This window comes from Marinobacter sp. AL4B (assembly GCF_019916045.1).
Taxonomy (GTDB): Bacteria; Pseudomonadota; Gammaproteobacteria; order Pseudomonadales; family Oleiphilaceae; genus Marinobacter.
In genome coordinates, this window is the sequence record NZ_JAILWZ010000013.1 from 1,264,271 (window position 1) to 1,321,941 (window position 57,671).

Consider the following 57,671-nt stretch of genomic DNA (forward strand, 5'->3'; position numbering starts at 1 on the left):
AGTTTTCACGTTGTACCCTTGGCTGACCAAACTGGCGAGCTTGGCGTAGCTCACCCCGTCAAAAATCCCTCTGGTTCGTTGCACCTTACCGGCCGTTTGAAGCCGGGCTTTCTGGTCCTGATCGCCCTCGGTTAAACCAAACACCGAGGTGTCGCCAAACCAATCTATGAAGTGGTACGTGGCCAGGCTGTTCATTTGCTTGTACGGCGAAAGAATCAGCAGATTACCGATGCCCGTCAGGTCCATATGGGTTGCGGCGTGCTCGGAAGCCGGGTTGCCAAAATAAACCGGTAAGTTTTCCATTCTGGATTGGCGCACGTTCTCCCAGTTGGTGTCCGACAGCATCACCGGAATCTCGTGTTTCCTCAGTGACTGTGCAATCAATCGGGCAATGGGGTTCGCGCCCAGAATCAGGAAACCGTGTGCCGGCGGTTCTTTTACGCCCAGAAGCTTGGCAATCGGACGGGCTGTCAGACTTTGCAGGGTGACGGTGGTGATGATTAACATGAACACCAGTGGCACCAGAGTTTCCGCACCGTCATAACCGAGTCGTTCAAGCTGAAAAGCGAACAGGGCAGAAACTGCAGCGGCCACAATGCCCCGCGGCGCAATCCAGCTTAGGTAGAGCTTTTCACGAAAGTTCAGCGACGTGCCGATGGAGGAAAGGAAAATACTGATCGGGCGAGCGATGAACATCAAGCAGGCGAGAACCGCCACCAGCCCCCAGCCCAGATCGAGAATGGCTGAAAACTCCACGCGAGCCGCCAGAATGATGAACAGCGCCGAGATCAGCAGCACGCTCAGAGACTCTTTGAATTCCAGAATGCTGTCGATGGGAACCCGCTTCATGTTCGCCATCCAGATGCCCATCACGGTCACCGTCAGCAGGCCGGATTCGTGAGCTAGTTCATTGGAAATGGCGTAAACACCCAGCATGAAGGTGAGTGTGCCAGCATTGTGCAGGTACTGTGGCAGCCAGTGCTTTCGCAAGGCCTGACCGTTCAGATAGCCGGCAACGGCACCAATGATGAAACCGACAACCAGCGTTTTGCCGAAGATATAAAGGGAGTGGCCGAACACATTGCCCTGGCCCCAGGACACAATGCCCTCGAATACCAGAACCGCCAGCAGCGCGCCCACCGGGTCAATAATAATGCCTTCCCATCGCAGGATATTGGAGAGCTTGGCCGTGGGACGAACGGCGCGAAGTAACGGTGCAATCACAGTGGGACCCGTGACCACCGAAATGGCGCCGAATAAAAGCGCAACTTCCCACGACACCTCCAGAATCCAGCGGGCGGCGAGTGTGCCGATTGCGCAGGTGACAATCGAGCCCACGGGCACCAGATTGCGCACCATTTTGCCGTGACCTTTAATCTCGTCGTAGCGAAGCGTCAGGCTGCCTTCAAACAGAATGATGGCAACCGCAAGAGAGATCACAGGGAACAGAAGATCGCCAAAGACTGCCTCGGGCTGAAGAAATCCCAATACGGGTCCGGCAATAATGCCGCCTGCGAGGAGAAAGAGAATGGCGGGCATGCGCACGCGCCACGCGAACCATTGGCAGAGCAGAGAGCTGATACCGATACCGGCAAGAATTAGAGCAGTACTAGCGGCCATAAGGGCTTCCGGTTGAAAAGTTTATAGGTTGGCTCGGCGAGCGATTCGGTTCAAAAGTCTGGAGGCTGCAAAAAAACCGAAGCTTGCGGTGACCGGACTAGCAGCGCCAAAACCCGTGGCACAATCGAGCCGGACCGGGCCTTCCGTTGCAGGCTTCTGGTGACAGACTTCGCCATCCGCAGCCGGATACGTCAGCTGCTCTAACGAGTATACGGCCTCAACGCCAAATCGGCGCTTAGGATTGCGAGAAAAATTATATTCGCGGCGCAGTAAATTGCGCACTTTCGCCAGTAAAGGGTCCTGGGTGGTTTTACTGAGGTCGGCTACTTGAATCTGTGTGGGGTCCATTTGCCCTCCGGCTCCACCGGCAACGACCACGGGTATCTTCCGGCGATGGCAGTGAGCAATCAGGCTAGCCTTGGGTTTTACGCTGTCGATAGCATCTACCACGCCGGTGATGTCGTCGGTAATCAGCTCTTGCACGTTTTTTGCGGTTAGAAATCCGAAATGCACCCGAATATCCGCCATAGGGTTAATCGCCCGCAGGCGTTCTGCCATGGCCTCGGTTTTGGTCTGGCCGTACTGACCTTGCAGGGCATGTAACTGGCGATTGGTGTTGGACACGCAAATGTCGTCCATATCAATCAGCGTAAGCGTGCCAATCCCGCTTCTAGCCAACGACTCGGCGGCCCAGGAGCCCACACCACCTAAACCCACCACAACAATGTGTGCGTGCCTGAATGCGGTCAGCGCTTTGCGGCCGTAGAGCCTTTCGATGCCGCCAAAGCGAAAGTTGTAATCGTCGGGCTGCGGAGAGTCAGAATTCATTCAGGGCTCGTGGTGTCTGGTTGAACTTAGGGTGTGTTTAAAAGAGGGGCAGATTGTAACGCAGGGGCTGCGGTAGGGGCTATTCGTGATGAGAATCGAAACGGCGAAACCTGAAAAGGGTCGCCGTTTCGATTAGTGGTGAGTGTGGTGTTTAATTTGGAGTTACGTCGACTAACACTGCCAAGCCGAGCTCATCGTAGTCTACGGAATTGGTTTCCAGGTAGCCTGTTGTGAAAATGCCCAAACTGGCGTCAGCATTGAAGAAACCTTCGAGTATTGTTTCCCCGCCAGAGTCGGGAATGGTTATGGTTGTGCCTCCATTGCTACCAACTTGGATGTTGAATGCTAGGTCGGATTCTTGGTGAACCTCGGCCTGAATGTTATCACCAAGACCTTGCGCTTTGCTGATCTCGGAGAAGTTACCGTTAATTTTACCGGCGCTACCGCTTTCCATTGTTAGGAAGGTGTTGAACTGGCTGGCGAACATGGCAATGGATGAAGATGCGCCGCCCTCAAGATGTGAACTGACCATCATGAGCCGGTATTTCTTTCCACTGACACTTGGAGCCGAGTCGCCGAGCTTTACGAGCATGGTTTTATCAAAGTCTGCGAAGCCGTCCATGTTGCTGCCGGCGTTTTCGGAGAAATCGACATACCACGCGTCTTCGCTGACAAACCCTATCGCGCCTCCATCAGGTCCATCAGTGATCGTACCGTCAGAGCTCACCGTTAATGTGAACGTTTCTGAGGTCGTAGGCTGGTCGCCATAGGAGGCGGCGCCACTGCTGTTGACGATGATTTCACGCTCTATGCCTGCGCTAAGGGTGCCGCTGAAGCCAGATTCAAAGGTTACCGTATTGTTCGCGCTGAGTAGCTCGATACGCCCGGAACTGAGGCTAGAACCAAAATACACCCGCCCATAGTCGCCTACCATCGCCGTATCCGCTAAGTTGGCGGGCTTTCGTGCGAAGACTTCAAGTGTACGAAATACCTCATCGCCTTGCTTGTCATCAGGGTCGATGGCGTCGTAAGTACCATCGTTGTCGGAATCGATGGTGCCATAGCGAACGCCAGCTTCGTGGTTGAGGCCGAAGAACAGGCCGGTATCGGCAACCTGTTGGAAAACGTAGGTCATGGCAGGAAAACGCCAGCCGTATGGCTCATCTCCGTCGATTTCTTCTTCAAATTCACTCTGTACGGCTAGAATCCCCCGAGTATTGAGTGATCCGTCAAAAGTTTCTTGGTTGTCGCCGTCGTCTAGCTCGACGTTATAGTTAACCGAGCTGTTTTCTATAGCGGTTCCCGAAAGGTTAGCCCAGGCACTGTCCTCAGATAAATAGGTGATATTAATCGTACCTGTGCCTCCATTAGCGAACGTAAAATCACTTAGCCACATCTCATGGGCAAACGTGCCGTTGCTCCCATCGTCGTTGTCGTGCAGCTGGAAACCGAACGCTGCGTTGTTATAGTCACCGGCTATGCTGCTGACATCGGCACCGTTCGCGGAAACCGAGGCCACTTCCGTCTCAACGAACGCACCAACTTCCTGTTCAAGCACATCAAACATTTGTTCCAGATTTGCGCCAGCCGTGAGGTCGAAAGCCTCCACTTTACCGTTCAGCTTGACTACGTCAGTCACAACGAGCTGATCTAAATCTGCCCCGGACTCGATGAATTTACGCAGAACGAATTCGGAAACCGGCGATATATCGACATTTTTCTCAACAACCTGGGCCCTAAGTTGATGATTCGCGCCGGTTATGCGGACAATCAGGTTGCCAGCCAAACTGACACCGGTAGGCAGCGTCAGCGTGTAGTCACCGCTTATAGATGTGCTGGTTTTGGCCAGCACATCGCCTACTTGGTTGCCGTCATCATCAACCCGAATGAGCTCTACGTCAGCGCCCTTGATGGGTTCAAGCCCGGTAATCGCTGCCGCCAGTTCCGGGACAACAAAAGAAAAGGCGATCTCCAGTGCGCTGGGTTGGTTAAGCTTTGCTACGGTCCCGCTAGGTGCAGATGCTTTGCCTGATACAGTTTCTCCATTAGCGTCGCCGCCACCAGAGCTACCGCTATTACTGCAGCCAGTGACCGCGATCACGCTGGCGATAGCTGAGGCGAGTGCCACTCTTTTAACGTTGTGCATAAAGATCTCTCCAAGAAATAGGCGTCCGTACGAGTGAAATAGGCCGGAGCGGCATCAACATCCGGCCTATAATTTATAGGCAACGCTCTTGGTGTCGACGCACCCCATATGGGTAGGAAAATGCGACAAATTGTATGCCAAGTGTAATGATGGGGTTTTTGTATATGTGCCCGGCGTGGACTAACTTATGTCGCAAGGGGTGACGTAAGTTGAGGGCTGGATGGGCAGGGAACAGCGCGATAACGATGTAGATTTAGTCAAACTGATCGGTCTGATTTACGACGCCATTTCAAACGATGTTGGTTTTTACCCGTTTCTGGCGGAATTGGGTCAGTCTATGGGGCTCGGTGGTGGTTTTATTGTGTTAAAAAGTCGAGTGCACACGATGCCAACACGGTCTTGGGTTTTCAATCTTTCGGCATCAGTCCCAGATTATTACAGCGATGAACTGACTCCAGATAACAGCGGGAGCATAAGCTGGCAAACCCGTCCGGGGATAAGTGAAATCGTTGTCGCGGTTTCAGCGGTAGAGCTTGATACGGTCTGTTTGTTCGGTGTGCAGTGTCAGAAAGGACAGGAGCATTTGTTTGAGCATGAACTTCGTATGCTGGAAACCATGCTCCCCCATATTGAACGTGCAATCGCGATATATTGTAGATTGATCGGATACCGCGCACCGGCTGAGCTCAGCACGGATCGACTCATAGAAACGTTCGGGCTTACGCGTTGCGAATCACAGATTGCCGCACAGCTTGTAGCGGGGAAATGTCTTACGGAAATTGCGCAAAGCTCCGGTCGATCGCGTGAGACAGTGAAATATCATCTTCGTAACCTGTTCCGAAAAACCAATACCAAGCGGCAGTTAGAGCTAGTGTCTTTGCTCATTCGTTATGGTTCGATCAGGTCGCCCGACCACGAATAACAGGCCAAAAAAACCACGCAAAAGCGTGGTTAAACGAAGATGCCCAACGATCGGTTATCTGTCGTTTTATCCCATCCAGTGTTCGTCCTCGAGAGCCATTAGGCTGTCTTTACCTGACACGATATCCGCTAGAAGCCAGTCGATCTCAGGCATCAGTTTTTCGAAGTAGTAGCGGGCCGAGATTTGTTTGCTTTCCAGTAACGACCGCTTGCCTTCACCGGCTTCGAGTTGACGATTCGCGACGCCCGCCATGCGTGACCAAAGATAGCCAATCACGGTCAGCGCCATTACCCGCAGATACGGTGCTGCCGCGGCACCCGCCTGCTCCGGATCTTTCGGCGCGTTTTGGGCCAGCCACAGGGTAGCTTCTTCCAGCTTCTTGACTCCGTGTGTGAGTTCGTTTCGGTAGGGCGCGTCCGGGTTGTCTTTCAGGTAGCCCGAGAGCTCCGAGAATAAGGTGCGAACCAGTTGGCCCCCCTTAAGTGACAATTTCCGCCCCACCAGGTCCATTGCCTGAATGCCGTTGGTGCCTTCGTAAATTCGGGCGATACGGCCATCACGCACCAGTTGCTCGAGTGGCCAGTCTTGGGTGAATCCGGAACCGCCCAATACTTGTTGGCCCCAGTTGGCGTTGTTGTAGCCTTCATCGGTCAGGAAGGCTTTCACCACAGGCGTCAGCAGCTGTACGAGATCATCGGCATTTTCTCGAGTTTGGGCATCGCCGTGGGCAACCGATAAGTCCAGTTGAAGGCCGGTATACAAGGCCAAAGCGCGCATTCCCTCATTCAAGACTTTTTGGCGCATCAGCATGCGGCGCACATCTGGGTGCACGATAATCGGGTCTGCAGCGCCTGCGGGATTCTTTGCGCCGCTCAGAGACCGGCTTTGCAGACGTTCTTTTGCGAAGGCGAGGCTTTCCTGATACGCCATTTCAGCCAGACCTAACCCTTGCATACCAACCATCAGGCGCGCCTCGTTCATCATCGTGAACATGGCGCTCATACCTTTGTTCGGCTCGCCCACCAACCAGCCTTTCGCACCCTCAAAATTCATTACGCAGGTGGCAGAACCCTTGATGCCCATTTTGTGTTCCAGACCGCCGCAGAAGGCCGGGTTGCGCTCGCCAGATTCCGGCAGCATTTTCGGTACCACGAACAAAGAAATGCCTTTGGTACTGTCAGGCGCACCGGGGAGTTTCGCCAACACCAAGTGCACAATGTTATCGACCAGATCGTGCTCACCGCCGGTGATCCAGATTTTCGTGCCGTCTATGGCGTAGCTTCCGTCTTCGTTAGGAGTAGCTTTTGTGCGAATCAAGCCCAAGTCGGTGCCGCACTGGGGCTCGGTCAGGCACATGGTGCCGGTCCATTCGCCGGAGATCAGCTTTTCCAGATAGGACTGTTTCAACGCCTCGGAACCGTGGGCGTAGAGTGCGCTGATTGCGCCATGAGTGAGTCCGGGATACATCCCGAGTGATAAATTTGTGGAACACACCATTTCATCTACAACGAATTTCAAGGTGTGCGGCAACCCCTGACCGCCATATTCGATGGGTGCATCAAGCGCTGTCCAGCCACCTTGCACGAACGCCGTGTAGGCTTGCTGGAAACCATCCGGTGTTTTGACGGTTTTTGTGTTCGGGTCGTAGGTGCAGCCTTGCCGGTCGCCTGTCTGATTGGTGGGCTGGATGACTTCACTCGCCAGCTTGCCCGCCTCTTCGATCACCGCTGAGATCAGGTCGGGGGTAGCATCCGCGTACTTGTCGAGTTCGTGCAGTTTGTCTGCTCCCAAAACATCAAACAGTAAAAAGCGAAGATCATTCGCAGGCGCCTGATATTGCATGGACATTCTCCTGTCGTTACGAAATCGGCACAGTTTGCCGTGGGTACTGCGCTTTTAATGACTGCAAGCGCGAATAAGCTGTCTGTGGGTTCATACGTGCGTTTGAATAAACTGGCTCACCGAGAATCAACCTAATGAGAGCCCGAGTGCGTATTACCTTTAGATACGACCACAATTTATTCGGGAGACAGAACGATGACCGTCGTTATTGCCGGAGTTTCGGGTGCCATTGGCAGCGCGCTTGCAGAACGGTTTCTTGCCGAGCAGCCAAGCGAGCCGCTCATTGGACTGGCCAGAAAGATTGATGCCGTGGATGCTCGTCTTAGGGAGCATCCGGGCGTGCACTTGATTGAATGGCAGGCAGAGCTCCCTCTGGACATGGTTCGATACCCCGACGCCCTAAAACTACTGGAATCTGCCAACGGCGGAATATCGGTGATCTACGCCGCTGGGCTTCTGCACGATGACGCTGTTGCTCCTGAAAAGCGCGTAGAGGATATGAGCCAGGCCAGCATGATTCAGGCGTTTCAGGTGAATTGCCTTGGCTTTGGCTCGTTGGTCCAGGCCCTTGCACCATGGTTGCGGGGGAAAAGGTTAGCCCGTGTTGCAGCCATTTCGGCGAAGGTGGGCTCGATCGAGGATAACCGGCTCGGCGGGTGGTATGCCTACCGATGTTCGAAGGCTGCTTTAAATATGATGGTAAAGAATCTATCCGTGGAGTTGCCCCGGAGGTATTCGCCGATTACCTGTGTGGCCTTGCACCCCGGCACCACTCGTTCCAATCTGAGCGCTCCGTTTAGCCAATCGCTGGCAAAGTTGACGGTTCATGAGCCTGATGCGACGGCAACGAATTTGTATAGGGTTTTAGCGAGATTGTCGGAGGAAGATAACGGTCGCTTTATTAGCTGGAACGGGCAGGATTTGCCATGGTGAAAGCCCGGCAGGTGTCGCCGCCTGCCGGGCCGTCGTATCAGCCAATAAATGGGTTTAGAAGTCGGCCAAAAGGACCGGTCAGTTTCAAGGGTGCGCTCAGGATCGAAAGTGTTATGCAGTCTTCGTGACCGATGGCGACCGGTTTGTGAACATCTTTATCGGTCAGTACAACAAAGTCCCATTGATTAAACACACCTTTCGCGTCGGAAAACGCACCTTGAAGCACAAGGGTTGTTTCCATGCCCCGATGGGTGTGTGCCGGGGCTTTACCGCCGGCTACCAGCTTCTGGAGAATGACCCGTTCTGATTGACCGGGAAATTTGTCGGTGATATCAACCACACTGACATCCCGCAACTGCCGTTTCCAGGGCAAGTTGCTTATGTCATCACCGAGCAACTTTTGAAGCGGACTTCGCTGAGGTTGAGCCTGTGCCGGTCGCGCATTTGGTACCTCTTCTATGCGTGCCAATAACTGCTCGAAACTGGTATCTGATACAGAAACATCCGGTTGCTGTTCCATCATGACAGCCCCGAGGCTATTCAAGGTATCAACCCGACTACGGCAATGACCGCACTGATCCAGATGCAAACGGATGCAAAGCGCATGAGGTTCGCTCAGGTTGCCGGCGCTGTATTCCATCAGGCTTAGACTGTCTGGATGATGTCGAGTCATACGTGCTGGTCCTGCAAAATCACTTTCAATTTGTTCAATGCCAAGCGAACCCGGCTTTTAACGGTGCCCAGGGGCAAGTTCAGTTCATCAGCTACCGTCTGATGTGATTTATGCTCCATATAAACTTTAGCAATGACCGTCACTTGTTCTATCGGCAGCTGGCTCAGTGATTCGCGAATCCGGCGTTCTGAGGTCAGTCTGTGCAACGATGTAACCGGGTCATCGTCGTTTTCTCCCGGAATCTGCCAGAGATCTTCCGTTTCTATCGTCATCTCTGCACTTCGGCGCTGCATCTTGCGCAGCATGTCGATGCGCTGGTTACGGGCAATGGTGAAAATCCAGGTGGACGCAGCGGCCTTGCGCCAATCGTATAGGCTGGAGCGTCTCCAGATCGCAACGAAAACCTCTTGAACGAGCTCTTCGGCATGACTCGCGATGCCATTCGAGATGGCGTAATACTTAATTTGTGGTGCAAAGTGTTCGAACAGCGCGTGATAGGCGGCTTTGTCCTGATGCCGCCCCACTTTCTCCAATAAAGCGCCCCAAGGGTCTTTTCGGCCCTCGCCTTTTGCTGGTTGCTGCCCCAGTGTCGTCACTGGACGCTCCTTGACTGTCGCTTGATTTAATTTTGCTACGGTCATGATTCTATGCACTCACCACGTTTTTGTCAGTGATTGATTTACGCTTAAAGTGGTGAACTGGATCGTTGGGTTCGCAAAGATTTTCAGGATTGGCGGGCCGAAGAGAAAGTAAACCAGCTGCGATTTTACAAAAATTGTCTGGATTCACCCATTTTGCTGGCGAATCCGGTTGCCTGAGGCGCGAATGCGAGGAACAATTGCGAAACCTGCATGCAGCTCTTTCCGTATAAGCCTACTCCTCCAGATAGGTGTAGCCGTCGAGCCCGGCCTCCAACTCTGCCAACAGTGTTTTCTGCAGTTCCGGCTCGAGGTTGCTTTCCTCGAATTTGCGTCGGTACGTGTTCAGTATGCTGACCGGCTCGAAATTAACGTACCTCAAAACCGTAGCCACGCTGTCGCCAGTAATAGGCTCGTTGATAACGTAGTTGCCGTGTTCATCCAGCCGCACATCTACCGAATGTGTGTCGCCGAACAGGTTGTGCATGTCCCCGAGAATTTCCTGATAGGCACCGGTCATGAAAAAGCCGATAAGCAAAGGCTCGTCAGGGTTGTGCTCGGGCAAAGGCAGAGTGGTTTCTATGCCTTGGCCGTCTACGTATTGATCGATACGTCCGTCTGAATCACAGGTAATATCCTGTACTACGGCACGGCGGTTTAACGGCCGATTTAATCCGTTGATCGGCATGACCGGAAAGATTTGATCAATACCCCAAACATCCGGCAGTGATTGGAACAACGAGAAGTTCACAAACAGCTTTTCAGCCAGTTTTTCGTTCAATTCGTCGATGATTTCACGGTGCGCCCGGTTGGCGCTGTCTAGCTGCGCTCTTATCAATCGGCAGCAGCGGGTGTACAAGGTTTCTGCCTGAGCGCGCTCGGTTAAAGACAGCAGTCCGTGAGCGAATTGAGCGTGCGCGTCGGCCATGGCGTACAGCACGTCGTGGTAGATTTCTGCTAGCGAGCGTGGGCAGTGATCGTCCTGAAGGCTGTGAAGGTCCCGCCACAAATCCTGCAGTGGTGAGGGTGCGGTGATGGCTGGCTCAGAGACACCGTGCTGAACGGGGATTTCCCGGTCAATCACGTTGGTGATCAGCACCGAATGATGAGCGGTCAAAGCCCGACCGGATTCGCTGATCAGATCCGGGTGCGGTAAGCCCAAACGATCACATTCGGCCTGCAGTACGTGCACCACGTTGTAAGCGTATTCGAAGACCGTGTAATTCATGGAGCAGCTGCTGCGCGAACGCGTGCCTTCGTAGTCCACACCCAGGCCGCCACCAATATCAACCGTTCCGATGGGCGCACCAAGGTGGCGCAGCTCACTGTAAAATCGGGCGCACTCTTTCAAGCCCGTTTGAATGTCCCGAATATTGGCAATTTGTGAGCCCAAATGGAAATGCAGAAGCTGCAAGGTGTCCAGCGCGCCGGCTTTCTTTAAGGTCTTGATGACTTCCAGTATCTGGCTGGCGGATAACCCGAATTTTGATTTTTCACCGCCGGTATTTTGCCAGTTGCCTTTGCCAATGGTGGCTAAACGAGCACGTACACCAATCAGCGGCGAGACGCCGAGATTTTTTGCTTCGTCCAGAATCAGCGGTAGCTCAGACTGTTTCTCAACAACGATAAAGACCTGATGGCCTAATTTCTGGCCGATCAGCGCCAGCCGTATGTACTCGCGGTCTTTGTAGCCGTTGCACACGATCACCGAGCCACTTTTACGAGCGAGAGACAATACCGCCAGCAGCTCTGGTTTGCTGCCAGCTTCCAAGCCAATTTGGTTGTTTGTTGCTGCAGGTTCGGCGGCCACCAGTTCTTCGACGACCCGTCGCTGCTGGTTCACCTTGATCGGATACACCGCCGTGTATCGGCCTTGGTAGCCTTGCTCGCCGGTCACTTTATTGAACGCACCGCAGAGTTTGTTCACCCGGTCGTGAAGAATGTCGGTGAATCGGACCAGCACTGGCAGAGCCAAGCCGGCTTCGGTCAGGGACCGCGCTAACTTGGGCAAGTTGATGTGCGCCGCGCTCCGGCCCCGGTCTGGGCAGATCTCTACTTCACCTTCCGTATTGACGGATATATAGCCGTCACTCCAATGGGCGATGTTGTAAACCTTGTGTGCCGGTGATGCGGTAGAATCTGCCATTGTTGCTATCCTGTCAGGAAACCCGGGTCGGCGGGAAAACCGTTGAAGGCTGCATTGTAGGAGCTGACTGCTGCGCCTACAATACGCCTCTTTCGAGATGCCTGGGCGCGGTGCAGCGGCATACAGTTGGAGAGTGATATGACAGCATTGAATGAAGGCTGGTTTACCGAGATATTTCAGGATCAGGGCACGGCCTTTTCCTTGCAGGTAAAGAGCAAACTGCATGAAGAGCAGACACCGTTCCAAAAGCTGGAGATCTACGAAACCGCGACCTTCGGCAATCTGATGGTGCTGGATGGCTGTGTCATGCTGACCACGCGAGATAATTTTCTGTACCACGAGATGATGACGCACCCGGCGCTGTTCACCCATAAAGACCCGAAGAAGGTGGTGATTGTCGGGGGGGGTGACTGTGGCACTCTGAAAGAAGTTTTAAAGCACCCGGGCGTAAAAGAAGCCTGGCAGGTCGAAATCGACGAGCGGGTAACCCGCATGTCTGAAAAATATTTCCCAGAATTATGCGAAGCCAACGGCGACCCACGGGCGAATTTCTTCTTTGGCGACGGCGTAAAGTGGATGCGGGAAGTTGAGCCAAACAGCATCGACCTGCTGATTATCGATAGCACCGACCCGGTCGGCCCGGCAGAGGGCTTGTTTGCACTGGACTTCTATCGCGACGCGATGGTGGCGCTGAAGGATGGTGGTATTGTGGTTCAGCAAAGCGAGTCACCGCTGCTGCACACCGAATCGATCATCAAGGATATCCATACCGACATGCGCAAAGCTGGCTTTAGCCATGTGCAAACACTGCCATTCCCTCAGCCGGTATACCCCACAGGCTGGTGGAGCTGCACCATGGGCAGTAAGGACAACCCTTTGAAATATTTTCGTGAAGAAGACGTGAACGATCGCCCGTTCGTCACCCGTTATTACAACTCAGGTATTCACCACGGTGCGCTGGCCATGCCGCAATTCATGATTGATGCGCTGGAAGATCAGGTGCGACCGGAAGAAGGTTAACTGGGGTAGGGTTGTGGTTTAGATAACTTAAAAAGGGCGCCCGAGGGCGCCCTTTTTTGGTCTAGCAGGCAGGATTACTGCTTGTTGCTGCCAAACTCGGGGTAGGCTTCGAGGCCGCACTCGGCAATATCGACACCTTCGTACTCTTCTTCAGCGCTGACTCGAATACCCATTACGGCTTTCAGTGTGCCCCAGACAATCAGGCTGGCGATGAACACCCACACGAATATGGTCAGGGCGCCAATCAGCTGTCCGCTGAAGCTCGAGTCACCATTGGTAACTGGTACCAGCATCAGGCCGAGGAAACCACACACGCCGTGAGCAGAGATGGCACCAACGGGATCATCAATGCGCAGCTTATCGAGCGCGACAATGCTCAGCACTACCAGGCCACCGCCCAGAGCTCCCCAGAGGGTAGCGGTCAATGCACTTGGTGTTGACGGTTCTGCGGTGATGACTACCAGACCGGCGATGGCACCGTTCAACAGCATAGTTAGATCGGCCTTACCGAACATCAAGCGGGCAACCGCCAAAGCTGTGATGGCGCCACCGGCTGCCGCAGCGTTGGTGTTCAGAAACACCATGGCGACCGAGTTGGCACTGGCAATGTCGCCAAGCTTCAGTACAGAGCCACCGTTAAAGCCGAACCAGCCCATCCACAGAATCAAGGTTCCCAGCGCCGCTAGCGGCATGTTGGCACCTGGAATCGCGCGGATCTCGCCGTTGGGGCCATATTTGCCTTTACGAGCGCCCAGCAACAACACGCCAGCCAGAGCAGCGGCAGCGCCGGCCATGTGTACGATGCCTGAGCCGGCAAAGTCACTGAAACCAAGGTCGCCCAAGTTATACAGTCCAAATACGTCTTTGCCACCCCATGTCCACGCACCTTCCATTGGGTAGATGACGCCGGTCATGACTACTGCAAAGGCCAGGAAGGCCCAAAGCTTCATGCGCTCAGCAACGGCGCCGGAGACGATCGACATCGCAGTGGCAACAAAGACCACCTGGAAGAAAAAGTCGGAGGCGCCAGAGTAGATCGAGCCGCCTTCAAAGCCGTCTTCACGGCTGGCGAAATCACCCAGCACGGCATCGACATCGACATCGCCAATACCAGCAAGGAACAGGTTTCCGCCATACATGATGGCGTAGCCGCAGACCATGTACATGGTGCTGGCAATCGCAAACAAGGCAACGTTTTTGGTAAGAATTTCAGTGGTGTTTTTAGAGCGCACCAAACCGGCTTCGAGCATGGCGAAACCGGCGGCCATCCACATGACTAATGCGCCGCATATAACAAAATAAAAAGTATCTATAGCATACTGCAGGTGAAAGACATTGCTTTCCATAGGAAGCCCTCCGCACAAGGCCTGTCAGATATTTAGTTTTTTTGCGTTGGCTGGATCCGGGGATCAGGCCGGTATCAAACCGCCTCTTCGCCCGTTTCGCCGGTTCGGATTCGGATCGCTTGCTGCAATTCGGTCACGAAAATCTTGCCGTCGCCGATTTTGCCGGTATTGGCTGCCTTGGTGATGGACTCGATCACCTGATCCAGCAGGTTATCCCCAATGGCGATTTCAACTTTTACTTTTGGCAGGAAATCCACCACGTATTCGGCGCCGCGGTAGAGCTCGGTGTGGCCCTTCTGGCGACCGAAACCTTTCACTTCCGTTACGGTTACACCTTGCACGCCTATTTCGGATAGTGCCTCTCGGACATCATCCAGTTTGAAAGGCTTAATGATCGCTGTCACAAGTTTCATTGCTTTCTCCTTGGTAAAGCCATCTCAACTGTCTTTGTGGTTGAGTTCGGGATGCTGCCACCTCGCACATCAATTGTGCGGATCGTGTACAAGGTTTAGCATTAGGTATGCCAACGCAAAAAATAATAATAAAAACAACATATTGCTTGTTTTGTGTTCCGAGGTGATGCAGATGCTTGCACCAAAACGGGGCGCCGCGCCCCACTCTGATTCAGGGTTGAACCACCAGTGGGCAAGGCTTAACTCCATTATACTGCCCAGCGGGTACAGTATGGCAGGGGCAACGGTGTGATACACTCCCAACTACATTAGTATTCGATGGGTTATTGGCCTGATCGAGCACAAAGATTGAATTCACGAGGTATCACATGAAAGGCCCCCAAGACTTCTTTGCCCAGCTTCAAGGTCAGTTTGGCCAGTTTGTTCCGGATATGGCGCGGGCCGCCCGGGAAGATTTTGAAACCCAAGCCAGAGCAACGGTGATGTCTGTTCTGTCCAAGCTGGAACTGGTTACTCGCGAAGAATTTGAAGGCCAGCAAGCCGTTTTGATGAAAACCCGCGAGAAAGTCGAGGCTTTGGAAAAGCGAGTTGCCGAACTGGAGCAAAAAGCTCAGTCGTGATTTTCTGTTGATGCCGGCGCAGGACGCGCCTGGTAAATACCAGCCCACCATGGAAGGTGACCATGTTAGCCATTGTCCATTCACGCGCCAGTATTGGCGTGTCTGCCCCTGAAGTAACGGTCGAAGTACACCTGTCTGGCGGTTTGCCGGCGCTCTCGATTGTCGGTTTGCCTGAAACCGGTGTACGCGAAAGCAAGGACCGTGTGCGTAGCGCTTTGCTTAATGCCGGTTTTGAATTCCCCGCTCGTCGAATAACGATCAATCTTGCGCCTGCGGATTTGCCGAAAGAAGGTGGCCGATTCGACCTGCCCATTGCGCTTGGAATTTTGGCGGCGTCGGGGCAGATTCCGCCCGAAAGCCTCAAAGCCTTAGAGTTCATGGGCGAACTATCGCTCGATGGTGCTTTGCGGCCACTAAAAGGCGTGTTGCCCGCGGTGCTGGCTGCCCGAGAAGCCGGGCGATCACTTCTGATTCCACAAGCCAATGCAGACGAAGCCGCACTCGCAAGCCAGGGCGATGTATTGGCGGCAAGCCATATGCTGACTGTGTGTGAGCACCTGACCGGTCATGCGAAATTGGTGCCCGTGCCAAAGCCTGAAGTAGATGCTATCCATGCGGCGGAAGCTGAAAATGCGGCCGATCTAGCCGACGTTCGGGGTCAACAGGTACCTCGCCGGGCTTTGGAAGTGGCCGCAGCGGGTGGCCATAATTTATTGTTTTTTGGTCCTCCGGGGACCGGCAAAAGCATGCTGGCCAGCCGGCTTCCGGGTATCCTGCCAGCGTTAGACGATGCTTCGGCAATGGAGGTGGCCAGTGTCCACTCCGTGGCGGGCCGACCACTTCAACCGGGTGGGTGGCGCCAGCCACCCTTTCGATCGCCTCATCACACGGCTTCCGCAGTGGCCTTGGTTGGTGGTGGTAGTAGACCTAGGCCGGGTGAAATCTCTTTGGCGCACCGCGGTGTGTTGTTCCTGGATGAGTTGCCCGAATTTGAACGGCGTGTGTTGGAAGTTCTACGTGAGCCTATGGAAACGGGGGAGATTTCGATCAGCCGCGCGGCTCGGCAAGTCATTTTTCCCGCGAAATTCCAGGTGGTCGCAGCAATGAATCCATGCCCATGCGGTTACAGCGGTCATCCGAGTATTGAATGCCAGTGTACGCCCAGTCAGGTCATGCGCTATCGCTCCAAGATATCCGGGCCCTTATTGGACCGGTTCGATCTACACGTTGAAGTGCCGGTTCAGGCAGGGGACGTGTTGCTGCGTCAGGGCGAAGCCGGCGAGAGCAGTGCCAGTGTAAAGCAACGGGTGTTGCAAGCCAGAAATCGCCAATGCGGCCGTGGCAGCTTGAACGCTTCACTTGCGGGCAGGGCTTTGGATCGGGCGTGCCGGATAGAGGCCAGCAGCGAACAATTATTGGCTCAGGCTATGGAGCGGTTGGGGTTATCCGCTCGAGCTCTACATCGAATTCTGCGAGTGGCGCGCACCTTGGCAGATCTGGATGGACAGGAAAACCTGTCGAAGCAGCACCTGATAGAAGCGCTGGGGTACCGGCAATTAGACCGTCAACAAGGGCAAAGTGCTTTGATTTCCGCTTGAAGCCTCGGACTCTGTTAAACTGTTCGGTAAATTTCAGCAATCAGATCCGCAGTGGCGGTTGAGGACAGCAAATGGCCGACCAGAACGACTCGCAAGACTCCAAAGGTGAAAATCCGATTACCACTCGCCGTGGTGTTCGCAGCTTTGTACTACGCCAAGGTCGGATGACCGAAGGTCAGAAGAAAGCCTTCGAGCGGAATTGGCCGAAGTACGGGCTGACGCGGGAAGATGGCGTGATTGATCCCCGAGAAGTGTTTGGCCGCGACAGCATGCTGAATCTGGAAATCGGTTTCGGTATGGGCCGGTCACTGGCTGATATGGCAGAAGCGGCGCCAGAGCAGGATTTTATCGGTGTGGAAGTGCATCTGCCCGGTGTGGGCGCGTTGCTCAAAGAAGTGGATGACCGCGGTCTGGAAAACTTGCGGGTGTATAACATTGACGCCAATGACGTGATCGACTTGTGCCTACCGGAGGCCTCTTTGGACCGTGTAATGGTGTTCTTCCCTGATCCTTGGCACAAAAAGAAGCACCACAAGCGCCGGTTGGTCCAGCAGGAGTTCGTGCAGCGAATTCGCCATAAATTGCGTGTGGGTGGTGTTTTGCATCTGGCCACGGACTGGGAGAACTACGCCGAGCACATGCTGGAAGTCATGGACGCTTCGCAAGGGTTTGCCAACGCGCAGGAGCAAGGCGGTTTTTCACCGCGCCCGGACGACCGTCCGATTACCAAGTTCGAGCAACGTGGCGAGAAACTAGGGCACGGGGTTTGGGACCTGCTATACCACCGCACCAACTGAACCCCTGAATGAACCCCGGCGTTACGAGGCCGGGGTTAACGGTTGCCGGCGGGCTGCACGAATAATAATAAGCCCGGCCAAGCCGAGTAATAACCCCGTAAATTTAAGCAACGAGAAGATGCTGGCAACCATGCTCAGGCTGTTATCGGGAGGATTGAAGTTATTAAGCAGGGCAATATTCTCGATAACATCACTGGTGCCGGCCACGATAAACAGCATGCGTACCCATTTGGCGATGATTCGTTCCCGTACGCCGGGGCGGTCCAGTGAGAACCTGCGGGTCAGCTGCAGCAGCATGGCCAAATACGCTGCGATGAAGGCAAAATCTACCCACAGTGACGCTCGGGCCACCGACACGCTATCTGGCCGCCAGCTGGCTAAAATTGCCTGAGCCTGTTGTGCCGTGCCTGCCAGCTGAAAACTAATCATCCCTTGCGGTGCGATGGCGGTTTTAAGCGGCTGGTTCATTACCAGAAGCGCTATAAATAACGCTGCACTGATGACCAGTGAAGCCACCATGGCTAATCCAAGGGGGCGCTTGGGAGTGTGCCGGGCGTGGTCCATCAGAGAAACGTCTCCAACAAGCTGTTGAGATACCGCTGGCCCTGTTCGGTCGTTTGGATTCGGTGACTGACCAGCAGATTTTGCTTCCGCAACTGCTCAAGTTGTACCTCAACCGGGCTCAAGGGTAAACCTGTACGTTTCGTGAACAGTTTCTCTTCTACTCCGTGTTTAAGCCGCAACACGTTCATCATGAACTCCAGCGGTCGCTCCTTGGGTTCAATCTCTTCGCTGCCTGCCGTGCGAGAACCAATGCGGTTCAAATAAGCCTCCGGTTGGCGGGTTTTCCAGTATCGGAGGATCCGGCCATCGGCCAGGCTGACCTTGCCATGCCCGCCGGCTCCGATAGTCAGATAATCTCCAAACTCCCAATAGTTCAGGTTATGGCGGCTTTCGCGATGGGGCAGGCTCCAGGCTGATACCTCATAATCATCGAAGTTATGAGCGCGGAGATACTCGGCGCCTTGCCGATAAATCTCCCAAAGGCGGTCGTCGTCTGGCAAATCCGGTGGACGGGAGAAAAACTCGGTATTGGGCTCGATGGTCAGTTGATACCAGGAGAGGTGCGACGGCCGGTGGTCCAGTGCTTGCTTTAGATCCTCCAAGGCTTGTTCCGGTGTTTGCTCTGGTAAGCCGTGCATCAAATCAACGTTGAAGTTGCTAAACCCGGCCGCTTTGGCTGTCTCTATGGCCCGGTGGGCTGCGTCGGCATTGTGGATGCGGCCAAGCGTTTTGAGATGTTCTTGATGAAAGCTCTGAACGCCGATGGAAAGGCGATTAATGCCCGCTTGACGGAAGCCTTGATAACGGCCTTCTTCCAAGGTGCCGGGGTTGGCTTCTAGCGTGACTTCAGCTCCGGGCGCAAAACTCAGACGTTGACGAAGACCCTCGAACAAACGCTGATAGAAATCGCTGGTCATGAGCGACGGTGTTCCGCCGCCGATGAACACGCTTTCAATCGGGCGATCGCGCACGAAACTTAAGTCGTGCTCAAGATCTTCCAGCAATGCGGCGAGGTAGGCTGCTTCAGGAATGTCTCCGCGGACAGCGTGAGAGTTGAAGTCGCAGTATGGGCATTTCCGAACACACCATGGTACATGGATGTACAGCGACAGCGGCGGGCAGACGGCTCCAAGCGGTGAAGAGGGCACGTTTAGTCGGTACCCTTGAGTTGGCCCGGCAAGTTGGCTAAAGCGCGCCCGCGATGGCTAATGCGGCCTTTTTGCTCGCGGGTGAGTTCGGCGGCGCTGCAGTGGTGTTCTGGTGCGTAGAACACCGGATCGTAGCCAAAGCCACCGTCGCCCTGGGTCTCAAAAAGAATTCGGCCCGGCCAGCAGCCGTGACAAATAATCGGTGTTGGATCATCCGCATGGCGCAGATAAACCAGAACGCAGTGAAACTGAGCGCTGCGCTCCTGTTCGGGTACATCTTTCAGTGCTTCTAACAGCGCTTCAACATTGTCTGCGTCTGTTGCTGACGTGCCAGCATAGCGGGCGGAGTGTACGCCAGGCTGGCCGCCGAGCGCATCGACTGCCAGCCCACTGTCGTCGGCCAGAGCGGGTAGGCCGGTTTCACGGGCAGCGTGGCGGGCTTTCAAAATGGCGTTTTCAACAAAGGTAACGGCCGGCTCTTCGGCTTCGCCAACACCGAGCTCGCCCTGAGCGACGGGGCTGAACCCCAGCGGGCTGAGTAGGTCCGTCAGTTCGGCAATTTTGCCTTTGTTGTTGCTGGCAATAACGAGTTTCTGAGGCATGGTCTAGTCGTTAAACAAGGAGTGGGCGAAGCGCACTTTCAGGCCTTGGGGATAGCCCGTGGGTCGTGCCGTAATGTTGAAGGTCATCAATTCCGCCGGGCGATATTGATATTGGGCGATGAAGTAAACCGCATCGCCCTCCTGAATTCGGCGGAAGGCCAAAAACTTAACCTGTTGGATGTCGTTAGCTACTTGCCCTTCTACCTGCCCACCTAGCGGTTGTGGTTGACCGTGTTCGTTGTCGGTCATGATGGAAATATTCACCACGCCGATGCTTTTACTGCGTTGCAGGTTGTTGGCTTTGGCAACTTCCGGGGTCAGCATGGTGCTGGGGAAAACACTCCAGTGCAGCTGATAATCGCCAAAATCTTTTTCACCGGCCTGACCGTGGCTGGTCAATAGAAGCAGGCCAAAGGTGAGGGCTATAAAGCGGGTGACAGAACGAATGATCATCAGGTGTTCTCCCGTGTGATTCGGTAAATCGCAATCTCGCCCAGCAGGTTTGGCCACGCACGGGCCAGCCAGCTGTTTTGATGTTGGCCGTCGACGACTCGGCGGCTTTTAATTTTTACCCCTTTCTGCCGGCACAAGGCTTCAAAGTCTTTGAAGGTGCACAGGCGGATGTTAGGGGTGTTGTACCATTTATACGGCAAAGCGTCTGATTCCGGCATGCGGCCGCTAAGAGCCAAGCCCCAGCGCAAGCGCCAGTGAGCAAAGTTAGGGAAGGTGACAATGCCTTCGCGGCCAAGCCGCAACATCTCGTCGATCACTTTGTCGGGCCTGCGCACGGCTTGCAGGGCCTGGGTCATCAGCACGATATCGAACATGCCGTCATCGAAGTTGTCCAGGCCTTGAGTGTCCAGGTTCTGCTCGATCACCGACACGCCTTTGCCCATGCACGTGGTGATGTGGTCTGGGTTGATCTCTAGACCGAAGCCGGTGGCATTGCGTTCGTGCTGCAAATATTGGAGCAGAGTGCCGTCGCCGCAACCCAGGTCGAGTACGTGGTGGCCGGGTTCTACCCATTGCTGAATGATTTCTAAGTCGGCTCTCATGCGCCCACCTCCCGTGCTACCCGGTCCATGTACGCTGTGAACGCGTTGGTGTATCGCGGGGTTGGGATCAGGAACGCATCGTGGCCCCAAGGCGCATCGATTTCGGCGTAACTGACTTTCTTGCGAGCGGAAATCATGGCATTCACCATTTCCTCAGAGCGGGCCGGCGAGAAGCGCCAGTCCGTGCTGAACGACAGCACCAGATATTCGCATTTAGCCGGCGCAAGCGCTTTGGACAGATCACCGCCGAATTCGTAAGCGGGGTCAAAATAGTCCAGAGCGCGGGTCATTAGGAGGTAAGTGTTCGCGTCGAAGGTTTCGGAGAAGCGTTCGCCTTGATAGCGCAGGTAACTTTCAACCTGAAATTCGGCGTCGTATCCAAATTTGAACGCCTCTTCACGCAGTTCACGACCGAACTTCTCGCCCATAGCCGCATCCGACAGATAAGTGATGTGCCCGACCATGCGAGCCAGCATCAAACCGCGCCGGGGTAGAGTGCTGGCCTCATCATAACGGCCTTCATGAAAATCGGTGTCAGATGTGATGGCCTGGCGGGCAACTTCGTTAAACGCGATGTTCTGAGCGGTCAGTCGCGGTGTAGAGGCGACGATCACCGAGTGTCGAAGGCGATCAGGATAGTCCAGGCTCCATTGGAGCGCTTGCATGCCCCCAAGCGAGCCGCCAACAACCGCAGCCCACTGTTGAATGCCGAGGCGGTCAGCCAGTCTGGCCTGACTTTTTACCCAATCGGCAACGGTGATGACGGGGAAGTCCGGCCCGTAAAGCTTGCCTGTACCGGGGTTGATTGAGCTGGGGCCGCTGCTTCCGTGACAACCGCCGAGGTTGTTCAGGCAAACCACAAAAAAACGGTTGGTATCGATCGGTTTACCCGGGCCTATACAGCTGTCCCACCACCCGGGCTTTTTATCATCATAGGAGTGATAACCGGCGGCGTGGTGATGACCACTAAGTGCGTGGCAAATGAGAACCGCGTTGCTGGCTTCGGCATTTAGGGTGCCGTAGGTTTCCACGACCAAATCATAGCTTTCCAAAGATTGACCACAGGCCAGTTCGATGGGGGAGTCGAAATGAATGGTTTGCGGGCTAACTAGGCCCACGGAATCCGTAGGCAGGGAGTCGGGCATGAGCGTGTTGATATCCTGATCCAGTCCACATGAGTCAGGCAATAGGCCTGAGGTGGCGCAGAAACTGGCGCCGATAGAGCAGTTTAAAGGCGGGGGGGTGGTTGCTGCAACCGGCGCGTACCGGCTGCAGCAACTTGGGGATCAGGCTGAGCCGTAAATGTTGACGACTTTTTGCTGGATCATGGTCGGTGCAGGCTTGCGAATGTGGCGGACCATGTTGTCGGCCAATTCGAGTTGTTTGCGCAGGTCAGCGATGGCGTGCTGCAAACGCACCCGTTCGGCACGGCTGTCGCGGTCGTTTCGCACAAGATCTCTTAGCCGGCTGATTTGATGCTCTAGCAGCTGCTTTTGCTCCATCGAGTACTGAATAATTGGCAGTAAGGCTTCGTGTGGCCAGCGCGCAACGTCGGATCTGGCTCGGCAGTGCAGTGTGCGGGCTTCGCTAACCATCACATTGAAGAACCGGCGAATGAGCATCGATTGCTCGGACATTAAATTCTTGGGGCTGATGCGGAAGCGACGTGCTTTTTTGCGTAACTCGCGGATGGCGATAACATGGCGCCCGGCCCTTAGTGGGATAGGTTCCAAGTGCCTGGCGCGAGAATCTTCGTTATAGCGTCGGTAAATCGAGCCGACCATTTTCTCGGCCAATTGGCCCTCGGAAAGCAGGTTGCTCAGATCAATTTCCAGCAATTCGAAGAAGTGATCCATCGCGCGAACCATGCCGGCGGTGGACCAGCTTTTCATCATGATCTCACGCACTTTCTCAGCATGGGCTTCGAAGCGCTTTTCGCTGACCAAGTTGTTTAATATCTCGCCTTGGGAATCCATCAAACGACGTGATGAGCGCAAAGTGATCAGTTTTTTATAATAGAAGTCGTAGTCTTTCTGTGCCCGTTCTGCCAGCCGGGCGAGTGCGGGCTTATCCAGTGCAGAGCCGGAGCAGGCCGCGTGTTCTTCTTCCAGCGATTTAAGCCGGTACTGCATCGCAGCCTGGCTGTTTTGCAGCATGCCCAAAAGATCGCTGATAAGGTGCTGAGTAATTAGTTGCTCTTTGTGGGTCAGGATGCGCTGAACAATCAACTTTTCCAGCAACCCGAGATTCGAGCGTTTGAATAGGTCTGAATCGTTTCGTACCCTCGCCAGCAAGCCTTGCTTGGCTGACAGCGGAAGCACATCGTGCTGATTCATGCCGAGGTGCTCGGCGGTGTAAGTGCGCACGCGTTCGATGGAATCGTTGGTGTGGATTTCACCCTGAATATCGTCCCATAACACATCAACTTTATTCAGCACGGCAAAGCGGCCGGCGCGATGGTCAGCATGGTCCGTGTTGATGTGTTCTTTCCAGATGGTCATGTCGCTGGCGGTAACGCCGGTGTCTGCACCCAGAACAAAAATCACAGCATGAGCACGTGGCAGCATGCTCATGGTCAGTTCGGGTTCTGAACCTAAAGCGTTCAATCCCGGCGTGTCGAGGATGCGCAGACCACGTTCGAACAGGGGATGACGAATACTGATTTGGGCGTTTCGCCAGGCCGGTACCAGTACATTGCCCGAAAGCCGCGGGTCTGATTCCAGCATGTCTTCATCAAACCCTAGCTTTCGAGCTTCACCGATAGAGACGCTTTTCACTCGGGCTACTTCGGAGAGTACTTCACGCATCACCGTTGGATTGTCTTCGGCCAATTCGTGTCGAACCCAGTTTTCAGGCCGTTTGCGCTGTTGCTGAAGAGAAAGCTCTCCGGTGCGTGTTTCGATCGGAAGCAGCATGAGATAGCTCTCATTGCTGGTACGGTCGAAGAACAATTCCGTGGGGCACATGGTGGTGCGGCCAGCCTCGGAGGGCAGCATCCGCTGTCCGTAGCTGGCAAAAAACAGTGCGTTAATCAGTTCGGTTTTGCCGCGGGAATACTCACCAACGAAAGCGATGGTCAGCTCATCCTCAATCAGAAGCTCCAACCCGTGACGGATGCGGGTGCTGATGTCTTCTGAAAAAAGATTGTTGTCCTGAAGCCACAACCGGTATCGGCCAATCTGGCGTATCAGATCTTTCTTCCAGTCGTGGTAGGCTTCCACCTGCTGCGACAGTGTTCCCTGCTGGCTCATGAGGTCATCCTTTGGCGCGACGTTTGGGAGGCTGTTCGTCCCAAATTAAATGTCGGCAATAATAGCCCTATTATCCAGCTGTGGTATGGCCGCTTTTAACCGTTGTAACGGGTTGGTGCAAAATAAAAGAAAAAAAGGCCGACTTATCAAAGAGTTGATAGGTCGGCCTTTTGAAGTTTAAAGTCTTGGTATTATGTAACGATATGTATATTTGTGATGCAGGTTACATGCCCGCGCCAAGAAATCCCATGCCAGCAGCAATCTTCATATGGTTTAACACCACATCCAACACATTCAGAATCAGGAACACGATAATCGGCGATAAATCGAGCCCGCCCATGGAAGGCATGATGTTGCGGACAGGGCGCATGACCGGTTCGGTGATCTGTGCAACCAGTTGAATTGCCGGGTGTCCGCTTTGAGGCGCGATCCAGCTAACCACCACGACGGCGATGACCGACCAAAAGTAAATCTTTACGATCAGGCTGAGAACATTCAAGGCGCCCCATACCAGCAAAGTGAGGGGGTTGAAGGCGGGCATCCCCGAGTTGTAAATCAGCAACATGAAAAAGAAGGTGATGGCTTGAATCAAGACGGCCAGCACCAGTGCTGCTCCATCGATGCCACCCCAACCCGGGATGATTTTGCGCAGCGGCCGTAATGGCGGATTGGTGACTTTCACTACGAACTGGGAAATCGGATTGTAGAAATCGGCCCGTGCCAGTTGTAGAAGGAATCGAAGCAGCACCACCGACATGTAAAAGGTGGATGCAATCATCAGGATCGTGATTAGTATGTCTGCCAGCATGTAGCTGTGTCTCCGTAACGGTTACTGTTTGTCTGCCAGCTCTTTTGCCATCTCTTCAGAGCGAGTGAAAGCGGCATCATAAGCTTTTTTCACCAATTTACGCATGCCGCCGTCTTCAAACGTGTTAATCGCCCGCTCGGTGGTGCCCCCCGGGGACATAACATTGCGCTTAAGTTGGGCTGGGTCATGTTCGCTGCGTGCAGCCATTTCAGCCGCGCCCGCCATGGTTTGGATCGCCAGTTTACGAGCGGTGGCGGGTTCCACGCCAGCATCCGTAGCAGCACTTTCCAGTGCTTCCAGTATCAAAAAGAAATAAGCCGGGCCACTGCCGGAAAGGGCGGTTACGCCGTGCAGCAGGTTTTCGTCCTCAACCCAAAGCGCGGTACCGATGCTTTCGAATACGGTTTGTACCATGGTTTTTTGTTCGTCCGACACCTGGTCGTTGGCAAACAAGCCAGCCGCCCCTTTACCGACCAGCGATGGTGTATTCGGCATCACGCGAACCATCGGCAGCCCGCCGCCGAGCCATTGTTCGATAGTGTCTGCGGTCAACCCTGCCGCAATGGAAACAATCAGCGGGCGGGTGTTTTGCACAACCGGTGCAATGTCCCGGCACACGTCGGCCATTACTTGGGGCTTTACCGCAAGAACAACGATGTCGGCCTGTTCCACGCAGTAGCGGTTGTTTGTGCTAACGCTTACGCCAAATTGGTTGCGAACAGCTTGTAGGTGGCTGTCGTCGGGCGCGCTGACCCAAACATTGCTGGCTTCGAAGCGGTTGTCCAGCATGCCTCCAATAATGGCGCTGGCCATATTGCCTGCGCCGATAAACGAGATGACGGGTGATTTGCTCAAGGTTCGCTCCAAGTGCTTGCTCAGTAAATGGTATGTTCCTGATGATAACAGGAACGCATGGATTCGGCTTAGGCACTATTTGGCCGGGCGAGCTCCAAACAGGGCAGAGCCAACTCGAACCCAGGTTGCACCTTCTCCGATAGCCGGTTCCAGGTCGCTCGACATACCCATCGATAGCGTGTCGAGCTGCTGCGCGCCGGGTAGAGTTTGGTGGAGTTGGGTTAGTGCGTTGGCCAGTTTCTGAAAGCTCTGCTTTAAATCGGCTTCGCTCTGGCTCGGATCCGGAATCGCCATTAACCCTCGTAGAGTCAGGTGGGGCAGTTCGCTGATGGTAGCGGCAAGTTCCGGTAGCTCAGTTAACAAACAGCCGGATTTACTTTCTTCAGCGTTGACGTTTACCTGCAAGCAGATGTTCAGCGGGCCGAGGCCATCCGGACGCTGTTCGCTGAGCCGGCGAGCAATTTTCAGGCGATCAACGCTGTGTACCCAAGAGAAGGCTTCGGCGATTTGCCGGGTTTTGTTGGACTGAATCGGGCCGATGAAATGCCATTCAATATCAGCCAGATCCTTAAGCACTTCAATCTTGTCCAACGCTTCCTGCAGATAGTTTTCGCCGAATGCGGTTTGGCCAGCCTGTGCCGCTGCACGAATATCTTCCGGTGGCCGAGTCTTGCTAACTGCCAACAACCGCACACTGTCGGGCTTGCGACCCGCCTGGTGTGTTGCTTTTTGTATGCGTCGGGTTACGCTTCTGATGTTGTCTGCTATGCTGCTCATAGTGTGAGTTTGCCGCGTCTGTATTAAAAGAAAAAGCCTTCCGAGGATCCCTATGGATATTACTGAACTGCTTGCCTTTTCGGCCAAACAAGGTGCGTCGGATTTGCATCTTTCAGCAGGCCTGCCCCCCATGATTCGTGTCGACGGCGATGTACGCCGGATCAACCTGCCTCCGATGGAGCACAAAGAAGTGCACGGGTTGATTTACGACATCATGAACGACAAGCAGCGCAAGGACTACGAAGAATTTCTGGAAACCGACTTCTCGTTCGAAGTTCCAGGGGTCGCTCGTTTCCGGGTCAACGCCTTCAACCAGAACCGTGGTGCTGGTGCCGTGTTCCGGACCATCCCATCGAAAGTACTGACCATGGAAGATTTGGGCATGGGTCAGGTTTTCAAGGATATCGCTTCTGTGCCGCGGGGCCTTGTGTTGGTGACGGGGCCAACCGGTTCGGGTAAATCGACCACGCTGGCGGCGATGATGGACTACATCAACGATACCCGCTACGAGCATGTTCTGACCATTGAAGACCCCATCGAGTTCGTGCACGAATCCAAAAAATGTCTCGTGAATCAGCGGGAAGTCCATCGGGATACCCTTGGGTTTAACGAAGCCCTGCGCTCCGCCTTGCGGGAAGATCCAGACATCATCTTGGTGGGTGAGCTTCGAGATCTCGAAACCATTCGTTTGGCACTGACCGCGGCTGAAACCGGTCACTTGGTGTTTGGCACGTTGCACACCACCTCAGCCGCAAAGACCATCGACCGGGTGGTAGACGTCTTCCCGGCGGAGGAAAAATCAATGGTTCGGTCGATGCTGTCCGAATCGCTGCAAGCGGTTGTTTCTCAGACTCTGATGAAGAAGATGGGCGGTGGCCGAATTGCGGCACACGAAATCATGATTGGTACCCCGGCTATTCGGAACCTTATCCGTGAAGATAAGATCGCGCAGATGTACTCGTCTATCCAGACCGGTGGCTCCCTGGGTATGCAAACACTGGATCAGTGTCTGGAAGGCTTGCTCAGAAAAGGGCTGATTTCCAGAGAAGATGCCCGTATGAAGGCGAAAATTCCGGATAATTTTTGAGTGTTAGCAACGATATCGAAACCAATAGGTATGAAAAATGGAATTTGAAAAGCTGTTGCGGCTAATGGTGGAAAAAGGCGGTTCGGACCTTTTTATCACCGCAGGTGTTCCGCCTAGCATGAAAGTGAATGGCAAGGTGTTGCCCGTCACTAAAAATGCGTTGACGCCGGAACAGACTCGAGAATTCGTCTATGGCGCGATGAATGACAAACAACGCGCTGAGTTCGACGAAAGCCATGAGTGTAACTTTGCCATCAGCGCCCGAGGCATCGGGCGTTTCCGGGTGAGTGCGTTTTTCCAGCGCAACCTATGCGGCATGGTGTTGCGACGCATTGAAGTGAAAATCCCGCAAATTGATGAGCTTTCATTGCCGGAAGTGATTAAAGACCTGGCCATGACCAAGCGTGGGCTGATCATGTTTGTAGGCGCTACCGGTACAGGTAAGTCCACCTCTTTGGCTGCCATGCTAGGGCATCGTAATCGGAATAGTCGCGGGCATATTATTTCCATTGAAGACCCGATTGAATTTATACATCAACACCAAGGCTGTATCGTCACTCAACGTGAAGTGGGCATAGATACTGAAAGTTTTGACGTGGCGCTGAAGAATACCCTGCGGCAGGCTCCGGATGTCATATTAATTGGTGAGGTGCGAACCCGTCAGACGATGGAGTATTCGGTACAGTTCGCTGAAACTGGCCACCTCTGTCTGGCAACTTTGCACGCGAATAATGCTAACCAGGCACTGGACCGGATTATTCAGTTCTTCCCGCCGGAACAGCACAACCAGATTTGGATGGACTTGTCGCTGAATCTGAAAGCCATCGTAGCCCAACAGTTGGTGCCAACACCGGACGGTAAAGGCCGAAAAGCGGTTATTGAGGTGTTGATCAATACGCCTCTGGTGGCCGACATGATTCGCAAAGGCGAAGTACACAAACTTAAAGAGCTGATGTCGAAATCGAACGAAAGTGGCATGCAGACGTTCGATCAGGCGTTGTACAAGCTTTATTCTGAAGGCTCAATCACCTACGAAGACGCCCTGGCCCATGCGGATTCGGCCAACGATTTGCGTTTGATGATCAAGCTTGGCAGCGATGCAAAGGGAGCCGACAGTTTATCGTCGTCGGTTGATAAGCTGACCATTCAAGACGACTGAATCTCTCTGGCAAAAAGCCCCCTACTGGGGGCTTTTTGCGTTTTAAACGTGGCAGAAACGATTAGCTTTGCAAATAAGTAGTTTTGGCATTTGAGGCCATAACCCACTGCTGCGTATACTCCGCGCAAACTAATAAGGAGACACCATGCATAAGAATGCCAACGTACTCGTGAAGGCCATTCGTTTGGCCTCTTTGGCCGCTGTTGCTGCCCCCGCAACCGTTATGGCCGGTGGTTTTTCATTGAACGAACAAAGCGCCAGCCAGATGGGCGTAGCCAACGCCGGCGCCGCTGCCAACCCCGAAAACGCAACAACGGTTTTCTTCAACCCAGCCGGTATGAGTCAGCTGTCTGGCACCAATATTTCTTTCGGTGCGGCGCTTTTGGATATTGATGCTGAGGCGAAAAGTGCCTCTGCTAGAAACTTTTTCGGTGAAGACGTACAAGGCTCCAAGGGTGGGGATATCGCTGATTTGGCGGTGTTGCCAAACTTCTATTTGACTCATGAAGTGAACGATTCCATCGATGTGGGTTTCGGGATTCATGCTCCGTATGGCCTGGCAGCTGATTATGATGACGACTTTGTTGGCCGCTACTTTGCAGATAAAACAGAGCTAACGGCAATATCCTTCTCTCCTTCCATCGCCCTAAACAATGGGAAAGGTCTGTCGATGGGCCTCGGCGTTAATATAATGTATGCCGAAGGGCGCTTAACCAAGTTTCAAGATGTTCGGGGCGGCTTTCTACAGGCAGGTATAGCTCAGGCCATGGCGCAGGCTGGTGTATCAGACCCATCGATGCTCCCTCCAAGCACGCTGGCCGCGATTCAAGCTGGAGCTAGTGCCCAAGCTGATGGATACGAGCAAGCGTACGGCACTCCCTATGCCGATATAGAAGGTGACGATGTAGCAGTAAACTTTCGCGTGGGCTTCTTATATGAGATGAATGAGCGTACTCAGTTTGGCTTGTCTGCCCAAACTGGCACTGAATTCAATCTGGATGGTGACGTTAAAATCACCAAATTCCCGGTTCGCGATGGGCAGGGTGGAGTTTCACCTACGACACTGTCTGAAGACGTAACCGTGCCGTTGGCAATTCCAGAGAGCATCACCGTTGGCGCAAGACACCAATTGACTGACTCTGTGACGGTGCTGGGGGGAGCTACATACGCTCGTTGGGGGCGCTTCGAAGAACTGGATATTAACTCCAGAGAAGGCGCGAATGGTGACGTTTCAAGCGCGACCGGCCGCACAGGCGATACGCCCATCACCCACATCACCGAAAAGTGGAAAAACACTTGGCAGTTCAACGTAGGTGGTATCTGGCAAGCCACTCCAGAATGGGCTTTCAAGGCAGGTTACGCGTTTGATGAGTCGCCTGTGGATCAGTTCGTGACGGCACGTATTCCATCTGAAGACCGTCATTGGCTAACGCTGGGTGCGCAGTGGAATGATGTAGCGAGTGGCTGGACTGTTGATGCAGCAGTTGGAACGCTGATTTTCGCTGACGACGTGAAGGTTAATGAGTTTCAGTACCAGCACGACGCGCCCGCTCAGAAAGACCCGAATGCAGGAGCATCCAACTACACTGGCGAATACGAGCTCAGCGCCTGGAGTGCTGCGATCGAGGTCAGCAAAGCGTTCTAAGAAAGCGTTTAGCTAACCGCAATAGAAAACGCCCGGTAGAGGAAGCTCACCGGGCGTTTTTTGTTAGTGGGCTTGGTCCCAGTTATCACCAACACCCGCCTCCACAAGCAGCGGTACGTCGAGTTTGGCGGCCGCGGACATGCGCTGGACCAAACCGTCCCGAACTTTATCCACTGCTTCTTCGCGAACTTCGATGATCAGTTCGTCGTGTACCTGCATGGTCATCACAGCATCGTCAGCGTGGTTTTCATACAGCCATTGGTCCACATCAATCATCGCGCGCTTGATGATGTCGGCGGCCGTGCCTTGCATGGGGGCGTTGATGGCAGTGCGCTCGGCAGCCTGTTGCAGCTGTTTGTTCCGTGCATTGATCTCCGGCAGGTACAGACGGCGTCCATACAGCGTTTCAACATAGCCGTCTTCGTGGGCCTGTTTGCGGATATTGTCCATGTAGCGCAGCACGCCCGGGTAACGCTCGAAGTAGCGGTCGATGTATTCCTGTGCGACTTTCCGCTCAACCCCCAGCTGTCGGGCTAACCCAAAAGCGGACATGCCGTAGATCAATCCGAAATTAATGGCTTTAGCGCTGCGGCGCTGGTCGGAGGAGACTTCGATCAGGCTTACCCCGAATACTTCTGCGGCTGTCGCCTTATGGATATCTTCGCCGTGCTCGAAGGCTTTCAGTAGGCCTTTGTCTCCAGACAAGTGCGCCATGATGCGCAGTTCAATCTGGGAATAGTCCGCTGCCAGCAGTTTGTAGCCTTCTGGCGCGATGAATGCTTGACGAATCCGGCGGCCTTCCTGGGTTCGAATAGGAATGTTCTGCAAGTTCGGTTCAGACGATGAAAGTCGCCCTGTAGCCGTCACGGCCTGATGGTACGAGGTATGCACTCGGCCAGTGCGGTGATGGATAAGCTCTGGCAAGGTATCGGTATAAGTAGACTTAAGCTTGCTAAGGCTACGATGTTCCACGATCAGCCGGGGTAGTTCGTGGTCGTGAGCGAGCTCTTGTAGCACGGGCTCTGCGGTCGAGGGTGCACCTTTCGGGGTTTTCTTGATCACCCGCAGTCCCAGTTTATCGTACAGAATAGCCTGCAGCTGTTTAGGGGAGCCCAGATTGAACGCCTCACCGGCAACTTCGTGGGCTTCTTTCTCAAGCTCTGCCATGCGTTCGGCCAGCTCTTGGCTATGCTGTCGCAGCGTACTGGCGCTGATCAGCGTGCCTCGTTGTTCCATGCGGGACAGTACCGGCACCAAAGGCAGGTCGATATCCCGATACACGGATGCTAGCTTGCCTGTTTCTTTGAGCTTGGGGCTTAGGGCGTGGTGCAGGCGTAGAGTGATGTCTGCGTCTTCGGCAGCGTAAGGGCCGGCTTTCTCCAAATCGATCTGATTGAAGGTCAGCTGCTTGGCACCTTTGCCCGCGATGGATTCAAAGCTAACTGTATCTTCGTCCAAATAGGCTTTGGCGAGACTGTCCATGTCGTGGCGAGAGGCTACGGAGTTAAGCACGTACGACTCCACCATGGTATCGTCGCTGATACCGTCGAGATGAATGCCGTGGTTAGCCAGTACGTTTTTGTCGTACTTCAGGTTCTGGCCGATCTTCGCTTGCTTTGGGTTCTCCAAAAGCGGTTTAAGCTGGGCCAGTACTTCGTCCCTGTCCAGTTGGTCGGGCGCGCCCATGTAGTCGTGGCCAACGGGCACGTAAGCCGCTTCGCCGGGTTCAATGGCGAACGAGACGCCGACGATTTCGGCATCCATGTAGCGCAAGCTGGTGGTTTCGGTGTCGAAGGCAAACTGATCCGCGGCTTCCAAGCGTTTGAGCCAGGTATCGAATTCGCTTTGCTCGGTGATCACCGAATAAGTCTTTTCAATGGCTTGTTTGGGCTCTTCAGGGGCAGAGCCTGTGTCTGGTTGTTCCGTATCGCGGCTCTCCAGTTGGGTAATCCAACCCCTGAATTCGTATTCCTTGAACAGTTCCAGCAGTGCATCGTGGTTCTGTTCGCGGTCTTTTAAATCTTCCAGACCAAATTCCAGTTCCACGTCCAGTCGGATGGTGGCCAAATCACGGCTCAAGGGCAGGGTGTCGATGGCTTCCCGCAGATATTCGCCGATCTTGCCTTTGATCTCGCTGGCGTGGTCGATCAGGTTTTCCAGATCGTTATAAGACTGCAGCCATTTGACCGCGGTTTTCGGGCCGCATTTGTTAACGCCCGGAATGTTGTCTACTTTATCGCCAACCAGTGCCAGGTAATCGATGATTTGCTCCGGCGTTACGCCAAATTTCTCGATCACGCCGTCGCGGTCCATGGCCGTTTCGGTCATGGTGTTGATCAGGGTAACGTGGTCGCTCACCAGTTGGGCCATGTCTTTATCGCCGGTGGACACCACCACATCAATGCCTTTGTGAGTGGCCTCATGGGCCAATGTGCCGATGACGTCGTCGGCCTCGACACCGGGCACGATCAAAAGTGGAAGCCCCATGGCCTTAACGATTTCGTGAATGGGTTCAATCTGGATGGCCAGGTCTTCGGGCATGGGTGGACGATTGGCTTTGTACTCTTCGTACATCTCGTGACGGAAGGTTTTGCCTTTGGCATCAAACACCACCACAACCTTGGATTCCGGAAAGTCCTGATCCAGTCGGCGTAGCATGCTGACCACGCCTTTGATGGCACCGGTGGGGTGGTTCTTGCTGGTGGTTAGTGGCGGGAGCGCATGGTAGGCACGGAACAAATAGGACGAACCGTCTACCAGAACCACGGGCGGAGTCTTTTTCTCAGTCATGTCGATGCAAATCCGGATTCTGATTGAAGCGTGGGTTGGCTTGTGCAACTCTTAGAGAGAGTGTTGTTCAAAGCCTGAATGATGAGTCAGAGGGTACCATGAAAATGAAGCGAATCGCCTGTTCCGCCCTGTTGTTGGGCTGTTTCTCTGCGCCGTTGATGGCTCAGGATGACGGGGCTTTGGATACTACGCCGGTGGAAACACCAAAAGAGCCGCTGGTGATCACAGACTACCAGCCTCCTGGCGGCGGCACCGAGATTGTGATTCGTCCGGGTGATGGCGAAGTATTCTATGAATACCGGGTAAATGGGCAGCTTATGGAGATCAAAGTGGTGCCCGAGGTCGGGCCAGAGTATTACTTGGTGCCTGCCGATGGTGGTGGCTGGGTGCAGGACACGGATTCGGACCTCCTTGTCCCCAGCTGGGTGCTGTTCCGCTGGTAGCGATTCGTTTCCTTTTCGCGTCGCTTAAATCAGGTTAATTTCCACCGACTCTGAGCGGCGGCTTTCCAAACCCTCAGCGTCTACTGTGGTTATGGCGAACTCGTAAGCGCCGGGGGGAAGCCCTTTGAGTGGGTATCTGGTGTTGCTGGTGTCGGTAATCGGGATCACGTTGAATCGGTCTTTGTACTTCAAACGATAGTAGATTTTGTATTCTGCAATTTGCCCCAGAGCCAGCGAGGATCCGTCTTCGCGGGTCAGTGGCGCACTCCAGACCAGCGTTTTAGGCTGCATTGTGTTTTCTGTGCCTTGATTCTCGAATGGCTGCTTTACCCCAGAATCTGTGGCCTGGTATGCGGTTTCGGTCGTTGGATCGGAATTTCCGCCGCCGTCCTGGCAGCCCGTTAGAATCGAAGCACCTAGCATCAATGTCAGTGCGGAGGTGGCACGCAAAGGCGCATGCACCGGGGTTGGCAATAACTTCATGATTCACTCGCATACGGGGCCTGTTAGAGATGCCCCTTTGATACAGTTTGTATGGAGCCTGAATACGACAGGGAGACGGGCCGGAAAAAACTGTGGGCAATTATGCCTGCGGTGAAAAAGTGATCAAGTGACAATTTGGTAAAGACGGGGTAATCATTTTTAGTATGAACATTCTAATTTTTATCCGTAACTTGTGAGGTGAAATCTACTAAAGGCCACCGGGGTTTCCGGTTCCAGGCCGAAAGAGACCAACTCAAGGAGAGTTATTATGGGTAAACTTAAATCTTATCAAGAGCAGCTCCAGGACATCGTTGAAAAGGGCATCAGTACTGCAGAAGAGCAGCAGAAGAAGCTGGCAGCCAAGCCTTTCGATTATGCTGAGAAGCTGGAAGCTGAAGTTCGTGAATACACCGTTCAGACTCTGCGCGAGCGCTATAACGGTTACTCCGACACTTTGTTCAATCAGCTGCGCAGCCTGAACACCCGTTTTGGCGATTTCGCTGCCGAGCTGGTTGCCAAGCTTGAGAAAGAAGCCGCTGAAGGCGCTGACGCTGTAGCAGAAGCTGCGGAAGACGTTGCTGAAACTGCTGAAGATGCTAAGAAGTCTGTAGCCAGCAAGAAGCCGGCGAAGAAGACTGCCGCTAAGAAGAAAACCGCTGCTTCTGCCTAATCATTTAGGTTATTGCAGTAGTGAAAAAGGCGCTCCACGTGAGCGCCTTTTTTGTGCTTTCTGACCTGCCGGAATGCAAGCGAGTATTACTCGGAGCCGGCGGCTTCTGCTTCTGCATCGTTCAGTGGCAAGGTGCGCTCTGAGCCGGTGATTGCTTCAAGTCGTTCGATATCGGATAGAAAGCGTTTGGCAACCGCATCAATTTCCAGCCGCTGAGCCGCAATTTCTCGCTCGATATCGCGAACCTGGCCTTCCAGCCGGTAGATTTTTTTCAGTGTCGCGTCAGGCACGTTTCTTCCGGCCCTTTCCATCTCGGCGGCTCGCCGTTGTTCGTTGTCGAGCTGGCTGGTCAGCACCGAAATGTTGCCCCGCTTCAAGGAAATGAGGCCTTCCAGCTCCTGTACTTTCCGATGCATGGCCCGTACAGCCTGATCCGGATGACTAAAGCGTTTAAGAAGCAGGCGGTCTTGTTCTAGCTGGGCTTCTTGCTGCTGTTTGCGCTCTTTTTCAGCCTCTCGGGCGGCGAGTTCTTCGGCGGTGGGGGCGGGAGCTATGGTTTCAATGACCCGCCCGCGGTCACTGATGATCTCGTAGCCGCGTTTGGTGGCTTCCTGCGGGATGGTGTTGCTGATCACCAGTTGGCCGTTGTTGTCGGTATAGCGATACATGCCCGCCTGCAGGGAAGCAGAGGTTAGCAGTCCCAAGGTGATGAGACCGGCAAGAACCGGGGCTTTGGTGAAGCGGTGTTGCATGTATCAGACTCCGTAACGGTCCCGATAGATGGCTACATTTTCGGCGTGGCCGGAAAAATCGGGGTTAGACTTAATGTAGTCTAGTACTTGTTCCAGTCGAATGATGCTTACTACAGGGATGCCGAACTCTTGCTCAACTTCCTGAATGGCGGATAGCTCGCCGTTGCCCCTTTCCTGACGGTCCAGAGCAATTAATACACCGGCAGGTTCCGCCCCGGCAGCACGAATTATGTCGATGGATTCCCGAATGGCGGTGCCTGCGGTGATCACGTCATCAACAATCAATACTTTACCTTGTAGGGGGGCGCCTACAATGTTGCCACCTTCGCCGTGATCTTTCTTTTCTTTACGATTAAAGGCAAAAGGTTTGCTGTTACCTTCTGTCGCAAGGGCCATGGCAGTTACCGTTGCCAACGGAATGCCCTTATAGGCGGGTCCGAAAATGATGTCATAATCCAAACCACTTCGCTCGATAGCAGCGGCGTAAGCCTTGCTCAATTGCAGCAGATCGTCTCCGGTGTTGAACAGTCCGGCATTAAAAAAGTAAGGACTGGTGCGCCCGGATTTGAGGGTGAATTCTCCAAAACGAAGAACATTTCGTTGAATGGCAAACTCGATAAAATTTTTCTGATAGTCGTGCATGACAAGGCTTCTGGCGGAGTTTGACTTTAAATAAGGTGTAAAACCGGTATCATACACAGAAACCGAATCAGGGAACACGTATGCGCGTAGTATCCATTAGCGTCAATGGTCTGGAGCAGGCTGTTGAGAAGGGCTTTTTTGACTGGCTGGCAGAGCAGGACGCCGATGTGGTGTGTGTTCAAGACCACCGCATGCGTGCCTATGAAGTCGAAGACAAAAATCTGATTCCAGAAGGTTATGAGGCTTATTTCATTGATGGTGAGCTGAATGAGCATGGTGGGGTCGGCATTTATACCCGCCACTTCCCCAAGGCGATCATGTACGGGTTTGCTAGTGAGCAGGCCGATCGTGAAGGTCGGTTTATTCAGGCCGATTTCGATAAGGTCTCTGTGGCTTGTGTGCTGGCGCCATGTGCGTTAGGGCGCGAGGAAGAACTGACCGGCGATGACGATCTGACGGTTCTGGACCACAAAGACGAATTCCTCGATGCGTTTGGTCTGCATATGCAGAAGACTTTGCGTAAGCGTCGTCAGTTTATTTTCTGTGCCAATCTGCAGTCTGCCCATCATGTAACAGACGCCAGTCCGCTTTATCATAAGACCGATTTTTCCGGCTTTTTACCGCATGAGCGTGCTTGGTTAGATCGTTTGTTTGATGAAATGGGCTGTATTGATGCGTTCCGTGAGATCAATAAGCAGAGTAATCAGTTTACTTGGTGGCCAGAGCAAACCGAAGGTTCTCGCAAAAAGGCGGGGATTCGGGTGGATTATCAGTTGCTGACACCGGGGATTCGCAAGACCATCAGCGATGGTTGGATTGATGGCAGTAGCCGTTTCTCTGATCACGCTCCGGTGGTGATGGATTACGATATTGAGATTGGTTTCTGAGCCGATAGATTTTGCTTCGGGAGAGGGCACCGTTTCGGTAAGCCTTCCCCAGAACCGCTACTAGCACATCCATGTGCGCTTTTCTTCGGCCATCCATGGCCTACGAAATTCTGGGGAAGGCTTACCGAAACGCTGCCCCAGAATTTTTGCTTAGCCTTCTAAAGCTTCTTTCTGGATTTCAAACAACTGGTTGATAGCCGTGCGTGCCAAGCCAAGCATGCTGTCCAGTTCTGTCTGTTCGAAAGGTGCGCCTTCCGCAGTGCCCTGAATCTCGATGAAGCCGCCTTTGTCGGTCATGATGACGTTCATGTCGGTTTCGGCTTCTGAATCTTCCGGGTAGTCCAGGTCCGCAACCGGTGTGCCTTTGTAAATGCCCACAGAGATTGCAGCAATCATCTGCTTCAACGGGGATTTTTTCAGGCGTTTGGTTTCTACCAGGTGGTTCAGGGCGTCTACCATTGCTACGCAACCGCCAGTGATAGCTGCGGTGCGGGTGCCGCCGTCAGCTTGGATGACGTCGCAGTCGATGGTGATGGTGTGCTCACCCAGAGCTTGCATGTCGACTGCGGCGCGCAGGCTGCGGCCGATCAGGCGCTGTATTTCTACGGTTCGGCCACCTTGTTTTCCTCGGGCAGCTTCACGGCCCATGCGGCTGCCGGTGGAGCGGGGCAGCATGCCGTATTCGGCGGTAATCCAGCCTTTGCCTTCGCCGCGCAGGAAGGGCGGCACTTTGTTTTCCACCGAGGCGGTGCAGATCACTTTTGTGTCTCCGAACTCCACCAGCACAGAGCCTTCGGCGTGGCGGGTGTAGTTGCGGGTGATCCGGACGTCTCTGGGTTGCTCGGGCGTTCTGCCACTTGGTCGCATAGTGTGTCCTGTTTTCTGAAGATGAATGTCCGGCGAGCGGACGGTCGGTGTTTTGAAAGGGCGGCGAGTATAGCACGGAGGGGCGTGGGATCGGGTGAGTGGTGTCCGCTATTGGTATGGGTCGCCGCTTGCGGCAGTTGCCTGTTAAACTCGAGTGATCATCGATTGGTATTGGAGTCTTTATGATTCGCAGCATGACTGCTTTTGCCCGTAAGGATGCCCGCGGTGACTGGGGCGCCCTCACTTGTGAGATTCGCACAGTGAATCATCGCTATCTGGAGCCTTCCTTCCGTTTGCCGGAAGCGTTTCGTGAGATGGAGAATCGGTTTCGGGAGGAATTGCGCAAGGGGTTAAAGCGGGGGAAAGTCGATGTCTCCATGCGCCTGCAATCGGCCGAGAATGAGGTTCAGAGTTTTGAGATTAACGATGAAATCGCCAATGCAGTGAATGAGGCAGCGAATCATATTAATCGGATGTTGGACAACCCCGCACACATCAGCGCGCTGGATATTCTTCGGTGGCCCGGAGTGATGTCGTTGCCGGAACACGATTACAGTGCCGCTCAAACTGCGGCGGCCGGGTTGTTTGCGGAGACGGTGGCTGAATTGGTAAGTGTTCGCGAACGAGAAGGTGAGCGATTGCGGCCGTTGTTTGAGGATCGTTTGGCCACCATTAGCAGTCTGGTGGCTGATGTGCGTAAGCGTATGCCGGAATTGCTGGCAACTCAGGAGCAAACGCTGCGGGATCGCTTTGAGAAGGCGAAGGTTGAGCTGGAGCCGGAGCGGGTTGCTCAGGAGATGGTGATGCTGGCGCAGAAGAGCGATGTGGCTGAAGAACTGGATCGGCTGGATGCCCACGTCGGTGAGGTTCAGGAGACCTTGCAGGGCGATCAAGCGATCGGTCGTCGTTTGGATTTCTTGATGCAAGAGTTAAACCGTGAGGCCAATACGCTCAGCAGTAAGAGTATTGATGCTGCGATAACCCGGGCCGCTGTTGACTTGAAGGTGCTGATCGAGCAGATGCGAGAGCAGGTTCAGAACCTGGAGTAAGTTTGATGCCGGGGCAGGCTGTGCTGACCCGGCGTTCCCTTCCGTTGGCTATTCTGTCGGCTTCATCGCCAGCAAATCCGTACGCAGATGTGTGAGAACCTTTTCTGCTGTGTTGCCGATCACTCGCGCTGCGAGCCCGGTTTTGCCTGTTGTGCCCATCACCACCATGTCTGCTTTGATTTTGTTCGCTACGCTGGGGATCACCTTCTGTGCGGGGCCAGACACGATGTGCACTTGCTCCGGTTTCATATGCCAGGTGTTGCGTAAGTGCTCGATTCTCGGTTTGAGTATTTCTTGTCGTTTGCGTTCGTGGGCGGCCGTGTCGATGATTTCCAAGTCAGCCAGTACCACGGAGGTATGCAGGGCATGAACCAAGTGCAGTTCGCTGCCCATGGCTTTGGCCAGGAGCCAGGCCTGGTCAATGATGCGGTTGTTCAGAGCCTTCTTGGCGGGTTTCTCTGTGCTGAGATCCACCGCTGCAAGAATGGGGTGGGCCTTGTTCCACTTGAGCTCGGCCAGCAGCATCACCGGAGCCCGGCACTCGCGGATCAGATGCCAGTCGGTCGGGGTGTACAATAGGGTTTCGGAGCGGCTCTCTGTTTTGATCACTGCACTTACAGATTCTTGCTGGCAGTAATTAATAATCCATTGATGAATTTGTTTTTCCCAAACCACGCGGACGGTGACGTTCAGGTCTGTGCAATCGGTGATGGCCAGCATTTGCTTCAGCCATTTTTCCCGCATTTCAATCAGCGCTTTCTTGGCTTTCTCCTGAACCACGGGATCGTTGGGCAAGGCGTCAAGGTATTCATGTACAAACGCCACGATGTTCACGCTGGCGTCCGTTGCTCGCGCGAGTTCCACGCCGCGCGAGAGTGCAATCTGGTGTTTGTGCTGAGGGTCCATGACGATCAAGAGTTTATCCATGCGCTTTATCCGTCCTTTTCAGAGAATTAAGCCCATAATATCAGCTGCCAATGGGGTGGGGTGCGGAGGTAAGTCAAACCTCGTATAATTGCGCGCTTTCTGGCCGATTCAAAGGCCGCCCATTGATGTGCAGGAGAGGTTGAACCATGAGTCAGGCCGGTGGACAGGGAACCCTGTTTGTGATTTCGGCGCCCTCGGGTGCAGGTAAAACCAGTCTGGTGGCGGAAATACTCCGTGCAGATTCACTGTTGGGTGTCTCTGTGTCGCACACCACTCGCCCGATGCGGGAAGGCGAGCAAGATGGCGTGAACTACCACTTTGTCAGTCGCGAGCAGTTCGAGGAAATGATCAATCGTGGCGATTTTCTCGAGCATGCTGATGTGTTCGGAAATTATTACGGCACGTCTCAAGTGTGGGTTCGGGAAACTCTCGCGAAAGGTCGGGATGTCATTCTGGAAATTGATCAGCAGGGTGCCGAGCAAATTCGACGGTTGGTGCCAGAATGCGTGAGCATTTTTATCGTGCCACCTTCCGCGGAAATTTTGCGCCAGCGTTTGGTTGGCCGGGGTACCGATGCGCCGGAAGTGATCGAGCGCCGGTTGGTCGAAGCCGAAGCCGAGTGCAGCCATGCAGTCGAATTTGATTATTTGGTGGTGAACGACGATTTTGATGTGGCTCTGGCAGATTTGTTGGCGATCACCCGCAGTTGCCGGTTGAAAATGTCGGTGCAGCAAGTGCGCTTTGCGGATTTGCTGAAGGGGCTCACCGGGGTAAGCGAATAGCTATCGGAAAGATACATAGATAACGGTTTGCCGCTGTATACAAATTGAACCGGCAGCAGTAAACTACGCGGTCTAGTTAAAGTACTTGTTATTTTCGGGGAACATAATGGCACGAGTTACCGTTGAAGATTGTCTGGAACATGTAGATAACCGCTTCCAGCTGGTTATGCTGGCTAGCAAGCGCGCCCGCCAGATCGCCACCAAGGGTTTTGAGCCAATGGTGCCGGAAGAAAACGACAAGCCAACGGTTATCGCATTGCGCGAAATCGCCGAAGGAAAAGTTTCTCGCAGTCTGCTTACTGAAACAGAAGAAGACTAAGCTCTAAATCACCGGGTATAAGAAGAATTACCTGTTGGAGAGCGAGAAGCATTGAAATCTGTCTCTGCGGTTTTATAGTGTAACTATAGAAGCCAGCGGGAAAGGCAAGGAAGAGCCCGGATGTTCGCATTCGGGCTTTTTTGTTCCTGGCATAAAGAACTTAGTGGAGGCGCGGTGTCGGTAGAGGCAACGGTTGAAGAACTGGCTACAGAGCTCGGTTCATATTTAGATACCAGTCGCATTAATCAGGTGCGAAGGGCCTACTATTACGCCGAACAAGCCCACGAAGGGCAGATGCGTAAAAGTGGCGACCGCTACATTACTCACCCACTGGCGGTCGCCCACATTCTTGCCGAGCTGCGGCTGGACCATCAAAGCCTCATGGCCGCGATGCTACACGATGTTATCGAGGACACCGGGATTCCCAAAGACGCGCTGTCCGACCAGTTTGGTGATGATGTTGCCGAGCTGGTTGATGGCGTGTCGAAGCTCACCCAGATCGAGTTTCGTTCCCGGGCTGAGGCGCAAGCCGAAAACTTCCAAAAAATGACGCTGGCGATGGCCAAAGACATACGCGTTATTCTGGTTAAGTTGGCTGATCGCCTGCACAACATGCGCACCCTTGGCCCCATGCCCTTCGAAAAACGCCAGCGCATTGCTACCGAAACACTCGATATTTACGCGCCGATTGCCAATCGCCTGGGTATGCACTCGATCTCTACCGAGTTGGAAGATCTGGGTTTTTCCTCGCTGTATCCCATGCGGTCCAAATACATCTCCAAGGCCATTCAAAAGCTGCGCGGCAATCACCGGGAAATCATTGAGGATATCCGCGGTAAATTGCAGGAAAAGTTGGAGGAGCGCGGCCTGCCGGGCCGCATCATGGGTCGGGAGAAGCATTTGAACTCCATCTACAGCAAGATGAAGCTCAAACAGAAATCCTTTCACGAAATTATGGACGTGTATGCGTTCCGTATCATCACCGACAACGAAGACGACTGCTATCGCATACTCGGTGCCGTACACAGCCTTTACAAGCCGCTTCCCGGCCGGTTTAAAGATTACATTGCCATGCCCAAAGCCAACGGCTATCAGTCGTTGCACACCACGCTGTTTGGCATGCACGTGAATATCGAGATTCAGATCCGTACCGAAGAGATGGAGCACATAGCCAACAACGGTATTGCGGCCCATTGGATGTATAAAACCGAAGAACCGGGCGTAAGTAAGGTGAACCAGACCCGCGTTGATCGTTGGGTGAAAGGCTTGATGGAGATGCGGGAGCGGGCCGATGACTCCATGGAGTTCATCGAGAACGTGAAGGTGGACCTGTTCCCTGATGAAATCTACGTGTTTACGCCGAAAGGGCGGATCATGGAATTGCCGCAAGGGGCTACGCCAGTAGACTTCGCATACGCCATCCATACCGATATTGGCAACGCCACCGTTGCTTGTCGGGTAAACCGCAATTTGGCATCGCTCAGTCAGCCCCTTCAAAGTGGCCAGACGCTGGAAATAATCACTGCGCCCGGTGCTCGGCCTAACCCTGCGTGGCTTAGTTTTGTCACCACCGGTAAAGCGCGCAGCAGCATTCGCCACGCTTTGAAAACCCGCAAGCGGGCAGAATCTATGGCGCTGGGTAAAACGCTTCTTAAGAAATCTCTGAATGGATTTGATGCCAAATTGGCCGACATCACTGATGCGCAGAAGCAAGCGGTGGTGAGTCACAATCAGGTGAATAGCTTTGACGACCTGGTCAGCGATATTGGCTTGGGCAACCGCATGGCTTATTTGGTCGCTCGACAATTGGTTGCGGGCTATGAAGAGCCGGAAAAAGAGCAGAGCTCCGAAATACCGCAAATCGAGGCTTCTGGCCCGGTGATGATTCGCGGTGCAGAAGGCATTTTGTTGAAGTTTGCGTCTTGCTGTAAGCCAATTCCGGGCGATCCCGTGGTGGGCATTATGGATTCCGGTAATGGCATGATCATTCATACCGACACCTGTTCAAAGTTGCCGGAAGACGACGAAGGTCGCGCTCGACTCACCCATCTGAAATGGGCGAAAGACATTACCGACGAGTTCTCGGTTGAGCTGCGGGTTGAACTGGAGCGTCAGCGCGGCGTGATTGCCGAGATCGCCAATGCCGTAGCCATGGCTGACGGGAACATCGAGCGTATCAACGTGGAAGATCAAAACGCCCGATTCGGCATTGTTAGTTTGGTTGTCCATGTAAACGGCCGTCGCCATCTGGCGCGGGTGATGCGCCGAGTGCGCAATATTCGTGCGGTTACCCATATCAGCCGGGTGCGCTACTGATCAAGACCTTTGGCGTAGTTGACAGGCGCTACGCAGAAGGGTGACGATGGTCGTTTTTCTTCAGAGGAAATAGAAGGTCATGACGAATAAATCTGTCATCCAGACCGAGAACGCTCCACAGGCGATCGGTACTTATTCTCAGGCAGTGAAGGCGGGCGATACCGTGTATCTGTCGGGTCAAATTCCACTCGACCCGAAAACCATGGAAGTGGTGGCCGGTGATTTCGCGACCCAAACCCGTCAGGTGTTTGAAAACCTCAAAGCCGTTTGCGAAGCCGCTGGTGGCGAGTTAAAAGACATCGTCAAACTGAATATTTACATGACGGACCTGGCCAATTTCGCAACCGTCAACGAAGTGATGGCAACCTACTTTCAGCAGCCTTATCCGGCGCGCGCCGCCGTTGGTGTAGCAGCGCTGCCAAAGGGTGTGCCTGTAGAAATGGAAGCCGTGATGGTACTCAGCTAAGGCTGTTGATCATCTCCCGGTACCCTGTCCGAAAATCGGGGTACCGGAATCCAAACCCGCTGGCCAGCAACCGCTGGTTACTGCAACGCTTACTTCCTGCCCGGCCGCCTTTGCGCGCGCTTTTCACCGGTGCCTTACACGGTGTCTGCTGCTGAACCCACGCTACGACTTCATCCAGTCTGACCGGCTCGCAATCGGTCACGATGTAAACATCTTCCAAATCTGTGCCTGCTAACGCCAACTCGCTCATGTAAGTGACTGCCCGCACGGCGTCTTGTTCGTGAATTCGGTTGCTATAGGGGGCTGGTGGTTGGGGGTTCATTCGGCCCTCAAGTACTTCTTCTAAAAAGCGCTGGCGAGTTGGGCCGTAAATACCGCTGAAGCGGACAACGGTAGCGGGGTGAATACTGTCCAAGGCCGTTTGTTCACCTTGCAGAATATGCTTGCCCGTGAACCTACTGGGTTCTGTCGGGCTAGATTCGTCTACCCAGCCATCGTCGTTTTGTGCATAAACGCTGGTGCTGCTGACAAAAAATAATCGAGTGAGGGGCCGATCGCCAATGGCATTTAGTAGGTTCGACAAACCGGTAACGTAAGCGTCTTGGTAGCCCTGTTCGTCGTACGATGACGGTGTCAGGCAATAAATAATGATGTCCAGATCGTCGGGAAGCTTGCCTTCCAGAGTCTCGGGTTTGGTCAGATCGGCGCCAATGCCGGTAATGCCGGCTGGAACTTTCTCAGGACTTCGGCGCAGACCGAACACCTGCGCGTTGTGGTCAGCCAGTGCCAGGGCCATGTCCCCGCCGAGCTTTCCGCAGCCAGCCACCAGAATTCGCGACAATTGCTTATGATTCGTCATTGCCATAGACAATTTCAATCCTTATCCTTTGGTTGATAAAGTAAGTGCAACTTCGACCTGAACAATCCGACCGGAGCCGACGATGACCCTCACCGAGTTACGATACGTTGTTACGCTTGCCCGGGAAAGGCATTTTGGCCGCGCCGCAGAGCGTTGTCACGTGAGTCAGCCTACCTTGAGCGTGGCAGTAAAAAAGCTGGAAGAAGAGCTTGGTATCTCGTTATTCGAACGCAGCAAAAGTAGCATTCGGGTGACCGAGGTCGGGCAGCGGATTATTGAGCAGGCGCAAACGGTTCTGGACCAGGTGGGCGTGATTAAAGATCTGGCTCAAGACGGTAAGAATCAGCTGAACTCGCCTCTGAAGGTAGGCGCAATCTACACCATCGGCCCCTATCTGTTCCCGCACCTGTTACCGGAGCTGCGCCGGGCGGCACCAGAGATGCCGCTGTTTATCGAAGAAAACTACACCGCAAATCTGCGCCAGAAGCTCAGGCACTCCGAACTGGATGCGATTATCATCGCGTTGCCGTTTGATGAACCAGAGGTGGTGACCCTACCGTTGTATGACGAGCCCTTCGTAGTATTGCTGCCCGCTGATCATCCGTTGACCGAGAAGGACGAGATCACCGCCGAAGAAATGGCCGAAGAACAGTTGCTGTTACTTGGCCCTGGTCACTGTTTTCGCGATCAGGTACTGGAATCCTGTCCGCCGCTGGTGGATGCCATTACCCGCCGGGCGGGCGAGAGTCAGCCGGGTTTGGTGACTGAAGGCAGTTCGCTGGAAACCATTCGCCACATGGTCGCCTCTGGCTTGGGTATTACAGTGTTGCCGTTGTCGGCAGCCACTGCGATTAAATATCAGGAAGATATTCTGGCGGTGCGCCCGTTCGCAGCGCCGGTACCCTTCCGAACCGTGGCATTGGCATGGCGGGTAACCTTTCCGCGCCCTAAAGCCATCGATATGCTCTCACTGGCGGCCAGCCAGTGTCGCGTGATTGAACGGGCCAAGGCGGAAACCCCTGCAGCCGTGCCTAAAAATTGAGGTAAGTCATGGCGTCACTGGATGACATCTCCGTTACCGAGATCAAAGGCGTAGGGAATGCCTTGGCGGACAAGCTGGCCAAGCTTGGCATCCAGTCCATACAAGACCTGCTGTTCCATTTGCCGCATCGCTACGAAGACCGCACACGGGTGGTGCCGATGGGCAGCCTTCGGGTGGGCGATGTGGCCGTGGTGGAAGGTGAGGTAATGAAGACCGACCTAGTGATGGGCCGGCGCCGTAGCCTGCAGGTGACCTTGAAAGATGACAGCGGCTTTCTTGTTCTGCGTTTTTTTCACTTCAATGCCGCCCAGAAAAACCAGCTCAGCGAAGGCACCCGAGTGCGCTGTTTTGGTGAAGTTCGCCCTGGCCGGGCGGGTTACGAGTTCTATCACCCCGAATACCAAACCAGCCCGCCTCCTATGCCAGCGGCCAACGAAGCCACGCTCACCCCCGTCTACCCGTTGACCGAAGGCATTCAGCAACCCCGGGTTCGAAGCCTGTGTCAGCAAGCGCTGAAATACCTTGAGCGTCATCCGATCAAAGATTGGCTCCCCCCGGAGTTGCTGGCAGACTATCAACTACCCTGTATAACAGAGGCAGTGAAGTTGGTGCATTCGCCTCCTGCGGGCGCGCCAGTGCCCCTTTTGATGGAGGGTCGTCATCCGGCGCAGCAGCGTTTGGTGATGGAAGAATTATTGGCGCACCAACTCAGTTTGTTGCAAGTACGGGAGCAAATTCAGGCACGAAAGGCTTTACCTTTGTTGCCAACCGGTGACCTGACTGAACGCTTTCTGGAAGAGTTGCCGTTCAAACTCACTGGTGCTCAGCGCCAGGTCACGAGTGAGATCCGTCAGGATCTAAGCCAGCCGATACCTATGCTGCGGTTGGTGCAAGGAGATGTCGGCTCCGGTAAAACGGTTGTAGCCGCGTTGGCGGCCTTGCAGACCCTCGCCGCAGGAGCACAAGTTGCCTTGATGGCGCCTACCGAAATACTCGCTGAACAGCACTACAATAACTTCAGAGCGTGGCTGGAACCCTTGGGCATTCCCATTGCGTGGTTGTCCGGTAAAGTCAAAGGCAAGGCCCGCCAACAGGCTCTGGAAGCCGTTGCCAATGGAGAAGCCCAGGTTGCGATCGGCACGCATGCCTTGTTTCAGGATGAAGTGGCGTTCAAACGCTTGGCGCTCGTCATTGTGGATGAGCAGCATCGCTTCGGTGTTCATCAGCGTTTGGCGTTAAGAGAGAAGGGCGTGGGTGGCGAATTGGCCCCGCACCAGTTGATTATGACCGCAACTCCCATTCCGAGGACGCTGGCCATGAGCGCCTATGCTGACTTGGACACCTCCATCATTGACGAGTTACCGCCTGGCCGAAAACCGATTGAAACCGTGGTGGTGCCAGATAGCCGGCGTGAAGACATCATCGAGCGGGTGCGCAGTGCGTGTCGCGAGGGTCGGCAGGCCTATTGGGTGTGCACCTTAATTGAAGAATCGGAAGCCTTGCAGTGCCAAGCGGCCGAAGTGACTGCTCAGGAACTGACCGAGCGGTTGACTGAACTGAAAGTGGGTTTGGTACACGGCCGCCTAAAAGCTCAAGAGAAAGCGGAGATGATGGCTCGCTTCAAAGGCGGTGAACTGGATCTTCTGGTGGCGACTACGGTCATTGAGGTAGGCGTGGATGTGCCCAATGCCTCTTTGATTATCATTGAAAACCCGGAGCGCTTGGGGTTGGCCCAACTACACCAGCTTCGTGGCCGGGTGGGGCGAGGAGAGCAGGCTAGCTTTTGTGTGTTGATGTACCACCCGCCGCTGTCGATGAATGGAAAGGCACGGCTGCAAGCATTGCGAGATAGCCAAGACGGTTTCGTGATCGCCGAGAAAGATCTCGAAATACGGGGCCCCGGCGAGGTGCTGGGTACCCGTCAAACAGGCTTGATGCAGTTCCGTTTGGCTAATTTTGAACGCGATAAAGGCTGGATTGAGCCGATCAAGGAAATGGCGCCTTCGCTTATGGGGCAGCCAAAGATCGTAAAAGCTCTGATTCGTCGGTGGCTGGGCGAAAAAATTCGTTATGGCGACGTTTGATCAATACGCTTGATGATAAGCGGTTCATACTGTTCACAAGAAAGGCCTATTAATAGAAACGCGTTAATTGCAGAATGAATGTATACGGATTTCAAGGCTTCATAAGGAGGCATGTATGGAACTCCCGGGAGTTGTTCAGCAGGCGCTAGGAGAAAGTGCGGTCGATGTATCGCTTCGCAGCGTGGGGCAAAATAAGCCCAAAGACATGCTGCGGATGGTTCTTCTGACGGACCGTGAAGGGAATCTGCAAGCTATTCTCCGCCGCGACGACCTGCTTGACCTGGAAACCCTGAATAAAATTCTAGGTCGGGACTTAAAACTGGTGCAACGTACTGAACAAGTGCGCGTTCGCCAACGCGCAGGCTTACAAGAGCTACCCGCACTGCCGTCGCTGACGGGCTGGCCGACCATTATCGATCGAAGGGTTGATGAGCTTGAATCCATAGCCCTCTATCTGGTGGAGCAAAATCTAGCCATTACCATGCCTTTGGAAGACTTCCGGAATCTCACGGCCAAAGCAGACCGCAACAGTTTCGCCATCGATGCACAATCGGTGTCGGTTAACCTCAGTAATGGACAAAGCGATCGGGATGAGCTGCACAACGCTCTGAAAAAATTCACAGGCCGCCGTATTCAGCAGCGGCTTGAAGATACCCTGGAGCTCCCGCCCCTCCCGGAAACCGCTCAACGTATTATTCATTTGCGGGTGAACCCCAACGCCGTGATGGGCGATTTGGTGGACATAGTGGAAAGCGACCCCAGCCTTGCCGCGCAAGTAGTGAGTTGGGCTTCATCGTCATTCTATGCGGCGGCGGGGCAGGTGCGCTCGGTTCACGATGCCGTGTCACGCGTGCTGGGCTTCGATCTAGTGATGAACCTTGCCATGGGCTTGTCGCTTGGGCGCGCACTCAACGAACCAAAAGACCATCCGGATGGCTACGTAGATTACTGGCAGCAAGCGATATGGCAGGCTCAATCGGCAGGCATCTTGGCGGGCATGATGCCTCGGGGCCGGCGGCCCCTGTTCGGGCTGGCTTATCTGTCTGGTTTGCTGCACAACTTTGGCCACTTGGTGTTAGCACAGGTATTCCCACCACATTTCAAACTGGTTTGCCGGTCGCTCGAAGTGAACCCGAATATTGATTCCAGTGTAATCGAGCACCATTTGCTGGGTCTTACCCGCGAACAGATTGCCGCGACCTTAATGGAAAACTGGGGGATGCCGGATGAAGTGGTGATGGGCATTCGCTACCAGAAAAACCCGAGGTACGAAGGCGAACACCAGGTGTACGCTCGTTTGCTTTGGTTGGGGCGCCAGCTTTTAACCGCGCGGGGCGTTGCCCTTGGGGCTGGCGAGCCTCTAGGCGATGAAGTGTTTGAAGAGCTGGGCTTGGACCGTGAAAAGGTTGAAAGCCGCTTTGATGAGCTGGTCGAGAATAAAGACAGCGTGATGGCAATGGCTGGAATGATGTCGCCTAGTTGAATAAAAAAAACCGGCCCGGAGGGGCCGGCAATGATGTCCGAAAATTGCAGAGTCCGTCTTACCAATCAGGAGAAAACACGAACAGGGCTTCGAGCGAAGTGACAAATTCCGTAACCCTGCTTTAAATTTAGCTAATGCTTCTCAAAAGGAAAGTCGTGGCCGCGGAAAACAGAATGTGACGCGGCTCTCATTTTTTTCGCTTGGCTAAAGGTGTTGAATTATAAGGCTAAAGCCGAGGCGACTTCTGATCTCTTGTTACAAATCATTACAAATAATGTGTGGGTCACTCGAAACGAACGTGACGGATGGCGCTCGCCGCTTGGCGAATACGCTCCGCATATTCCTGTTCTATGGCGAAACGTTCAACATCCATCTGCTGCACCATTTCCGTGTCTGCAGCCTTTCGCGCCCGATGCGTGGGCATGTGTTCCAGTTTCTCATGCACGACTTGAAACACGTTATACGGTTCCTTTGACAGCAGTTCCGGTGCGACGTAATCGAGTAACCCCTTCAAGCGCAAACAAGCCTCGGAGTACTCAACCTGTTCCTCTTCCACGGCAATGGCGATAATCCGGATGCTCTCTAGCATTTCTTCCTTACGCTTGGCTTGAAACTCCTCGGCTTTTTTCTGACGCAACCGCTCTTCATTGAGCAAACGTGACTGCCGCCAGATATAAAATAACAACAGCCCGATAACCACCAAGCCGATAACGATGAACGTTAACTGAAGCCCTCTGGGCATTTCAAATCTCCCCGGTACATAGGATGTCGCCTGAGCTTTGCAGGCCTGTATTGAATAACGCTTAGTTTGCCAGAGATTGGGGCAGGGTGCTTGCGAGGTTTTTAGAGGGGGAAATAAAAAGGCCAGCCCGGGAGGGCTGGCCTGAGAGGTAAAAGAACCTGTTAGCTTACTTACTGAGAAGCGGCTTGCTGCTGCTCGTATTGGGCTGGGAGGTCTTTTACTGGGTTGGTGATGAAGTTCAGGTAAGCGCCGCCAACCGGAATTTCTAGTGGTAAGCGTATTGTCGCAAGGCCTGCACTTGCAATTCCGAGAGCATCTGCGGTGACCAGCAATTCATCCTCAAGGCCGACACGGTTTGTGTTGATTTGTACAATCTGCATTCGCCCATCGTCAAAGAATGTAATGTCACCCTTTAATTCGAGGGTAAAGGCTCGACCGTACAAGTCATGAGTGCCGCCTAAGGGAATCTCCATATCGGGAGCATCGATCAACAGTTCTGCTTGTGTAATAAATACAGGCTGCCCTCTGTCACCTTTTGTGATTACGCCAGGGATGAGAGACTTACGGCTACAGTCGGTTTCGCAGGAAGGATCGTCTTTCGTATACCGCATGCGCAAAACCTGGGTATTAGTGATCGACTCCTCTTGTAACAGCAAGCCCAAAACTTCAAGTTGTGTGAACACGCTAATGGAACTGGTGGTAAGTAGCGTGGGGTACAGATCAACCCTGATTCCTTCGATTTCATCGCCACTATTTGGCTGTTCGGGGGTTGGGTCGTAAGTACCAGGCCCAAGGACCTCGGTGTTCAGCGCGTACGTCTGGTAGATGAATTTATTGCGAGGGCAGTCGGGGTGAGCATCGCCTCGGGATATGATTGAGCTGCCTGTCGTTCCGGCTTCACACCCTACCCGCGCGTCGGGATCGACGAGCGGGATTCCGCTGGATCCGGTATCAAACAGCTTGGCTGTAGCCTTACCTCCAATGACGGCGAGCTTCGTGGAGTTTGCGGATGGACCCCAGCCTTCAGCATCATTGCCAAGGCCCGCATGAGCCGCTTCGAAAGGCTCTACGCAGTTCGCATCATAGTTGTCGACACAGTCAATCAGGAAGTTTGAGTTAGTGTCACGAACTGGGAAGTTACGGAGAGCTGTAAACGCAGTTTCTGATTTTTCAGTACCTTTGAAGTAAATGACTAAGTCGTCAGCGCCATTTGCGCCATCGCCATCATCTATTCCTTCAAGGATGTCAGTTTTGAGTGCAAGTTTATTCACGCCACATACGGAGGTAGGGGTTTCATGTTCACAAGTGGCGGAATCTTCATCTTGTACCGATTTCATGGTGTAGCGATAAAATTGACCTGTTTCCCACGGGGTTTCTGGGAAGAACCGGAGTTGCTGGTTATTCAGCTCAAGACGACCATCGACGATTTCACCATTACCGACAGGTTTGCCTGTGATTTCGTCAACGGAAACTTTCTCAACAATGAATGTTCCGCCTTTTCCTAGTTGGAAGGACTGAGGATTCATTGATTGAGAAAATACGACCGTAATAGGGCGATCTGCCGGCATGGCATCAATCGGTAGGAGGTCAACTTCGATACGTGCGTTCCCTTTACTATGCCCTGCTTCTCTTATTGAGAAGCACTCTCCCAAATCGCCTTCAAGGAGGTTCATGTTTGTGAAATCGGTTTCACAAGGGTAACCAGGGTAAGTAGTAAGCGCCAGTGGCGGCCTTTGAGTGACGGGGTTGGTGGAGGAGTCGATAGGATCTAGTTTGAACTCCAGAGAAGCCTGGGGCGCAATATTGCCTGCCAAGTCTGTCAGGCCATTGATCTCAACAGTATATTCGACGCCGTGTTCAAGCCCGCCTTCAGGGTTTAATGTCAGAGTCGTTCCGTCGAGCTTGGAACGTAGGTTGGAAACAGGAGAATTGTCGGCGTATAAGGTTACTCCGTTTGCGGTGGAAGCCGAATCAAGCGGTTCATCAAAAAACAGAATCACCGGATCTCCCGGACGCTGCATCGACTGGCGAGTAGCGGGGTTGGCATTCTCAGCGCCTGGCATCCAGCTCAGTAATTGAGGTGGGGTGTTGTCAAACTTACGCAGCACGTCGGCATCAAGTACCGAGTCGACATCGGTCGCAGCTTGCAGGTGGAAGGCGATGGTGGAGTCGGTAAATTCTTGGCCGAGCAAATTCGGCTCAACCATGCCAATGGCATCGATTGTCAGAACGCCGTCCTGAACGATTGCGATACCGCGAAGCTCTACGCCCATCAGATCTTGAGATAAGCCAGCGTTTGGCATGGCTTCGGCGGTGTTCATGGATACATCCATAAACAACGTGATGTGACGAGGTGCGTTGATGTCGTCGGTATAAGCGTTCGGGCTCATGTAACCGGAAGCATCAGATAGCATGGTCACCTTAATGGTGCCGGTTTCCTGGTTGCTGCCGTCGTCAATGTTCAGTACTTGGACCTTCCCGCCAACCTTGATGTTGAGGCTGGTGCTTTCCAGAATGCTGCCTTTCGGAATTCTCAAAGGTAGCGCCTCATCGGCTTCGAACGACGGTGCGAAAGCCAATTCAGCAAACAGTGAACCGGTCTGCTGGGAGGAGTCGGTAACGCCCTGCAGCACGGAGTTTAGTACAACACCATTAATGGATTGACCGTTCAATATCGAGGTAATGTTGCCGCCGTTAGAGGTGACAGCTTTTTGCTCTAGCAGCACCGTCGGGCCAGTGGCACGGGGTGTGAACGTGTACGATTTGCTCAAACGCACACCGTCCGGGCCGTTGGTCAGGCTGGCAAGGTTGTTCAGATTGAGCGTATATTCTTGGCCGGCATCCAGGATGTCGTCTTTGCTGCCGCACGCCTTCGGATCTTCAGTGACGCATGGGTCAACGGTGACGCGGTTACCCTTCACCAATACGGTGGCGGGAACCGCAGTGCCGTTTTTATCCAGAAGCTCAATTGAGCCTCCGTGCTTTTGCCATTCCGGGTGAACCGGGTGCGTCAAAGCGAGACGAAAGGTAGAGAAGTTCACTGCTTCAAAGGGAGTGTCGCTTGCCGGCACTTGCCAAGCTACGGCGAAGTCGCCTGAGGTTTGCGCTAACTCTGCAACGCCACTGAATTCGCCTCGAGTATCGAATTGGATGCCCGGCTCGCCTACCGCATTGGGCGTGGTGATTTCGCGACCGCTTTCGGTCAGTAGAGGCTCGTTGAACGTGATGGAGTAAGTTTCGCGACTGGCTAGAGCTTGTCCTTCAGCGATCTCCAGCTTGAGACTTTTTCCACCATCAATTTTCGTAACCGTAAATGCCGGGCTGCCGTTACTGGACTCAACCTTGATTTTATCAGTGAGCGTCGCCTCATCGTCCCCAATGACATGGGTGAAACGAAGTACGATATCGGCTTTCGGGCTAACATCCGCCTGGCCGTCCATTGGGTAGGAATACACCAGCGACACAGACTGATTGGCATCCTTGACGCTCTGCTTGATGTCTTGCTCATCACTGCCGCCACATGCGGCAAGCAGCATGGCGGGAATCAGCGCTAACGTTTTAAATTGTTTCATGACCTGCTTCTCCTCAGAACTTCAGGGTGATGGAGCCGCTGATTACATGGATATCACCGTCGGCAGTAACGTTGGTTTCGTTACCGTCAAAGTCGACCAAGGTGAAGTCCCGCTCTTGTAGTTGTTGGTATTGGTAGCCAAGGTCCAAACGAACAGGGAAGGCCAGCAGTCGTGTGCGGTTATAAGTGGCGCTTACACCCAAACCGACGATGATCTTATCGGTGTCCAGGTAGTTGAGTTCCGGGTTTCGAGTGGTCTTAAGGGGAGACTCTTCGTACGCGATACCACCGCGAAGGGCAAAGTTTTCGTTCAATTGGTACTCGGCGCCCAAGCGAGGCACGAGGATGTCGTCGAAACCGATGCGGTTGCCAGCTGAGACAGACTCTTGGTCTTTGATGCTGTCTCGATCAAACTCATCCTCCAGTTCCGACCAGTTCTGTTGTTCGATGCTGCCGCCAATGCGCCAACCGTCACCGGCATACTGGGTGCCCAAAACGATAGTTTCGGGTTGGAACGAGTCGATGGTTGCAACCGTCAGGCTCAGCCCGGGGTCAGGAATGGTCTGGGTTACAACGATATTGGAGCTCACGGAGGTTTTAGCAGACGATTTGGTGCGGTAGGTCAGTGCCGCTTCCCAGCCGTCAAGGAAACAAGCTTCGTCTCCACAGAAGGTGCTGCCGAAGTCGATGTTCGTGCCCAAGATAGTTTTCAGAGATGGCTCAGCAGTGACCGATAGTCTCTCGCGGCTGGTTTCACCTCCTAGAGTGGACACCGCATCCAGTTGTGCGGCCGCTTCCAGAGTAATTCGTACAGACGCACCGGCAGAAATGCCGCGCCAGATCGGAGTTGCACCACCAAGGTTAAGGAACAGTGGTTCCTTGCCGTTTTGCAAATACTGACCGGTTTCTGAGGTTTCAGATTTAAAGGCCAGCATTTCCTTTCCGTACTTTTCAACACCGGCAATGAATCCCAGATAAATAGGGTGATTAAACCGAGTTAGGGAGCCCAAGTTAGTCTTCATGCCGACCAGCACGTGCTGACTTGGTGAGCTGGAAACTACATCGCCGTTGGCATTGGGATTGTCTGAACGAAGCTCCTGTTCCGCGTGCAGGATGCCGGACGTCAGTTCGCCACGGGTATCGCGAGTCAGGGATGCCGGGTTGTAGTAAGTCGCCGAAACTTGGTCGTTAAACATTGAAAGCGATTGGGCGGTAGCAACGTCGATCGGCATTACGCCGTAGGTGGTGCCAAGGTTGCCCATGCTCGCAGTCACTGGCATGGAAAGGGTGGCGGATACAGCTGCAGCAGCAAGGGTCGTTGCCCGTACAGAAAATCGGGAAGGAAGAACCATTTATACACTCCGTTCGCTCTTTGTTGTTGTATACAGCCCCGGCGAGTGCGCAAGGAGACTGGTACGATTGTTCAGCTTGCAGTTTATGGTACTTGTCACTTTAGGACGTTGGCATTTTTGACAGTATGTTATGTCTGTAATACCACGTACTCACAGTATGCGTGTTAACCACAGGGTCTGTGTAGATGATAAAGGCGACAGAGTGTGTCGTTTTTGTTGCGGAATGTATCGGGGAAGAGTGCGATGTGGCGGGGGCTAGCGATTGCCAGCCCCCGGTTTTCTACAGACCTACGGTGGTATCAAACTCTGTTAATTTGACGGCACTGATGACGTACTTCGAAGCCACTTCAACTGAGCCATCATCCAAAGCCGTTAGCGGCGCTAGTGAAACTGAACTGCTGGTAAGCTCAGCTGGGAATCCGCCCGGGCCTTCGACATCGACAGACCATAACACTTCAAATGTTTCAGGATCACGCCGCTGAAGTGCGCTCGCGGTCACAACCAGCAACCGGCCTTGCGCATCTAGTGCCAGGTCGAAAATATCAGAGCGTACGTCCTGGCCATAACGCCAGCGTTGGTCAATAAGCGCCGTTACATTTCCGCTGTTGGTGTCTACGCGATAAACGCTGTAACGGGTGATTGCGTCAGATCCGTTGACGATATTATCGTGGATGCTGAAGTAAAGCTGGTCGCCAAGCTTACGGAAAAAGCTCGACGCAACGATCTGATTGCCATCGCGTAGAACGCCGATTTTTCTAGTCCAACTAATCGCACATGTGGGGCTTATTTTGCTCACCAGGCCTTCGTTGCCACTGAACGTGAAGGAGTATATATAGCCATCATCCCCAACAATCACCGTCCCCTGTTCTTTAGCTGACGCGATCCGCGCCCACCAACTTGAACTCACGCCACTGTAGTTGAGTGCCATGTAGCGGTTTTGATTCGGCCCCATGGTTGCAGAGCAAAGTTCAAGGCCTTGCCCATCTTGCAGTGTCAGAGCTCCTGAGGTGGTCTTGAATATCATATCCGCTGCGAGAAAACTGGATGTCTTTCGCTCGAGGGTTCGGGAGGCTGCTTTTTGAAATCCGGATGAGTCTGCCGTGTACATAGCGATGGTTCCGTTGGCTTTAAAGCCAAGTCCGCCGCCACTCAGCGTATATTCCCCACTTACTTGGTCATGGCGGATTCGTTGCACCCCTTCTACCGAGCTGTACGGTTTTTGTGACGAACTGCTCCAGAGGGTTTTTGCCTCACCGTTATCTAATCCAGCCGATTGAAGGTCCGCATTGTCTATCTTCACTTGGTCGATAGCTTCACCCGCAGAATTAACCCGGCCTAAATAAATGCCATCTTCGCCGTTTGCCGCGCCTGTTGCGCTGTACATGTAGAATTTTGGGTTTCCGGGTTGGGTATCATAAATCCAGTCAATGTTGGTATTGCTTGCGAACTGATTATTAAGAATTTGGTTTTTATCCAGCTTCCCCGGGAATGCTGCAACTTTGGGATCAGATCCCGGCGTAATCATTGGGCCGTCACTCAGCGGCATGCCGATTATTTTGTAAGTGCCAGCGTTTCCTTCGCCGGAGCTCGTCGTGGCCGCATAGGTACCTGAGTCGGCTGTGCGAGGAGTCAGTAGGAACGTGTCTGTAACGCCAGTGGCGTAATTAAGTGTGATCTCATATTGAGAGCTGCCCTTGGGCTTCCAGCTGTAGCTGTTAAAGTCGTTGCCGCTGAACCTTCGACGGTCACGGGTATTAAATCCGGCGGGTCCGTAGCCTGAGGCCTCTGTGGATGACGGCGCCATAAACAAAACCATTTTGCCTACATTCGTTCCGCTGCCGGATGAAGACTTAACCGTCATCTCAATTTGAAGGTTTTTAGGATCATCAGGCCAATTATACCCGTTGGCTCCTGTGTCTGAGCTGCCTCCGGAAGAATCACCACCACCACCACCACCACCACCACCGCAAGCGGTTAGGGTTATAGCTAGAAACAGCAAGGCCACGAGAGAGTGCGCCTTGTACAAGCGAGTAAGTGTCGTCATTGATTGCAGCTCCAAATGGAAATCCGTTAAACCGAAGAGGCGGGCAATCAATAGCTTACGCAAGGTGTCCTGAAGCAAACCACCCTCATATGAGGGTAATTAAAAGTGACTCTAATGGGCTTCTTAGAGGGCTTTATAGTTTTGATAAGAAACGAAAGTGTGTTCTGCGCATCAACGCAAAATTGATAAAAGTATTGCGCTAATCAACTGGCCTTGCCGGTTGTATCCGGTTTTTTGAAAGACCTGTTTCAAATAGCTTCGAACGGTTGCTTCACTTTTATGGTGATGTTCGGCGATATCTTTCAGGCTTAACCCGGCCACTAGGCCTTCACAAAGTTTTCCTTCTGCTGCAGAAAGCGGGAAGTACTTCACTATTTCTTCGGCACTTGGGAGTGCCCGTGCTTTAAGGTCAACGATGGTTACCAGTACGCCACCGGAGAGTATTTCGTTGTGTTCTAGAGGGCGTATGGTCATGACCAATGGCGACAGAGCCTCGTGTCGTTTGATAATCAGAGTTTCTGGTAAGTATGCATCAGCAGTGCATACAGCTGCGGCTGCCCGTGCCATCGCTTTGAAAAAAGCATTTTGCAGAGTGCTAGTGTCAAAGC

The 57,671-nt window shown here is 53.7% G+C and carries 51 protein-coding genes (2 of these 51 running past the window's edge); 20 read left to right on the plus strand and 31 right to left on the minus strand.

Annotated features, from left to right (window positions below; all coding sequences use genetic code 11):
- From K5L82_RS16110 to K5L82_RS16120, 3 genes are all read right to left on the minus strand, one after another.
- A protein-coding gene (locus K5L82_RS16110) for a cation:proton antiporter (RefSeq protein WP_133006637.1) crosses the window boundary here: on the minus strand, positions 1–1,620 show its 5' portion. Its footprint begins 228 nt before the window's first position; only the first 1,620 of its 1,848 coding nucleotides appear in the window; its start codon is at positions 1,618–1,620; the stop codon falls past the left edge of the window.
- Positions 1,621–1,641: 21 nt separating this feature from the next.
- A complete protein-coding gene (gene tcdA, locus K5L82_RS16115; protein ID WP_223134853.1) occupies positions 1,642–2,448 on the minus strand; it encodes a tRNA cyclic N6-threonylcarbamoyladenosine(37) synthase TcdA in 807 nt (268 codons plus the stop codon).
- 151 nt (positions 2,449–2,599) lie between these two features.
- Complete coding sequence (locus tag K5L82_RS16120; RefSeq protein WP_223134854.1) at positions 2,600–4,594, minus strand: hypothetical protein; 1,995 nt, start codon at positions 4,592–4,594, stop codon at positions 2,600–2,602.
- A 220-nt stretch (positions 4,595–4,814) separates the two neighbouring features.
- Between K5L82_RS16120 and K5L82_RS16125 the strand changes: the two genes are divergently transcribed.
- Positions 4,815–5,516, plus strand: a complete 702-nt coding sequence (locus K5L82_RS16125) for a helix-turn-helix transcriptional regulator (protein WP_223134855.1) — start codon at positions 4,815–4,817, stop codon at positions 5,514–5,516.
- A gap of 66 nt (positions 5,517–5,582) precedes the next feature.
- Here the strand turns inward: K5L82_RS16125 and K5L82_RS16130 are convergent, their stop codons facing one another.
- Positions 5,583–7,358, minus strand: a complete 1,776-nt coding sequence (locus K5L82_RS16130; RefSeq protein WP_223134856.1) for an acyl-CoA dehydrogenase C-terminal domain-containing protein — start codon at positions 7,356–7,358, stop codon at positions 5,583–5,585.
- A 195-nt stretch (positions 7,359–7,553) separates the two neighbouring features.
- Here K5L82_RS16130 and K5L82_RS16135 point away from each other — a divergent pair, with 195 nt between their 5' ends.
- Entirely contained in the window at positions 7,554–8,291 is a 738-nt protein-coding gene (locus K5L82_RS16135) for an SDR family NAD(P)-dependent oxidoreductase (RefSeq protein ID WP_133006632.1), read from the plus strand.
- A gap of 37 nt (positions 8,292–8,328) precedes the next feature.
- Here the strand turns inward: K5L82_RS16135 and K5L82_RS16140 are convergent, their stop codons facing one another.
- From K5L82_RS16140 to speA, 3 genes are all read right to left on the minus strand, one after another.
- Positions 8,329–8,964 carry a ChrR family anti-sigma-E factor gene (locus K5L82_RS16140; protein WP_223134857.1) on the minus strand — a complete coding sequence of 212 codons (636 nt, stop codon included), beginning with the start codon at positions 8,962–8,964 and terminating at the stop codon, positions 8,329–8,331.
- Positions 8,961–9,560, minus strand: coding sequence for a sigma-70 family RNA polymerase sigma factor (locus K5L82_RS16145; protein ID WP_133007625.1), 600 nt, complete (start codon positions 9,558–9,560; stop codon positions 8,961–8,963). The genes K5L82_RS16140 and K5L82_RS16145 overlap by 4 nt, the downstream gene beginning before the upstream one ends.
- A 277-nt stretch (positions 9,561–9,837) precedes the next feature.
- Positions 9,838–11,748 carry a biosynthetic arginine decarboxylase gene (gene speA / locus K5L82_RS16150; protein ID WP_223134858.1) on the minus strand — a complete coding sequence of 637 codons (1,911 nt, stop codon included), beginning with the start codon at positions 11,746–11,748 and terminating at the stop codon, positions 9,838–9,840.
- Between the two features lie 138 nt (positions 11,749–11,886).
- On the opposite strand from speA, the gene speE reads away from it, so the two are divergent.
- Positions 11,887–12,768, plus strand: a complete 882-nt coding sequence (speE, locus tag K5L82_RS16155) for a polyamine aminopropyltransferase (protein ID WP_223134859.1) — start codon at positions 11,887–11,889, stop codon at positions 12,766–12,768.
- A gap of 74 nt (positions 12,769–12,842) precedes the next feature.
- Here the strand turns inward: speE and K5L82_RS16160 are convergent, their stop codons facing one another.
- Entirely contained in the window at positions 12,843–14,114 is a 1,272-nt protein-coding gene (locus K5L82_RS16160; RefSeq protein ID WP_133006628.1) for an ammonium transporter, read from the minus strand.
- Positions 14,115–14,188: 74 nt separating this feature from the next.
- Positions 14,189–14,527: a P-II family nitrogen regulator gene (gene glnK, locus K5L82_RS16165; protein ID WP_091997389.1), complete on the minus strand. Its 339-nt coding sequence runs from the start codon at positions 14,525–14,527 to the stop codon at positions 14,189–14,191.
- Between the two features lie 368 nt (positions 14,528–14,895).
- Between glnK and K5L82_RS16170 the strand changes: the two genes are divergently transcribed.
- The 3 genes from K5L82_RS16170 to trmB all read left to right on the plus strand — a co-directional run bounded on the left by K5L82_RS16170 (position 14,896) and on the right by trmB (position 17,542).
- A complete protein-coding gene (locus tag K5L82_RS16170; RefSeq protein ID WP_114334821.1) occupies positions 14,896–15,147 on the plus strand; it encodes an accessory factor UbiK family protein in 252 nt (83 codons plus the stop codon).
- Between the two features lie 62 nt (positions 15,148–15,209).
- Positions 15,210–16,745, plus strand: a complete 1,536-nt coding sequence (locus tag K5L82_RS16175; RefSeq protein WP_223134860.1) for a YifB family Mg chelatase-like AAA ATPase — start codon at positions 15,210–15,212, stop codon at positions 16,743–16,745.
- 71 nt (positions 16,746–16,816) lie between these two features.
- The gene (gene trmB / locus K5L82_RS16180) at positions 16,817–17,542 is read left to right on the plus strand and encodes a tRNA (guanosine(46)-N7)-methyltransferase TrmB (protein ID WP_133006626.1); all 726 of its coding nucleotides are present in this window, start codon (positions 16,817–16,819) and stop codon (positions 17,540–17,542) included.
- A 21-nt stretch (positions 17,543–17,563) separates the two neighbouring features.
- Here trmB and K5L82_RS16185 read toward each other — a convergent pair whose 3' ends face one another.
- The 10 genes from K5L82_RS16185 to K5L82_RS16230 form a co-directional block, all read right to left on the minus strand.
- The gene (locus tag K5L82_RS16185; RefSeq protein WP_223134861.1) at positions 17,564–18,106 is read right to left on the minus strand and encodes a hypothetical protein; all 543 of its coding nucleotides are present in this window, start codon (positions 18,104–18,106) and stop codon (positions 17,564–17,566) included.
- The gene (gene hemW, locus K5L82_RS16190; protein ID WP_316933414.1) at positions 18,106–19,254 is read right to left on the minus strand and encodes a radical SAM family heme chaperone HemW; all 1,149 of its coding nucleotides are present in this window, start codon (positions 19,252–19,254) and stop codon (positions 18,106–18,108) included. The genes K5L82_RS16185 and hemW overlap by 1 nt, the downstream gene beginning before the upstream one ends.
- Before the next feature lie 2 nt (positions 19,255–19,256).
- Entirely contained in the window at positions 19,257–19,856 is a 600-nt protein-coding gene (gene rdgB, locus K5L82_RS16195) for an RdgB/HAM1 family non-canonical purine NTP pyrophosphatase (protein ID WP_223134862.1), read from the minus strand.
- Between the two features lie 3 nt (positions 19,857–19,859).
- Positions 19,860–20,309 (minus strand): DUF4426 domain-containing protein, encoded by a 450-nt coding sequence (locus tag K5L82_RS16200; protein WP_223134863.1) that lies wholly within the window; start codon positions 20,307–20,309, stop codon positions 19,860–19,862.
- Positions 20,309–20,911, minus strand: a complete 603-nt coding sequence (metW, locus tag K5L82_RS16205; protein ID WP_133006621.1) for a methionine biosynthesis protein MetW — start codon at positions 20,909–20,911, stop codon at positions 20,309–20,311. Before metW ends, K5L82_RS16200 begins: the two co-directional genes overlap by 1 nt.
- A complete protein-coding gene (locus tag K5L82_RS16210; RefSeq protein ID WP_133006620.1) occupies positions 20,908–22,056 on the minus strand; it encodes a homoserine O-succinyltransferase MetX in 1,149 nt (382 codons plus the stop codon). The genes metW and K5L82_RS16210 overlap by 4 nt, the downstream gene beginning before the upstream one ends.
- A 141-nt stretch (positions 22,057–22,197) precedes the next feature.
- Positions 22,198–24,162, minus strand: coding sequence for a dynamin family protein (locus K5L82_RS16215; protein ID WP_223134864.1), 1,965 nt, complete (start codon positions 24,160–24,162; stop codon positions 22,198–22,200).
- Positions 24,163–24,385: 223 nt separating this feature from the next.
- A complete protein-coding gene (locus K5L82_RS16220; protein ID WP_133006618.1) occupies positions 24,386–24,970 on the minus strand; it encodes a YggT family protein in 585 nt (194 codons plus the stop codon).
- A 21-nt stretch (positions 24,971–24,991) separates the two neighbouring features.
- Positions 24,992–25,825 carry a pyrroline-5-carboxylate reductase gene (gene proC, locus K5L82_RS16225; RefSeq protein ID WP_223134865.1) on the minus strand — a complete coding sequence of 278 codons (834 nt, stop codon included), beginning with the start codon at positions 25,823–25,825 and terminating at the stop codon, positions 24,992–24,994.
- 75 nt (positions 25,826–25,900) lie between these two features.
- Positions 25,901–26,602, minus strand: coding sequence for a YggS family pyridoxal phosphate-dependent enzyme (locus K5L82_RS16230; protein ID WP_223134866.1), 702 nt, complete (start codon positions 26,600–26,602; stop codon positions 25,901–25,903).
- 52 nt (positions 26,603–26,654) lie between these two features.
- On the opposite strand from K5L82_RS16230, the gene K5L82_RS16235 reads away from it, so the two are divergent.
- From K5L82_RS16235 to K5L82_RS16245, 3 genes are all read left to right on the plus strand, one after another.
- Positions 26,655–27,689, plus strand: coding sequence for a type IV pilus twitching motility protein PilT (locus tag K5L82_RS16235; protein WP_114334808.1), 1,035 nt, complete (start codon positions 26,655–26,657; stop codon positions 27,687–27,689).
- Between the two features lie 37 nt (positions 27,690–27,726).
- Positions 27,727–28,848 (plus strand): PilT/PilU family type 4a pilus ATPase, encoded by a 1,122-nt coding sequence (locus K5L82_RS16240; RefSeq protein WP_133006615.1) that lies wholly within the window; start codon positions 27,727–27,729, stop codon positions 28,846–28,848.
- Positions 28,849–28,993: 145 nt separating this feature from the next.
- Positions 28,994–30,493, plus strand: coding sequence for an OmpP1/FadL family transporter (locus tag K5L82_RS16245; protein WP_223134867.1), 1,500 nt, complete (start codon positions 28,994–28,996; stop codon positions 30,491–30,493).
- A 63-nt stretch (positions 30,494–30,556) separates the two neighbouring features.
- Here the strand turns inward: K5L82_RS16245 and polA are convergent, their stop codons facing one another.
- Positions 30,557–33,283: a DNA polymerase I gene (polA, locus tag K5L82_RS16250; RefSeq protein WP_223134868.1), complete on the minus strand. Its 2,727-nt coding sequence runs from the start codon at positions 33,281–33,283 to the stop codon at positions 30,557–30,559.
- Between the two features lie 104 nt (positions 33,284–33,387).
- On the opposite strand from polA, the gene K5L82_RS16255 reads away from it, so the two are divergent.
- Positions 33,388–33,726, plus strand: coding sequence for a DUF2782 domain-containing protein (locus K5L82_RS16255; RefSeq protein WP_133007624.1), 339 nt, complete (start codon positions 33,388–33,390; stop codon positions 33,724–33,726).
- Positions 33,727–33,750: 24 nt separating this feature from the next.
- Here K5L82_RS16255 and K5L82_RS16260 read toward each other — a convergent pair whose 3' ends face one another.
- A complete protein-coding gene (locus tag K5L82_RS16260) occupies positions 33,751–34,209 on the minus strand; it encodes a fibronectin type III domain-containing protein (protein ID WP_223134869.1) in 459 nt (152 codons plus the stop codon).
- Between the two features lie 268 nt (positions 34,210–34,477).
- Here K5L82_RS16260 and K5L82_RS16265 point away from each other — a divergent pair, with 268 nt between their 5' ends.
- A complete protein-coding gene (locus K5L82_RS16265) occupies positions 34,478–34,879 on the plus strand; it encodes a hypothetical protein (RefSeq protein ID WP_133006611.1) in 402 nt (133 codons plus the stop codon).
- A gap of 86 nt (positions 34,880–34,965) precedes the next feature.
- Here the strand turns inward: K5L82_RS16265 and K5L82_RS16270 are convergent, their stop codons facing one another.
- Positions 34,966–35,631 (minus strand): DUF4124 domain-containing protein, encoded by a 666-nt coding sequence (locus K5L82_RS16270; RefSeq protein WP_223134870.1) that lies wholly within the window; start codon positions 35,629–35,631, stop codon positions 34,966–34,968.
- A gap of 3 nt (positions 35,632–35,634) precedes the next feature.
- Positions 35,635–36,273 (minus strand): orotate phosphoribosyltransferase, encoded by a 639-nt coding sequence (gene pyrE, locus K5L82_RS16275; protein ID WP_223134871.1) that lies wholly within the window; start codon positions 36,271–36,273, stop codon positions 35,635–35,637.
- Between the two features lie 80 nt (positions 36,274–36,353).
- Here pyrE and K5L82_RS16280 point away from each other — a divergent pair, with 80 nt between their 5' ends.
- The gene (locus tag K5L82_RS16280; RefSeq protein WP_223134872.1) at positions 36,354–37,160 is read left to right on the plus strand and encodes an exodeoxyribonuclease III; all 807 of its coding nucleotides are present in this window, start codon (positions 36,354–36,356) and stop codon (positions 37,158–37,160) included.
- Positions 37,161–37,310: 150 nt separating this feature from the next.
- Here the strand turns inward: K5L82_RS16280 and rph are convergent, their stop codons facing one another.
- A complete protein-coding gene (rph, locus tag K5L82_RS16285) occupies positions 37,311–38,027 on the minus strand; it encodes a ribonuclease PH (protein ID WP_223134873.1) in 717 nt (238 codons plus the stop codon).
- Between the two features lie 182 nt (positions 38,028–38,209).
- Between rph and K5L82_RS16290 the strand changes: the two genes are divergently transcribed.
- Entirely contained in the window at positions 38,210–39,076 is an 867-nt protein-coding gene (locus tag K5L82_RS16290) for a YicC/YloC family endoribonuclease (RefSeq protein ID WP_223134874.1), read from the plus strand.
- 48 nt (positions 39,077–39,124) lie between these two features.
- Here K5L82_RS16290 and K5L82_RS16295 read toward each other — a convergent pair whose 3' ends face one another.
- A complete protein-coding gene (locus tag K5L82_RS16295) occupies positions 39,125–40,003 on the minus strand; it encodes a universal stress protein (RefSeq protein WP_223134875.1) in 879 nt (292 codons plus the stop codon).
- A gap of 146 nt (positions 40,004–40,149) precedes the next feature.
- On the opposite strand from K5L82_RS16295, the gene gmk reads away from it, so the two are divergent.
- From gmk to K5L82_RS16315, 4 genes are all read left to right on the plus strand, one after another.
- Entirely contained in the window at positions 40,150–40,785 is a 636-nt protein-coding gene (gmk, locus tag K5L82_RS16300) for a guanylate kinase (protein ID WP_133006604.1), read from the plus strand.
- A 106-nt stretch (positions 40,786–40,891) separates the two neighbouring features.
- Positions 40,892–41,104, plus strand: a complete 213-nt coding sequence (gene rpoZ / locus K5L82_RS16305; protein ID WP_133006603.1) for a DNA-directed RNA polymerase subunit omega — start codon at positions 40,892–40,894, stop codon at positions 41,102–41,104.
- Between the two features lie 174 nt (positions 41,105–41,278).
- Positions 41,279–43,420: a RelA/SpoT family protein gene (locus tag K5L82_RS16310; RefSeq protein WP_133006602.1), complete on the plus strand. Its 2,142-nt coding sequence runs from the start codon at positions 41,279–41,281 to the stop codon at positions 43,418–43,420.
- Positions 43,421–43,499: 79 nt separating this feature from the next.
- The gene (locus K5L82_RS16315; RefSeq protein WP_133006601.1) at positions 43,500–43,886 is read left to right on the plus strand and encodes a RidA family protein; all 387 of its coding nucleotides are present in this window, start codon (positions 43,500–43,502) and stop codon (positions 43,884–43,886) included.
- Here K5L82_RS16315 and K5L82_RS16320 read toward each other — a convergent pair.
- The gene (locus K5L82_RS16320) at positions 43,879–44,751 is read right to left on the minus strand and encodes an NAD-dependent epimerase/dehydratase family protein (RefSeq protein ID WP_223134876.1); all 873 of its coding nucleotides are present in this window, start codon (positions 44,749–44,751) and stop codon (positions 43,879–43,881) included. The two genes, K5L82_RS16315 and K5L82_RS16320, sit on opposite strands and share 8 nt — an antisense overlap.
- A gap of 76 nt (positions 44,752–44,827) precedes the next feature.
- On the opposite strand from K5L82_RS16320, the gene K5L82_RS16325 reads away from it, so the two are divergent.
- The 3 genes from K5L82_RS16325 to K5L82_RS16335 all read left to right on the plus strand — a co-directional run bounded on the left by K5L82_RS16325 (position 44,828) and on the right by K5L82_RS16335 (position 49,354).
- The gene (locus K5L82_RS16325; protein ID WP_133006599.1) at positions 44,828–45,787 is read left to right on the plus strand and encodes a hydrogen peroxide-inducible genes activator; all 960 of its coding nucleotides are present in this window, start codon (positions 44,828–44,830) and stop codon (positions 45,785–45,787) included.
- An 8-nt stretch (positions 45,788–45,795) separates the two neighbouring features.
- Positions 45,796–47,871 (plus strand): ATP-dependent DNA helicase RecG, encoded by a 2,076-nt coding sequence (gene recG, locus K5L82_RS16330; protein ID WP_223134877.1) that lies wholly within the window; start codon positions 45,796–45,798, stop codon positions 47,869–47,871.
- A gap of 115 nt (positions 47,872–47,986) precedes the next feature.
- Positions 47,987–49,354 (plus strand): HDOD domain-containing protein, encoded by a 1,368-nt coding sequence (locus tag K5L82_RS16335; protein ID WP_133006597.1) that lies wholly within the window; start codon positions 47,987–47,989, stop codon positions 49,352–49,354.
- 283 nt (positions 49,355–49,637) lie between these two features.
- Here the strand turns inward: K5L82_RS16335 and K5L82_RS16340 are convergent, their stop codons facing one another.
- The 5 genes from K5L82_RS16340 to K5L82_RS16360 form a co-directional block, all read right to left on the minus strand.
- A complete protein-coding gene (locus tag K5L82_RS16340; protein WP_223134878.1) occupies positions 49,638–50,096 on the minus strand; it encodes a DUF2489 domain-containing protein in 459 nt (152 codons plus the stop codon).
- A 170-nt stretch (positions 50,097–50,266) separates the two neighbouring features.
- Entirely contained in the window at positions 50,267–53,668 is a 3,402-nt protein-coding gene (locus K5L82_RS16345; protein WP_223134879.1) for an Ig-like domain-containing protein, read from the minus strand.
- Positions 53,669–53,681: 13 nt separating this feature from the next.
- On the minus strand, positions 53,682–55,019 hold the full coding sequence (gene aupA, locus K5L82_RS16350) for an alkane uptake protein AupA (protein WP_133006594.1): 1,338 nt from the start codon (positions 55,017–55,019) through the stop codon (positions 53,682–53,684).
- 280 nt (positions 55,020–55,299) lie between these two features.
- Positions 55,300–57,063: a hypothetical protein gene (locus tag K5L82_RS16355; RefSeq protein WP_223134880.1), complete on the minus strand. Its 1,764-nt coding sequence runs from the start codon at positions 57,061–57,063 to the stop codon at positions 55,300–55,302.
- A 171-nt stretch (positions 57,064–57,234) separates the two neighbouring features.
- Positions 57,235–57,671, minus strand: the end of a protein-coding gene (locus K5L82_RS16360) for a helix-turn-helix transcriptional regulator (protein ID WP_223134881.1). The gene runs 712 nt beyond the window's last position; only the last 437 of its 1,149 coding nucleotides appear in the window; the start codon falls outside the window, past its right edge — the gene reads right to left on this strand; its stop codon occupies positions 57,235–57,237.

Excerpts from the sequence above, each read along its gene's own strand:
- tcdA (WP_223134853.1), bottom strand. The coding sequence starts at position 2,448 with ATGAATTCTGACTCTCCGCAGCCCGACGATTACAACTTTCGCTTTGGC.
- K5L82_RS16120 (WP_223134854.1), bottom strand. The coding sequence starts at position 4,594 with ATGCACAACGTTAAAAGAGTGGCACTCGCCTCAGCTATCGCCAGCGTG.
- K5L82_RS16125 (WP_223134855.1), top strand. The coding sequence starts at position 4,815 with ATGGGCAGGGAACAGCGCGATAACGATGTAGATTTAGTCAAACTGATC.
- K5L82_RS16130 (WP_223134856.1), bottom strand. The coding sequence starts at position 7,358 with ATGCAATATCAGGCGCCTGCGAATGATCTTCGCTTTTTACTGTTTGAT.
- K5L82_RS16135 (WP_133006632.1), top strand. The coding sequence starts at position 7,554 with ATGACCGTCGTTATTGCCGGAGTTTCGGGTGCCATTGGCAGCGCGCTT.
- K5L82_RS16140 (WP_223134857.1), bottom strand. The coding sequence starts at position 8,964 with ATGACTCGACATCATCCAGACAGTCTAAGCCTGATGGAATACAGCGCC.
- speA (WP_223134858.1), bottom strand. The coding sequence starts at position 11,748 with ATGGCAGATTCTACCGCATCACCGGCACACAAGGTTTACAACATCGCC.
- speE (WP_223134859.1), top strand. The coding sequence starts at position 11,887 with ATGACAGCATTGAATGAAGGCTGGTTTACCGAGATATTTCAGGATCAG.
- K5L82_RS16160 (WP_133006628.1), bottom strand. The coding sequence starts at position 14,114 with ATGGAAAGCAATGTCTTTCACCTGCAGTATGCTATAGATACTTTTTAT.
- glnK (WP_091997389.1), bottom strand. The coding sequence starts at position 14,527 with ATGAAACTTGTGACAGCGATCATTAAGCCTTTCAAACTGGATGATGTC.
- K5L82_RS16170 (WP_114334821.1), top strand. The coding sequence starts at position 14,896 with ATGAAAGGCCCCCAAGACTTCTTTGCCCAGCTTCAAGGTCAGTTTGGC.
- K5L82_RS16175 (WP_223134860.1), top strand. The coding sequence starts at position 15,210 with ATGTTAGCCATTGTCCATTCACGCGCCAGTATTGGCGTGTCTGCCCCT.
- trmB (WP_133006626.1), top strand. The coding sequence starts at position 16,817 with ATGGCCGACCAGAACGACTCGCAAGACTCCAAAGGTGAAAATCCGATT.
- K5L82_RS16185 (WP_223134861.1), bottom strand. The coding sequence starts at position 18,106 with ATGGACCACGCCCGGCACACTCCCAAGCGCCCCCTTGGATTAGCCATG.
- rdgB (WP_223134862.1), bottom strand. The coding sequence starts at position 19,856 with ATGCCTCAGAAACTCGTTATTGCCAGCAACAACAAAGGCAAAATTGCC.
- K5L82_RS16200 (WP_223134863.1), bottom strand. The coding sequence starts at position 20,309 with ATGATCATTCGTTCTGTCACCCGCTTTATAGCCCTCACCTTTGGCCTG.
- metW (WP_133006621.1), bottom strand. The coding sequence starts at position 20,911 with ATGAGAGCCGACTTAGAAATCATTCAGCAATGGGTAGAACCCGGCCAC.
- K5L82_RS16210 (WP_133006620.1), bottom strand. The coding sequence starts at position 22,056 with ATGCCCGACTCCCTGCCTACGGATTCCGTGGGCCTAGTTAGCCCGCAA.
- K5L82_RS16215 (WP_223134864.1), bottom strand. The coding sequence starts at position 24,162 with ATGAGCCAGCAGGGAACACTGTCGCAGCAGGTGGAAGCCTACCACGAC.
- K5L82_RS16220 (WP_133006618.1), bottom strand. The coding sequence starts at position 24,970 with ATGCTGGCAGACATACTAATCACGATCCTGATGATTGCATCCACCTTT.
- K5L82_RS16230 (WP_223134866.1), bottom strand. The coding sequence starts at position 26,602 with ATGAGCAGCATAGCAGACAACATCAGAAGCGTAACCCGACGCATACAA.
- K5L82_RS16235 (WP_114334808.1), top strand. The coding sequence starts at position 26,655 with ATGGATATTACTGAACTGCTTGCCTTTTCGGCCAAACAAGGTGCGTCG.
- K5L82_RS16240 (WP_133006615.1), top strand. The coding sequence starts at position 27,727 with ATGGAATTTGAAAAGCTGTTGCGGCTAATGGTGGAAAAAGGCGGTTCG.
- K5L82_RS16245 (WP_223134867.1), top strand. The coding sequence starts at position 28,994 with ATGCATAAGAATGCCAACGTACTCGTGAAGGCCATTCGTTTGGCCTCT.
- polA (WP_223134868.1), bottom strand. The coding sequence starts at position 33,283 with ATGACTGAGAAAAAGACTCCGCCCGTGGTTCTGGTAGACGGTTCGTCC.
- K5L82_RS16255 (WP_133007624.1), top strand. The coding sequence starts at position 33,388 with ATGAAGCGAATCGCCTGTTCCGCCCTGTTGTTGGGCTGTTTCTCTGCG.
- K5L82_RS16260 (WP_223134869.1), bottom strand. The coding sequence starts at position 34,209 with ATGAAGTTATTGCCAACCCCGGTGCATGCGCCTTTGCGTGCCACCTCC.
- K5L82_RS16265 (WP_133006611.1), top strand. The coding sequence starts at position 34,478 with ATGGGTAAACTTAAATCTTATCAAGAGCAGCTCCAGGACATCGTTGAA.
- K5L82_RS16270 (WP_223134870.1), bottom strand. The coding sequence starts at position 35,631 with ATGCAACACCGCTTCACCAAAGCCCCGGTTCTTGCCGGTCTCATCACC.
- pyrE (WP_223134871.1), bottom strand. The coding sequence starts at position 36,273 with ATGCACGACTATCAGAAAAATTTTATCGAGTTTGCCATTCAACGAAAT.
- K5L82_RS16280 (WP_223134872.1), top strand. The coding sequence starts at position 36,354 with ATGCGCGTAGTATCCATTAGCGTCAATGGTCTGGAGCAGGCTGTTGAG.
- rph (WP_223134873.1), bottom strand. The coding sequence starts at position 38,027 with ATGCGACCAAGTGGCAGAACGCCCGAGCAACCCAGAGACGTCCGGATC.
- K5L82_RS16290 (WP_223134874.1), top strand. The coding sequence starts at position 38,210 with ATGATTCGCAGCATGACTGCTTTTGCCCGTAAGGATGCCCGCGGTGAC.
- K5L82_RS16295 (WP_223134875.1), bottom strand. The coding sequence starts at position 40,003 with ATGGATAAACTCTTGATCGTCATGGACCCTCAGCACAAACACCAGATT.
- gmk (WP_133006604.1), top strand. The coding sequence starts at position 40,150 with ATGAGTCAGGCCGGTGGACAGGGAACCCTGTTTGTGATTTCGGCGCCC.
- rpoZ (WP_133006603.1), top strand. The coding sequence starts at position 40,892 with ATGGCACGAGTTACCGTTGAAGATTGTCTGGAACATGTAGATAACCGC.
- K5L82_RS16315 (WP_133006601.1), top strand. The coding sequence starts at position 43,500 with ATGACGAATAAATCTGTCATCCAGACCGAGAACGCTCCACAGGCGATC.
- K5L82_RS16320 (WP_223134876.1), bottom strand. The coding sequence starts at position 44,751 with ATGGCAATGACGAATCATAAGCAATTGTCGCGAATTCTGGTGGCTGGC.
- K5L82_RS16325 (WP_133006599.1), top strand. The coding sequence starts at position 44,828 with ATGACCCTCACCGAGTTACGATACGTTGTTACGCTTGCCCGGGAAAGG.
- recG (WP_223134877.1), top strand. The coding sequence starts at position 45,796 with ATGGCGTCACTGGATGACATCTCCGTTACCGAGATCAAAGGCGTAGGG.
- K5L82_RS16335 (WP_133006597.1), top strand. The coding sequence starts at position 47,987 with ATGGAACTCCCGGGAGTTGTTCAGCAGGCGCTAGGAGAAAGTGCGGTC.
- K5L82_RS16340 (WP_223134878.1), bottom strand. The coding sequence starts at position 50,096 with ATGCCCAGAGGGCTTCAGTTAACGTTCATCGTTATCGGCTTGGTGGTT.
- K5L82_RS16345 (WP_223134879.1), bottom strand. The coding sequence starts at position 53,668 with ATGAAACAATTTAAAACGTTAGCGCTGATTCCCGCCATGCTGCTTGCC.
- aupA (WP_133006594.1), bottom strand. The coding sequence starts at position 55,019 with ATGGTTCTTCCTTCCCGATTTTCTGTACGGGCAACGACCCTTGCTGCT.
- K5L82_RS16355 (WP_223134880.1), bottom strand. The coding sequence starts at position 57,063 with ATGACGACACTTACTCGCTTGTACAAGGCGCACTCTCTCGTGGCCTTG.